The sequence below is a fragment of the Phenylobacterium sp. genome (assembly GCF_030681155.1).
In the GTDB taxonomy this organism is placed as follows: domain Bacteria; phylum Pseudomonadota; class Alphaproteobacteria; order Caulobacterales; family Caulobacteraceae; genus Phenylobacterium.
The window spans coordinates 113760-171110 of the sequence record NZ_JAUXXE010000034.1 but is presented as its reverse complement, the minus strand read 5'-3'; the positions used below and the strand labels follow the sequence as shown (position 1 = coordinate 171110).

47 protein-coding genes and 1 pseudogene (2 of these 48 running past the window's edge) are annotated in these 57351 nt (G+C 66.8%); 14 read left to right on the top strand and 34 right to left on the bottom strand.

The annotated features are described in order from the left end of the window. The 8 genes from metH to minC all read right to left on the bottom strand — a co-directional run. A protein-coding gene (gene metH / locus Q8M13_RS09230; protein WP_305299568.1) for a methionine synthase crosses the window boundary here: on the bottom strand, positions 1 to 642 show its start. The gene continues 2025 nt to the left of window position 1, outside the view; the window shows 642 of its 2667 coding nt (coding positions 1-642); its start codon is at positions 640 to 642; its stop codon lies off the left edge, out of view. Positions 643 to 692: 50 nt separating this feature from the next. Next, entirely contained in the window at positions 693 to 1754 is a 1062-nt protein-coding gene (locus tag Q8M13_RS09225; protein ID WP_305299567.1) for a homocysteine S-methyltransferase family protein, read from the bottom strand. After that, positions 1751 to 2575: a subclass B3 metallo-beta-lactamase gene (gene bla, locus Q8M13_RS09220; RefSeq protein ID WP_370869999.1), complete on the bottom strand. Its 825-nt coding sequence runs from the start codon at positions 2573 to 2575 to the stop codon at positions 1751 to 1753. The genes Q8M13_RS09225 and bla overlap by 4 nt, the downstream gene beginning before the upstream one ends. Before the next feature lie 32 nt (positions 2576 to 2607). Beyond that, positions 2608 to 3540, bottom strand: a complete 933-nt coding sequence (gene metF / locus Q8M13_RS09215; protein WP_305299563.1) for a methylenetetrahydrofolate reductase [NAD(P)H] — start codon at positions 3538 to 3540, stop codon at positions 2608 to 2610. Further along, a complete protein-coding gene (locus tag Q8M13_RS09210) occupies positions 3537 to 4508 on the bottom strand; it encodes a metalloregulator ArsR/SmtB family transcription factor (protein WP_305299561.1) in 972 nt (323 codons plus the stop codon). Before Q8M13_RS09210 ends, metF begins: the two co-directional genes overlap by 4 nt. A 110-nt stretch (positions 4509 to 4618) precedes the next feature. Then, a complete protein-coding gene (gene minE, locus Q8M13_RS09205) occupies positions 4619 to 4882 on the bottom strand; it encodes a cell division topological specificity factor MinE (protein ID WP_305299559.1) in 264 nt (87 codons plus the stop codon). Next, positions 4879 to 5700: a septum site-determining protein MinD gene (minD, locus tag Q8M13_RS09200; RefSeq protein ID WP_305299557.1), complete on the bottom strand. Its 822-nt coding sequence runs from the start codon at positions 5698 to 5700 to the stop codon at positions 4879 to 4881. Before minD ends, minE begins: the two co-directional genes overlap by 4 nt. Positions 5701 to 5732: 32 nt before the next feature. Further along, entirely contained in the window at positions 5733 to 6467 is a 735-nt protein-coding gene (gene minC, locus Q8M13_RS09195) for a septum site-determining protein MinC (protein WP_305299555.1), read from the bottom strand. A 433-nt stretch (positions 6468 to 6900) separates the two neighbouring features. On the opposite strand from minC, the gene Q8M13_RS09190 reads away from it, so the two are divergent. Beyond that, positions 6901 to 10458 carry an autotransporter domain-containing protein gene (locus Q8M13_RS09190; RefSeq protein ID WP_305299553.1) on the top strand — a complete coding sequence of 1186 codons (3558 nt, stop codon included), beginning with the start codon at positions 6901 to 6903 and terminating at the stop codon, positions 10456 to 10458. On the opposite strand, the gene Q8M13_RS09185 is transcribed toward Q8M13_RS09190, so the two are convergent. Together Q8M13_RS09185 and Q8M13_RS09180 are read right to left on the bottom strand one after the other, a co-directional pair. Continuing rightward, on the bottom strand, positions 10455 to 12161 hold the full coding sequence (locus Q8M13_RS09185; RefSeq protein ID WP_305299552.1) for an MFS transporter: 1707 nt from the start codon (positions 12159 to 12161) through the stop codon (positions 10455 to 10457). The genes Q8M13_RS09190 and Q8M13_RS09185 overlap by 4 nt on opposite strands. A 194-nt stretch (positions 12162 to 12355) precedes the next feature. Beyond that, positions 12356 to 13297 (bottom strand): 2-hydroxyacid dehydrogenase, encoded by a 942-nt coding sequence (locus tag Q8M13_RS09180; protein ID WP_305299551.1) that lies wholly within the window; start codon positions 13295 to 13297, stop codon positions 12356 to 12358. Between the two features lie 51 nt (positions 13298 to 13348). On the opposite strand from Q8M13_RS09180, the gene Q8M13_RS09175 reads away from it, so the two are divergent. Genes Q8M13_RS09175 through ygiD form a run of 3 tightly spaced genes read left to right on the top strand, consistent with a single transcriptional unit; the run spans position 13349 to position 15907 of the window. Then, complete coding sequence (locus Q8M13_RS09175; RefSeq protein ID WP_305299549.1) at positions 13349 to 13861, top strand: hypothetical protein; 513 nt, start codon at positions 13349 to 13351, stop codon at positions 13859 to 13861. After that, positions 13858 to 15081, top strand: a complete 1224-nt coding sequence (locus Q8M13_RS09170; protein WP_305299548.1) for an MFS transporter — start codon at positions 13858 to 13860, stop codon at positions 15079 to 15081. Before Q8M13_RS09175 ends, Q8M13_RS09170 begins: the two co-directional genes overlap by 4 nt. A 34-nt stretch (positions 15082 to 15115) precedes the next feature. Then, positions 15116 to 15907 (top strand): 4,5-DOPA dioxygenase extradiol, encoded by a 792-nt coding sequence (gene ygiD / locus Q8M13_RS09165; protein ID WP_305299546.1) that lies wholly within the window; start codon positions 15116 to 15118, stop codon positions 15905 to 15907. Positions 15908 to 16036: 129 nt separating this feature from the next. Here ygiD and ettA read toward each other — a convergent pair whose 3' ends face one another. Then, positions 16037 to 17704: an energy-dependent translational throttle protein EttA gene (gene ettA / locus Q8M13_RS09160; RefSeq protein ID WP_305299544.1), complete on the bottom strand. Its 1668-nt coding sequence runs from the start codon at positions 17702 to 17704 to the stop codon at positions 16037 to 16039. A gap of 254 nt (positions 17705 to 17958) precedes the next feature. On the opposite strand from ettA, the gene Q8M13_RS09155 reads away from it, so the two are divergent. Then, on the top strand, positions 17959 to 18141 hold the full coding sequence (locus tag Q8M13_RS09155; protein WP_305299543.1) for a CsbD family protein: 183 nt from the start codon (positions 17959 to 17961) through the stop codon (positions 18139 to 18141). 57 nt (positions 18142 to 18198) lie between these two features. On the opposite strand, the gene Q8M13_RS09150 is transcribed toward Q8M13_RS09155, so the two are convergent. Next, on the bottom strand, positions 18199 to 19134 hold the full coding sequence (locus Q8M13_RS09150) for a zinc-dependent alcohol dehydrogenase family protein (RefSeq protein WP_305299541.1): 936 nt from the start codon (positions 19132 to 19134) through the stop codon (positions 18199 to 18201). 142 nt (positions 19135 to 19276) lie between these two features. Between Q8M13_RS09150 and Q8M13_RS09145 the strand changes: the two genes are divergently transcribed. Both Q8M13_RS09145 and Q8M13_RS09140 read left to right on the top strand, forming a co-directional pair. Next, entirely contained in the window at positions 19277 to 21061 is a 1785-nt protein-coding gene (locus tag Q8M13_RS09145; protein ID WP_305299539.1) for a VWA domain-containing protein, read from the top strand. A gap of 108 nt (positions 21062 to 21169) precedes the next feature. Next, on the top strand, positions 21170 to 22390 hold the full coding sequence (locus tag Q8M13_RS09140) for a glycosyltransferase (RefSeq protein WP_305299537.1): 1221 nt from the start codon (positions 21170 to 21172) through the stop codon (positions 22388 to 22390). Here Q8M13_RS09140 and Q8M13_RS09135 read toward each other — a convergent pair. Continuing rightward, positions 22387 to 23613, bottom strand: coding sequence for an acyl-CoA dehydrogenase family protein (locus Q8M13_RS09135; RefSeq protein WP_305299536.1), 1227 nt, complete (start codon positions 23611 to 23613; stop codon positions 22387 to 22389). The genes Q8M13_RS09140 and Q8M13_RS09135 overlap by 4 nt on opposite strands. Before the next feature lie 14 nt (positions 23614 to 23627). After that, the gene (locus Q8M13_RS09130; protein WP_305299535.1) at positions 23628 to 24752 is read right to left on the bottom strand and encodes an acyl-CoA dehydrogenase family protein; all 1125 of its coding nucleotides are present in this window, start codon (positions 24750 to 24752) and stop codon (positions 23628 to 23630) included. A gap of 142 nt (positions 24753 to 24894) precedes the next feature. Between Q8M13_RS09130 and Q8M13_RS09125 the strand changes: the two genes are divergently transcribed. Further along, positions 24895 to 25452: a hypothetical protein gene (locus Q8M13_RS09125; protein WP_305299533.1), complete on the top strand. Its 558-nt coding sequence runs from the start codon at positions 24895 to 24897 to the stop codon at positions 25450 to 25452. Here Q8M13_RS09125 and Q8M13_RS09120 read toward each other — a convergent pair. Continuing rightward, a complete protein-coding gene (locus tag Q8M13_RS09120) occupies positions 25449 to 26096 on the bottom strand; it encodes an OmpW family protein (protein WP_305299532.1) in 648 nt (215 codons plus the stop codon). The two genes, Q8M13_RS09125 and Q8M13_RS09120, sit on opposite strands and share 4 nt — an antisense overlap. A 130-nt stretch (positions 26097 to 26226) precedes the next feature. On the opposite strand from Q8M13_RS09120, the gene pepN reads away from it, so the two are divergent. The 3 genes from pepN (at position 26227) to Q8M13_RS09105 (ending at position 32045) form a co-directional block, all read left to right on the top strand. Continuing rightward, positions 26227 to 28845, top strand: a complete 2619-nt coding sequence (gene pepN / locus Q8M13_RS09115; RefSeq protein ID WP_305299531.1) for an aminopeptidase N — start codon at positions 26227 to 26229, stop codon at positions 28843 to 28845. Between the two features lie 86 nt (positions 28846 to 28931). Next, positions 28932 to 29435 carry a response regulator gene (locus Q8M13_RS09110; RefSeq protein WP_305299529.1) on the top strand — a complete coding sequence of 168 codons (504 nt, stop codon included), beginning with the start codon at positions 28932 to 28934 and terminating at the stop codon, positions 29433 to 29435. Positions 29436 to 29528: 93 nt separating this feature from the next. Continuing rightward, complete coding sequence (locus Q8M13_RS09105; protein ID WP_305299528.1) at positions 29529 to 32045, top strand: PAS domain-containing sensor histidine kinase; 2517 nt, start codon at positions 29529 to 29531, stop codon at positions 32043 to 32045. Here Q8M13_RS09105 and Q8M13_RS09100 read toward each other — a convergent pair. The 18 genes and pseudogenes from Q8M13_RS09100 to Q8M13_RS09015 all read right to left on the bottom strand — a co-directional run bounded on the left by Q8M13_RS09100 (position 32042) and on the right by Q8M13_RS09015 (position 50339). Next, a complete protein-coding gene (locus tag Q8M13_RS09100) occupies positions 32042 to 32530 on the bottom strand; it encodes a periplasmic heavy metal sensor (RefSeq protein ID WP_305299527.1) in 489 nt (162 codons plus the stop codon). The genes Q8M13_RS09105 and Q8M13_RS09100 overlap by 4 nt on opposite strands. Then, the gene (locus Q8M13_RS09095; protein WP_305299526.1) at positions 32530 to 32952 is read right to left on the bottom strand and encodes a hypothetical protein; all 423 of its coding nucleotides are present in this window, start codon (positions 32950 to 32952) and stop codon (positions 32530 to 32532) included. Before Q8M13_RS09095 ends, Q8M13_RS09100 begins: the two co-directional genes overlap by 1 nt. Before the next feature lie 4 nt (positions 32953 to 32956). After that, positions 32957 to 33505 carry an RNA polymerase sigma factor gene (locus Q8M13_RS09090; RefSeq protein WP_305299525.1) on the bottom strand — a complete coding sequence of 183 codons (549 nt, stop codon included), beginning with the start codon at positions 33503 to 33505 and terminating at the stop codon, positions 32957 to 32959. Positions 33506 to 33546: 41 nt separating this feature from the next. Then, positions 33547 to 33954: an EF-hand domain-containing protein gene (locus Q8M13_RS09085; protein ID WP_305299524.1), complete on the bottom strand. Its 408-nt coding sequence runs from the start codon at positions 33952 to 33954 to the stop codon at positions 33547 to 33549. A gap of 65 nt (positions 33955 to 34019) precedes the next feature. Beyond that, positions 34020 to 36917, bottom strand: a pseudogene (locus tag Q8M13_RS09080) (bifunctional [glutamine synthetase] adenylyltransferase/[glutamine synthetase]-adenylyl-L-tyrosine phosphorylase). A 43-nt stretch (positions 36918 to 36960) separates the two neighbouring features. After that, positions 36961 to 38364, bottom strand: a complete 1404-nt coding sequence (locus Q8M13_RS09075) for a HAMP domain-containing sensor histidine kinase (protein ID WP_305299522.1) — start codon at positions 38362 to 38364, stop codon at positions 36961 to 36963. Positions 38365 to 38379: 15 nt separating this feature from the next. Next, positions 38380 to 39051 (bottom strand): response regulator transcription factor, encoded by a 672-nt coding sequence (locus Q8M13_RS09070; protein WP_305299521.1) that lies wholly within the window; start codon positions 39049 to 39051, stop codon positions 38380 to 38382. 28 nt (positions 39052 to 39079) lie between these two features. Beyond that, positions 39080 to 40657, bottom strand: coding sequence for a Do family serine endopeptidase (locus Q8M13_RS09065; protein WP_305299519.1), 1578 nt, complete (start codon positions 40655 to 40657; stop codon positions 39080 to 39082). A 160-nt stretch (positions 40658 to 40817) separates the two neighbouring features. Next, positions 40818 to 41255 (bottom strand): cytochrome c-type biogenesis protein, encoded by a 438-nt coding sequence (locus tag Q8M13_RS09060; protein ID WP_305299518.1) that lies wholly within the window; start codon positions 41253 to 41255, stop codon positions 40818 to 40820. Continuing rightward, entirely contained in the window at positions 41252 to 43225 is a 1974-nt protein-coding gene (locus Q8M13_RS09055; RefSeq protein ID WP_305299517.1) for a heme lyase CcmF/NrfE family subunit, read from the bottom strand. Before Q8M13_RS09055 ends, Q8M13_RS09060 begins: the two co-directional genes overlap by 4 nt. After that, complete coding sequence (gene ccmE / locus Q8M13_RS09050; protein ID WP_305299515.1) at positions 43222 to 43716, bottom strand: cytochrome c maturation protein CcmE; 495 nt, start codon at positions 43714 to 43716, stop codon at positions 43222 to 43224. The genes Q8M13_RS09055 and ccmE overlap by 4 nt, the downstream gene beginning before the upstream one ends. Then, positions 43713 to 44798: a c-type cytochrome biogenesis protein CcmI gene (gene ccmI / locus Q8M13_RS09045; protein WP_305299513.1), complete on the bottom strand. Its 1086-nt coding sequence runs from the start codon at positions 44796 to 44798 to the stop codon at positions 43713 to 43715. The genes ccmE and ccmI overlap by 4 nt, the downstream gene beginning before the upstream one ends. 62 nt (positions 44799 to 44860) lie before the next feature. After that, a complete protein-coding gene (locus tag Q8M13_RS09040; RefSeq protein ID WP_305299511.1) occupies positions 44861 to 46243 on the bottom strand; it encodes a hypothetical protein in 1383 nt (460 codons plus the stop codon). A gap of 89 nt (positions 46244 to 46332) precedes the next feature. Continuing rightward, the gene (locus Q8M13_RS09035; protein ID WP_305299582.1) at positions 46333 to 47715 is read right to left on the bottom strand and encodes a sensor histidine kinase; all 1383 of its coding nucleotides are present in this window, start codon (positions 47713 to 47715) and stop codon (positions 46333 to 46335) included. A gap of 2 nt (positions 47716 to 47717) precedes the next feature. Beyond that, positions 47718 to 48410, bottom strand: a complete 693-nt coding sequence (locus Q8M13_RS09030; RefSeq protein ID WP_305299510.1) for a response regulator transcription factor — start codon at positions 48408 to 48410, stop codon at positions 47718 to 47720. 9 nt (positions 48411 to 48419) lie between these two features. Next, the gene (locus Q8M13_RS09025) at positions 48420 to 48755 is read right to left on the bottom strand and encodes a PepSY domain-containing protein (protein WP_305299508.1); all 336 of its coding nucleotides are present in this window, start codon (positions 48753 to 48755) and stop codon (positions 48420 to 48422) included. A gap of 93 nt (positions 48756 to 48848) precedes the next feature. Further along, entirely contained in the window at positions 48849 to 49769 is a 921-nt protein-coding gene (locus tag Q8M13_RS09020) for a J domain-containing protein (RefSeq protein WP_305299506.1), read from the bottom strand. A gap of 105 nt (positions 49770 to 49874) precedes the next feature. Further along, positions 49875 to 50339: a YcgN family cysteine cluster protein gene (locus Q8M13_RS09015; RefSeq protein WP_305299504.1), complete on the bottom strand. Its 465-nt coding sequence runs from the start codon at positions 50337 to 50339 to the stop codon at positions 49875 to 49877. A gap of 47 nt (positions 50340 to 50386) precedes the next feature. Here Q8M13_RS09015 and Q8M13_RS09010 point away from each other — a divergent pair, with 47 nt between their 5' ends. After that, positions 50387 to 52546, top strand: coding sequence for a transglycosylase domain-containing protein (locus Q8M13_RS09010; protein ID WP_305299502.1), 2160 nt, complete (start codon positions 50387 to 50389; stop codon positions 52544 to 52546). A gap of 42 nt (positions 52547 to 52588) precedes the next feature. Next, the gene (locus tag Q8M13_RS09005; protein WP_305299500.1) at positions 52589 to 54385 is read left to right on the top strand and encodes an ABC-F family ATP-binding cassette domain-containing protein; all 1797 of its coding nucleotides are present in this window, start codon (positions 52589 to 52591) and stop codon (positions 54383 to 54385) included. Here the strand turns inward: Q8M13_RS09005 and Q8M13_RS09000 are convergent. Further along, a complete protein-coding gene (locus Q8M13_RS09000) occupies positions 54382 to 55434 on the bottom strand; it encodes an SPOR domain-containing protein (RefSeq protein ID WP_305299498.1) in 1053 nt (350 codons plus the stop codon). The two genes, Q8M13_RS09005 and Q8M13_RS09000, sit on opposite strands and share 4 nt — an antisense overlap. Positions 55435 to 55693: 259 nt before the next feature. Here Q8M13_RS09000 and Q8M13_RS08995 point away from each other — a divergent pair, with 259 nt between their 5' ends. Next, positions 55694 to 57351, top strand: partial view of an ATP-binding protein gene (locus Q8M13_RS08995; RefSeq protein WP_305299496.1) — the 5' portion only. Its footprint extends 418 nt past the window's final position; the window shows 1658 of its 2076 coding nt (coding positions 1-1658); it begins with the start codon at positions 55694 to 55696; the stop codon falls past the right edge of the window.

Below are 57351 nucleotides of genomic sequence, written 5' to 3'. Positions count from 1 at the left end.
GACGTTGGACACCCCGCCCGAGACCCGCGCATAGGGCAGGCTCTGCTTGATGACCTTGGTGGCCTCGATGAAGTCGACGGCGTAGTTGTCGTGCTCCTCGATCCCCGTGGCGACGGCGAAGATGTTGGGGTCGAAGATGATGTCTTCGGGCGGGAACCCGACCCGCTCGACCAAGATCTTGTAGGCGCGCTGGCAGATTTCGATCTTGCGCTTTGCAGTATCGGCCTGACCGACCTCGTCAAAGGCCATGACGACGACGGCGGCGCCGTAGCGTAGGCAAGCCTTCGCCTGCTCGATGAACTTGGCCTCGCCTTCCTTCATCGAGATCGAGTTGACGATGCACTTGCCCTGCACGCAACGAAGACCTGCCTCGATGACTTCCCACTTGGAAGAATCGACCATGACCGGAACCCGGGCGATGTCCGGCTCAGCGGCGACGAGGTTGAGGAAGGTCTTCATGGCTTCGACGGAGTCGAGCAGACCTTCGTCCATGTTCACGTCGATGACCTGAGCCCCAGCCTCGACCTGCTGGCGCGCGACGCTCAGGGCCTCGGCATAGTCCCCGGCGATGACCAGTTTCTTGAACTTGGCCGAACCGGTGACATTGGTCCGCTCGCCGACGTTTACGAAGATGGGGCGCATGAAGTCCTGGTCGTTCTGGAGGTCGTGGAAGTGGCCGTCGAGAGGCCGGCTCAGGCCAGCTCGAACGGTTCCAGGCCGGCGAGGCGCATGGCGACCGGCCGTTCCGGAATCGCGCGGGGCTTAACACCCTTCACGGCGTCGGCCACGTGCCGAATGTGGTCCGGCGTCGTGCCGCAGCAGCCGCCGAGGATGTTGACGATGCCGTCCTTGGCCCACTCGTGCAGTTGGTGGCCGGTTTCATGCGGCTGCTCGTCATATTCGCCCATGGCGTTGGGCAGCCCCGCGTTCGGATAGGCCGAGACCAGGGTGTCGGCGACTCGCGACAAGTCGGCGATGTGCGGCCGCATCAGGTCGGCGCCGAGGGCGCAGTTGAGACCGATGGCGAACGGCTTGGCGTGCTTCACCGAATTCCAGAACGCCTCGACGGTCTGCCCCGAAAGCGTGCGCCCCGAGCGGTCGGTGATGGTGCCGGAGATCCAGATCGGCAGCGGCTCATAGCCTTCATCCTCCATGTCGAGGATCGCCTTGATCGCGGCCTTGCAGTTCAGCGTGTCGGTGATGGTCTCGATCAAATACATGTCCACCCCGCCGTCATGCAGGGCGATCATCTGCTCGCGATAGGCCTGATAGACTTCCTCGAACGTCACCAGCCGCGCGCCAGGGTCGTTCACGTCCGAAGACATTGACAGCATCTTGTTCAGCGGCCCGATGGAGCCGGCGACGAAGCGCGGCTTGTGCGGCTCCTTGGAGGTCCAGGCGTCGGCCGAGGCGCGGGCCAACTTCGCACCCTCGAAGTTGATGTCGTAGACGGCGTCGCCGCACTCGTAGTCGGCCTGGGCGATAGTGGTCGCCGAGAAGGTGTTCGTCTCGGAGATGTCGGCGCCGGCTGCGAAATACTGGTCGTGCAGATCCGAGATGATATCAGGCCGGGTGATGCAGAGCAGGTCGTTGTTGCCCTTCAGCTCCAGCTTGTGATCGGCGAACCGTTCGCCACGATAGTCGGCCTCCACCAGGCCGCGCTTCTGGATCATCACCCCCCAGGAGCCGTCGAGGATGAGCACGCGCTCCTTGGAGATCGCCTTCAGGGCGGAGATGCGTTCCTGGCGGGTCATTTCGCGGCGTCCTGCTGCTTGGCCAATTCCTCGCGGAAGGCCTTCTCGCTGGCGGCTACGGTCTTCTGCAGCAGCCCTGGGTCGATAAAGGGATTGGGACCGCCGGCGGCAAGGGCGGCCCGCTTTTCCGTCATGCCGAATTGCTCGGCGTGCGGGGCGAGAAAGACGTCGGCCTTCATGGTCTTCAGCTTGGCGAAGCTCTGCTCGTAGTCGGCGACGATGCCTGGATACTGCGGTCCCTTGGTTTTCGAAACCAGCCGGTTAGCCGCCACCGAGGTGCTGCAATATATCATCGCTTGGCGGCTTACTCCTTCGATCATCACCGGGAACGTCCAGGTGGTGCAGCCCGCCGAGTGCCCGGGGGTCAGATGAGCGGTGAGCGCTATGCCGCCCATGCTCAGCCTCTCACCGTCCTCCAGCGCGCGATCAACCTTGACCGGCGCGAAGTCGAAGGCCTTCACCTCTTCCGAGCCCGGGTATTTCCCGGTCTCCAGAGCGATCTTGTCGCCGGCGCTGGCCGCCAGCTTGGCGCCGGTGTCGCGCTTCAGCTCGGCCAGGCCGCCGGCATGGTCGAAGTGAGCGTGGGTGTTCAGCAAAACCTTCACCTCGGACGGCGCGAAGCCGAGCTTGGTTATGCTGGCCTCGATATCCTTGGCGCTGCCGGGCATGGCGCCGTCGATAAGGATGTGACCCTGCGGTGTGGTGATCAGATAGGCCCCGATCCCAGCTGTCCCGACGTAGTAAAGATTGCCGGCGATCTTGAACGGCTCGGTCGGGGTCGTCCAAGCCGCCGGGCTCTGGGCCTGGGCCTGGGCAGGCATGGCGACAAGCGCGGCTAGTACGGCAAGGCGCTTCACGCCGCGACCTCCACGGGAGGCGGATCGCTCTCCCGCACGCCCAGCACGCGGCAGATCGCATAGACGAGGTCGGCGCGGTTCAGAGTGTAGAAATGGAAGTCCGAATAGCCTTCCTCGGCCAGCCGCACACACATCTCGGTCGCAACCGAGCAGGCGATCAGCTTGCGGGTCTCCGGATCCTTGTCCAGACCCTCAAACAGGTTGGCGAGCCAGGCCGGCAACGGGATGCCGACGGGACCGGCCATCTTCTTCAGGCCCTTGTAGTTAGAGACCGGCATGATCCCCGGCGACACCGGAATGGTCACGCCCGCCTTCCGCAACTTGTCCATGAAGAACAAGTATGCGTCGATATCGTAGAAAAACTGAGTGATGGCGCGCGTGGCGCCGGCGTCGATCTTGGCCTTCAGCACGTCGATGTCGTGATCGATCGACGGGCTTTCCGGGTGGATCTGCGGATAGAGGCTGACGCTTACCTCGAACGGGGCGACAGCCTTGATGCCCGCCGTCAAATCAGTGGCGTTCAGGTAGCCGTCGGCGCGGGGGACATAGACCCCCCCGATATTGCCAGGCGGATCGCCACGCAGGGCGACGATGTGCCGGATGCCCGCATCCCAATAGGCCTGCACCACCTCATCGACTTCGGCCTTGGAGGCCTCGACGCAGGTTAGGTGCGCGGCCGGCTTCAGGCTGGTTTCCTTCAACATCCGCACAACGGTGCGGTGAGTGCGATCGCGGGTTGAGCCGCCCGCGCCATAGGTCACCGAGACGAAGGACGGGTTCAGCGGCTCCAGCCGGCGGATCGCCTCCCACAGGCTGGCCTCGGCCTCCGGTGTCTTTGGCGGCGAGAACTCGAACGAAACGGACGGACGCGGCGCGGTTCCAGCGCCGGCGCGAGCCACGGGTCCGAGCGCGGTTTCATGAGGGCTCATGCGGCGCTCCTTTGCGGTTGGCGGGCGCGTTCAGCAACCCAGATCTTGACGGTGAGGCCTTCGCCCCGTTCGGGTGGCAAGGCCGCAGCGCGGATCTTTGAAAGACCGGCCTCGCTCAGCCAGCGCTCCATCTCCGGCTCGGAAAAGCCCAGCCGGCGATGCTGGTGCTGCTCGCGCAAGAATTCCAGGGCGTGAGGGGCGAAATCGACGATCAGCAAACGGCCGCCTTCAGCCACCAGCCGCGCGGCCTCGCGCACGGCGGCGGCAGGGTCGGCCAGATAGTGCAGCACCTGGTGGACGACAACCAAGTCGGCGCTTTGGGGTGGGAGCCGGGTGCCAAAGATGTCGCCGTGGCGCAGCTCGCAGCGCTCAAGGCCGGCCTCCGCCACATGGCTGCGGGCGATGTTGAGCATCTGCTGGGAAAGATCGAGCCCCAGCGCCGCCTCCGCATTGGGACCCAGCAAGGTGAGCATCCGGCCCGTGCCCGAGCCCAAATCCACCAAGCGTTTAAACGGCCCGGGGCCGGCGGCCTGCAGGATCGCGTCCTCGACCGCGGTTTCGGAGACATAGAGCGAGCGAATCTCGTCCCAACGCGCGGCGTTGCGGGCAAAATACTCGCCGGCCTCGGTGGAACGCTCACCCCGCACGGCCTGCAGCCTCTCGGCGTCACGCGACAGGATCGGATCGGCAGGGTCGATCACTTTCAGGGCTTCGTCGGTCAGGCGCCGGGCGTCGCCCACGGCCGCCAGGCGGTAGAACACCCAGGCACCATCGGGAAAACGCTCAACCAGGCCGGCCTCTGCCAGCAACTTCAGATGTCGGGATACGCGGGGCTGGCTCTGATCCAGAACCCGGCAGAGTTCCAGCACCGCCAGCTCTTCACGCGACAGCAGCGCCAGGATACGAAGCCGCGTCGGCTCGCCCGCCGCGCGCAACACATCAACCGCCTGACCCGTGGACAACGTCATGGGCCACATAAAGATATCTTTATGTCTTTATGTCAAGCGGAGCCGATGCGCCGAAGGGCGTTCTAACACGTCTGGGGCCGCCGCGCCGCCCTGCCCTTACGAAGCCGGCCTCAACCCTGGGCGATCACCTCGTCAGGCATCTCGATATCGATCTCCAGCGTCGAGACCTTGGCCCCGCGATCGAGCTTCACCACCACCTTGTCCTGGTCGATGGGGATATGCTTGGCGATGACCGCCAGGATTTCCTTTTGCAGCACCGCAGCCAGGTCCGGCCGCCCGGACAGCACTCGCTCGTGAGCCAACAGAAGCTGTAACCGGTCCTTGGCCACCGGCGCCGACGAACGGTTTCGCGAGAAGAAATTCAGGATGCTCATGCCGCGGTCGCCTTTCGTCCAAACAGCCGGCTCATCAGGCCGCGCTTTTCGGCCGGCGTGTTGATCGCGACGCTCTCGCCCATCAGGCGTCGGGCGGCGTCCGTGTAGGATCGGGCGGCGGCGGACGCCGGGTTGTGCAGCGTCACCGGCGAGCCGACGTTCGAGGCGGTCAGGACATCAGGGCTCTCAGCGACGATCCCCAGCAACGGGATGGCCAGGATCTCGAGAATGTCCTCGACCTTCATCATCTCGCCCTTCGTCGCACGCGCGGCGTCGTAACGGGTCAGCAGCAAGTGCTTCTCCAGCCGCTCGCCGGTCTCGGCCCGCAGGGTCTTGGAATCAAGCATGCCGATGATGCGGTCCGAATCTCGCACCGACGAAACCTCCGGATTGGTCACAACCACGGCGATATCGGCGAAGCGCATGGCGAGTTGCGCGCCCTTCTCGATCCCGGCCGGACTGTCGCAGACGATCCAGTCGAAGCGCTCGCGTAGCTCAGCGATCACGCGGCCAACGCCCTCCTCGGTCAGGGCGTCCTTGTCGCGGGTTTGCGAGGCGGGCAGCAGGTAGAGGGTCTCCACTCGCTTGTCGCGGATCAGAGCCTGGGGCAGCTTGGCGTCGCCCTGGACCACATTGACCAGATCGAAGACCACCCGGCGCTCGGCGCCCATGACTAGGTCCAGATTGCGCAGCCCGACATCGAAATCGACCACGACGACGTTCTGGCCCGCCTGGGCCAGCGCCGCGCCGAGCGATGCCGATGAGGTAGTCTTACCGACGCCCCCCTTGCCCGACGTGACGACCATTACCTTAGACATGCGACCCACACTTTCTTCACTTCGAGAACCACTCAGTCGAACGCCGACAGACGCAGCGCGCCTCGATCACACATGACCTGGACCGAGCGCCCATGCAGCGCCTCGCCCCAGTGCTCCGCTGTCCGGTAGAGGCGGTCGACGCCGACCAGCTCGGCCTCCAGCTTCCGGCAGAAAATCCGCGCACTGTCGCCGGCCCGCAGTCCCGCGATGGCCCGGCCGCGCAGCGCGCCGTAAATGTGAATGGAGCCCCCCGCGATCACCTCGGCGCCCGAGGCGACCGGTCCGATGATCGTGATGTCGCCGTCCTCGAAGACGATCGACTGGCCAGAGCGCACGGGTCGATCGATCAACAAAGAGGAGACGCTCGGCGCGGCGACCGGCGCCGGCGACGGCTCGTCGTGGGGGGCGGCATGTAGGTCGGCCCAGGTCTCCAGCGTCTGCACCCTTCCGTGAAGCGTCTTGGGCAACCGTTCCCAGCGCGTACCGGCGAGCAGGACCGGATCGACGCCCTCGACGCCGATCAGTCGAAGCTGACGCGCCTCGAGTCCCTCAAGAACGATGAAGACCGCATCGGGCCCGCCCTCCTCCAAGGTCGCGCCCAGGTCGGCGACGATCGGCCGGTCGATGAAGAAGCCGCCCGCCCCGTGCATCTGCTGGTCGAAAGCCGAAAACCACTCGGCCATCGGAAATTCCGGCGCCACGACCAGCGCCATGAAGGTCCGCCCCCGCAAGGTCACATGCGGCGCGGCCAGCGTCTCAACAGCCATGGCCAAGCACCATCGAGGACGTCTTCTGGAGACCCTGGCGTGGGGCGAGCAAATCAGCCATGGGCCGTGAACCTCCGTCGGAATTGAACCCGCCCAGCCTCGTCGGAGCCGACGAACTGTCGCCGTACGCGGACAGCGCACGACCGGATTCTGATTGTCTGCTTGCTAGGGTTGGATTGCAGGCCGCCCGGTCCGGCAACGAGAAGCTGCGGTCCGGTTCGTGCTGCGGAAGAAGGCCGTGCCCCAGCGTGGGGACCTTCTTTTCATCCCAACCTGGGCCAATTTTGGGCCGGTTAAGTTCACAATCTCAACGAGATTCGGCCTTCGTCGCGGTTGTGCACAGTTAGTTCGGTCGCTGACCGTCGTTCATCTAGTTCATTTGCACTTTGGCAACTTAGAGATGCTCCTTCGCCTCAAGGTTGCGAGATCCAGGATGACGGTACGATACGCGCGCGTTCGGCGCATTGGCGCGGCGTTCGCCGTCTTAGGATCCCTGCTGGTCGCAGGGCCCGCCTTCGCCGCTGCGCCTGACGCGCCCACGATTGGAACCGCGACCGCCGGCGACGGCCAAGTATCCGTCACCTTCACCCCACCGGTCTCCAACGGTGGCTCGGCCATCACCACCTATATCGCCACCGCCAGCCCTGGCGGGGCGTTTGGGACCTGCGCGGGGCCCGCTGCCTGCACGGCCACGGTCACCGGCCTGACCAACGGCACGAGCTACGCCTTCACTGTGACCGCGACGAATGGCGACGGGACCGGCCCAGCTTCCAGCGCCTCAAACGGCGCTACGCCGAAGGGCAATCAGACCCTCACCTTCGCCAATCCCGGCGCACAGAACTTCGGGACCAGCCCGACCCTTTCTGCGACGGCTACCTCGAGCCTGACGCCGACGTTTTCGTCCAGCACGACCGGGGTCTGCACAGTCACCAGCGGCGGAACCCTGACCTTCGTCACCGCAGGCTCCTGCACCATCGACGCCGACCAGGCCGGCGCCACCGCCTGGAACGCCGCGACGACGGTCACCCAGACCTTCACCGTGAACGCGATCACACCGGGCGCGCCGACGATCGGCACAGCGACGGCAGGCGACACCGAGGCGACGGTCACATTCACAGCGCCGTCATCCACCGGCGGGGCCTCGATCATCGCCAGTGGCTATACGGTAACGGCCAGTCCCGGCGGAGCCACAGCAACCGGTTCATCATCCCCGATCACGGTTACGGGCCTGACCAATGGCGTCGCCTATACCTTCACCGTCACCGCGACCAACTCGGCGGGGGAGGGCGATGCCTCATCGGCGTCCAACAGCATCACCCCGGCCCACCCGCAGAGCATAACCTTTGGCAATCCCGGCACCCAAAACTTCGGCACGACGCCGACCCTGACGGCGACGAGCAGCGCAGGCGGCGGCTATCCCGTGAGCTTCACGTCGAGCACGACGGGGGTTTGCACCATCACCAGCGGCGGGGCGCTGACCTTCGTTGCGACAGGTAGCTGCACCATCAACGCCAATCAGTCGGGAGACATGAGCTTCTTGGCCGCTCCACAGGTCAGCCAGACCTTCACCATCGCAGCGGTGGTTCCCGGCGGGCCAACGATGGCGACGGCGACGGCGGGCGATACTCAGGCCAGCATCGCCTTCACCTCGCCGGTGTTCACAGGCGGGGCGACGATCACCGGCTACACCGTGACGTCAAATCCGGACGGCATAATTGCAGCCGGCGCTGGCTCGTCGATCATCGTGACCGGCCTGACCAACGGCATCGCCTATACCTTCACCGTCACCGCGACCAACGCGGCGGGGACAGGCTCGGCGTCGCCGGCGTCGAACTCGATCACGCCGGCGGCCACTCAGACCATCACCTTTGCCGCGCCTGGCGCGCAAAATTTCGGCACGACCCCGACCTTCACGGCGACAGCGGATTCCGGCCTGACGCCGTTGTTCACCTCGAGCACGACCAGCGTCTGCACGATCACCAGCATGGGCGCCCTGACCTTCGTCACGGCGGGGACCTGCACCATCAACGCCGACCAGGCGGGGAACGGCTCTTACCTGCCGGCCCAGCAGGTCAGCCGCAGCTTCACCGTCAACGCCGTCATCCCAGGAACGCCTACGATCAATGGGGTCACGCCAGGCGACGGCCAGGCGACCGTCGCCTTTACCCCGCCGACCTTCACCGGAGGCGGGATCACCGGCTATCGCCTCACCGCAAACCCTGGCGGGCTGACCACAACCTGCACGGCGTCGCCCTGCGTGTTCGCGGGTCTGAGCAACGGCGTCGCATACAGCTTCACGATCCAGGCGTTGAACGGCCCACTGACCAGTTCCCCGTCCGCCGGCTCGCCGCCTGCGACGCCAGTAGGACCTACGCCTTCGACGCCGACTCAGACCGCCCAGGCGATTTCGGGGCTGGCAGTCAATCCGGGGGCGCCGGTGTTCAAGCCCGGCGGAACCTTCGGCGTCAGCGCGGCCGGCGGCGGTTCATCCAGCCCGCTGGTGTTCGCCATCGCCCCGAGCAGCGCCGGGGTCTGTTCGATCAGCGGTTCGACAGTGACCATGCTGGCGACGGGTCTTTGCACGATCACCGCCGACCAGGCGGGAGATGTCAGCTATCTTGATGCGCCCACCGTGAAGATCGACGTCCGCATCGCCGTGGCGACACCGACCCTTACGTGGAGCGGCGACCAGACCAAGACCATCGGCGATCCCGCCTTTGAGCTTGCTGATCCAACAAGCGACAGCAAGGGCGACTTCACGTTCGCCAGCAGCGATCCTGCCGTGGCGCAGGTCAGCGGCCGTACGGTGACCTTGGTTGGGCCGGGGACAGCGACGCTGACCGCCCGCCAGGCCGCCCAAGGCGACTATGCCTCCGCCAGCGTCAGCTTGGCCTTGACCGTGACAGCGCGACCCAACCCGACCAAGGACTCGACCGTCACCGCCGCCGGCCAGGCCCAGGTGGACGCCGCGGTGCGTTTCGCCGCCGCCCAGCAGGCCAATGTGCAGTCGCGCCTGCGCCAGTTGCGCAGCGCCGAGGGGGCCAACGCCTCCAGCAGCGGCGTGACCTTCAATCTTCAGAGCGTGACGGGCCGCGACATGAGCGTCCCGACTGGCGCCCTGAACCTGGACGGTGCGGGCTTGCCGCCTGGCTGGGGCGTGTGGACCGCCGGGGCGCTGATCTTCGACGAACGCCGCGGCGGCGACGGTTTCGCCGGGTTCGACGTGCGCAGCGAGGGCGTGAGCGTCGGGCTCGATCGGCGGGTCGGCGAGACCTTGATTGTCGGCGCAGCGGCGGGCCTGGGCTGGAACGACACCAACTTCAACGGCTCACCGTCGGGCATGGACGGCAGCCAAGGCTCGGTCTCGGGCTATGGTCTGTGGCGAGCAAACGAGCATGTATTTGTCGACGCCCTCGTGGGCTGGGGACGGCTCGACTTCGACCTGACCCGCTGGAGCGCCGAAGCCGGCGCCCTGGCCAGCGCCAAACGCAGTGGGGACCAATGGTTCGGCTCGCTGACGCTCGGCTACGAGGAACGCGGCGCGCGCGGCGTCCTGACCGGCTACGGCCGCCTCGATGCGAGCCGCACTACGCTGGAGGCCTATCGCGAGCGCGGGCTGGGCGTCCTGGACGTGGCCTATCGCGAGCAGACGATCGACAACTCGAGCATGGCGTTCGGGTTGGAGGCCGGCCGGAATTTCAAGCACGGCGAGACTGGGATCCGGCCTTTCGCACTGCTCGAATACCGGGCCGCGGTGCAGAACAGCGGCGACCAAGCCATGAACTACGTGCTGAATCCCGCGACCAGCGACTACATCCTCTCGCTTAGCAGCTTCAACGACGACGCCTGGGTCCTGGGCGCGGGGCTGGACATCGACCTCCCCGCCGGCTGGTTGCTATCGCTGAGCTATCGCCGCGAGGATGGATCGAAGTCCGAGAGCAACGGGTATGGCCTAAGCGTCACCTATCGCGGCAAGCCGGGCCGCAACTAGGCCGCCCTGGTGGGGTCGGTGAGGGTTTCGGCCATTTCCTGATCGGTCAGCGGCTCCATGGCCGCGGCCCTAGTCGGGCGCTCGATCATGCGGCGTACGCGCGGGCGCTCAGGACCCCGGTGCAGGGCGCGGACATGATCGGTGATGTCGCGATCGGCTTCAGTGATCCGCTGGTTGTGGCGCACATAGTCGAGCCAGGTTGCGGTATGGTAGCGCTCGATCCACAGCCGCGGGTCGGACAGATCGCGCAACAGCGTCCAGTGGCGCGCCCCGTCGCGGCGGCGGATGCGCCGGCGGTCGACCATGGCGGCCAGGAATTCGTCGATATCCACCTCGTCGATAAGGTACTCGATGGTGATCACGATCGGGCCGCTGCGAGGCTGGATCGACACCGCCAGGTCGGGCTCAGTCCAGGAGCCGATGAGGTCGAGATTCAGGCCCGAGGTGGATGACAGCGGCGCGCGCAGGCCGATCAGGGCGCAGAGGAGTTGGGCGGCCCCAGCCGCGCAGAGAGTCAGCAAAAGCCCCTCGCGCTCGGCGACCATCCCCCAGGTCCAACTACCCAACGCCATGCCGCCGAACGCAGCCATCTGGTAGAGGGCCAAGGCCCGCGCCACCACCCAGCGAGGGGCTGACATCTGCACCGTGACATTGAAAGTCGATAGGGCCAGCACCCATGCGCCGCCGGCGAAGACCAGGGCCGCCATGCCGGCCGCCAGCCAGGAACTGAACGCCAGGGCGATGGTGGCGACGCCGAAGATCAGGCAGGACCAGCGGACAATCAGTTCGTTGGACATGCGGGCGCGCAGCCGGGTGCTGGCTACCGCCCCGCCCACGGCTCCGGCGCCGAAGGCTCCCAGCAGCAGGCCAAAGACCTGCGGACCGCCACCCATCGTGTCGCGCGCGACCAGCGGCATCAGCGCCTGGACCGCACTGGCCGCAAAGCCGAACACCAGGGCGCGCAGCAGCACCGAACCGATCCGGCCGGACATGGCGACGTATCGCAGGCCTGTCCGCATCGCCACGCCCAGCCCCTCGCGCGGCAAGGTCCGGGCCGGACGTTCCGGCTTCCACCGCGCCAGAACGAAGATCAGTCCGGTGTAGGTGAAGGCGTTGACGGTAAAGGCGGCCGCGGCCCCGGCGGCGGCCACGATCATGCCGCCCACGGCCGGTCCGACGCTGCGGGCCAGGTTGAAGCCCATGGAGTTGAGCGCCACCGCGCCAGCCAGGTCGCGGCGTGGCACCATCTCGCCTACCGAGGCCTGCCAGGCCGGGCCGTTCATCGCCGCCCCGCACCCGATCAGGAAGGTGAAGACCAGCAGCACCCAAGGCGTGATCCATCCGGCCCAGGCGAAGAGGCTCAGGGTGACGGACACCACCAGCATGAAGACCTGGGCCGCCAGCATCATTTTGCGCCGGTCGAAGGTGTCGGCCAGCGCGCCCGCCGGCAACGACAGCAGCATGATGGGGAGGGTGACCGAGGCCTGCACCAGGGCGACCATTCCCGCCGACCCGATCGAGGTCATCATCCAGGACGCGCCGACGGACTGGATCAGACCACCGAAATTCGACGCCAGGCTGGCGATCCAGACAGCGCGAAAGATCGGACTGTTCAGCGACGCCAGCAGCGACGGATTGGTGGATTGAGCGCCGGGATCAACCGCCGAGGTCGTCGAGCTTGACGGTTGATCGGGCGATTTCATCTGGACCGTCTGATCCTCGGCTGTTGTGCGACGTCGGAAAGCTGAAGCCCCCGGCTATCAGACGCCGCGCCGCGCGCCGCTTCAAGGTCGAAGCGCGACCTCCACCGTCACTGCGCCGACGCGCGCCTTGCCCGTGCCGCCGCCGTCATAGGCGAAGTCGATGACCAGCGTCCTCCCAGGAAACACCCAGAGGGTTACACTGAAACCGGACTCATCACCGGTTCGCCGGCCAGGAACAGCCGCACGTTCTCCAATGCCTGGCCGATCATGCGAACGACCGAGTCCGAGGTGGCGCCGGCCGAATGCGGGGTTAGGACCGCGCCGGGGACGTCTTTCCAGCGCGCGGCTGGAGTCGGCTCGGTCTCGAAGACGTCGAGCCCCGCGCGGCCCAGCCGCCCATCCTTCAGCGCGGCGATCAGCGCGTCCTCGTCGATGATCGAGCCGCGGGCGACATTGACGATCATGCCGCGCGGGCCGACCGCCTCAATCACCGCCTGGTCGACCATCTTTCGATTGGTCTCGTCGGCGCGGCAGGCCACGACCAGCACATCGCTGTCGGTCGCCAGCTTCAGCAGCGTCTCGGTGCGCGGCCAGCGAGCGCCGGCCTTTTCGCGCGGTCCCCACCAGGCGATCTCCATGCCAAAGGCCTCACCGCGAACCGCCACCGCCTCGCCGATGGAGCCCAAGCCCATCACGCCCAGCTTGCGGCCGCGCAGGCCGGGCCGCGCGCCCATCCGCTCGCCCTCCGCCCAGGAGCCGCCGCGCACCGCGGCGTCACCGACGACGATGTTGCGCCAGCCGGCGATCATCAGGCCGATGGCGTGGTCGGCCACATCCTCGGCGTTCAGGCCGTGAGCGTGGGTCACTTCCACCCCACGCGCCCGGCACCACGGCACGTCGACCCCGTCATAGCCGACGCTGACGCAGGCGATCAGGCCGAGCTTGGGCAGACCTTCCAGGAAGGCTGCCGGCAGCGGGATTTCACCCGCCTGAATGATCACTCGAACCTCGGCCGCCTGCTGCGGCGTCAGTTCCCAGCGCCGCGCGACCTCGTATCCCTGCGCCTCCAGAGCCTGTTGCATCGGCGACAGCATCTGGTGGGAAAGCAGGACGACGGGCTTGGACGACGCGATCATGGGGTTCTCCGAACTCTGGCTCTCCTATAGCCACGGTGGAGGGAGGACGTCATGCGCCGCATCGTGATCCTCGGCAATTCAGGGTCCGGCAAGTCCACCCTCGCGCGAAAACTCGGCGCCAAGCTGGACCTGCCAGTGATCCACCTCGACGTCCTCTTCTACGAACCCGGCTGGAAACCCGGAGTCTCGGAGGTCTTTCGGCAACGCGTGACCCAGGCGGTGGCTGGCGACGCGTGGATCGTTGACGGGAATTTCCTGGGCCTGATCGGCGACCTCAGCCTGCCGCGCGCCGACACCATCCTTTGGATCGAGCAGCCGCGCTGGCGCTCGCTGGCCCGCGCAGCCTGGCGCAGCATAGATCGGCGCGGGCGCAACCGCCCCGACCTCCCCGCCGGCTGCCGCGACAGCCTGGATAGCGAGACCCTGAACTTCATCTGGACCTTCGATCGGATCGCCCGACGCAACATCGAGCACATCCTGGCCCACCAGGCGCCGAGCAAACCGGTCCACCGGCTGCGGGGCGATCTCGAGGTGGCCGCGTTCTTGCGCCAGGCGGGCCGATGAGCCTGCCCTCCACCTTCAGAAAGCTCTGGGCCGCCCAAACCGTCTCGGCCTTCGGCGCTCGGATCACGCGGGAGGGACTGCCGATCATGGCGGTGACGACGCTCGGCGCGAGCGCCGCGACGCTGGGCGTCCTGGCCGCGGTGGCCAGCGGCGCGGCGTTGGCGGCGGCGCTGGCGACAGGCGGCCTCATCGACCGCCATCGCCGCCGGCCGCTGCTGATCGGCGCCGACCTGTTGCGCGCCGCCGTGTTGATCACCATTCCCATCTCCGCTGGGCTGGGCGTCCTGACCCTGCCGCAAGTGCTCGCGGCCGCCGCCTTGGTCGCCGCCGCCAGCGTCGTGTTCGACATCGCCAGCCACAGCTACCTGCCCAGCATCATCGGCAAGGCCGAGCTCGTCGAAGGCAATTCACGGCTGGCCGCGACCGAGTCCGTGGCCGAGGTCGGCGGCCCTGCCCTGGCCGGCCTACTGTTCCAATGGCTGAGCGCACCCATCGCAGTCGCCGCCAACGCGGTCACCTACCTGGTGTCAGCCGGCTTCCTCGCAACCATCCGAAACCCGGAGGCGGCGCCTGCTGAATCACCGCCGGACCATTGGACGCGCGATGTCACCCAGGGCTTTCGCCTGGCCTGGTCCGACCCCCACATGCGTCCGCTGCTGCTGATGACGGCCGCGCAGGGCCTGTTCGGCGGCGTATTCAGCGCGCTCTACGTGCTGTTCGCCGTGCGCACTCTGGGCCTCACCCCCGCCATGCTCGGCCTCGCCATCGGCGCGGGCGGAGTTGGCGCTCTGGCCGGCGCCGTCATCGCCCCCCGGCTTTCACACCGTCTGGGCCAAGGACGCGCGATCATCGTCGCGATTGCTGGCGCAGCGCTCGCCGTACTGATCACGCCGTTCGCGCCGGCCGCGCCTGTGGCGGGCCTTGCGGCCTTGATCGTCTCGCAAGTGATCGGCGACGCCTTTGCCGTGGCCGGCGGCGTCCTGACCGCGAGCCTGCGTCAGACCCTGCTGCCGCAAGCGGTGCTCGGCCGCGTCGCCGGGGCCTTCCACGCCTCGGCCGGGGCTATGTCCGTGATCGGCGCGCTGGGCGGTGGCCTGCTCGGCCAGGCGATCGGACCGCGTGCGGCGCTGCTGATCGCCGCTCTGGGCTTCTTGATCCCAGCCCTGATCGCCGTCCTGTCGCCGCTGCGCGATCTGCGCGAAAACGCCCCAGCCGATTGACGAACAGCCACGCTCTACCGATCTGAGGTCCATCATGAGCGAACGCGTCCCCCACATGCCGGCCATTTTCGTCGGTCACGGCAGCCCGATGAACGCCCTGGGTGGAGACTATGCCGACGCCTGGCGCGCGCTCGGCGCCTCCCTGCCCCGGCCCAAGGCGATCCTCTGCATTTCGGCCCACTGGTACGTGGAGGAGACCGCGGTCACGGCGATGAGCGCCCCGCGGACCATCCACGACTTCTACGGCTTCCCAAAGCCGCTCTACGACATCGCCTATCCGGCGCCTGGCGACACTTGGCTGGCCGAGAGGGTCACGGACCTATTGTCCCCGACTAGCGTCCGCCACGACCATGACTGGGGCCTGGACCACGGCGCCTGGTCGGTGCTGATGCACATGTTCCCCGCGGCCGACATTCCAGTGCTGCAACTGGCCATTGACCTGCGCCAGCCGCCCAGCGTCCATTATGAGCTTGGCCGCAAGCTCGCCGAACTTCGCGACGAGGGCGTTCTGATCCTGGGATCTGGCGACTGGGTCCACAACCTGCGCCTGGCCATAAGGGCGCAGAGTCCCGAGCCCTTCGACTGGGCCGACCGGTTCAATGAGACGGTGAAATCGCTGATCGCCGCCAACGACCACGGACAGTTGGTCGACTGGATGAGCCTGGGCCAGGACGCCCAACTCTCGATCCCGACGGACGAGCACTACCTGCCGCTGCTCTATGTGCTGGGCGCGCAGGGTCAGGACGATGAGGTCACTTTCTTCAACGACGCCATCGAACTGGGCGCCATCAGCATGACCGGCGTAGTGATCGGGCGGCCCAGCTAGGCCGCCCAGATCCTCCCCCACTGGGGGAGGTGGCGCGCGAAGCGCGACGGAGGGGGCTTGGTGACGAAGGCAAAGCCCCCCTCACCCGGCCATAGCCGGGAGCTCCCCCAGAGGGGGAGCATCTAGCCCTTAGCGCGTGAACTTCTGGAACTTAATCCGGTGCGGGATCAGGCTGTCAGAGCCCAGGCGGCGCTTCTTGTCTTCTTCGTAGGCCTCGAAGTTACCCTCGAACCACTCGACGTGGCTGTCGCCTTCGAAGGCCAGGATGTGGGTCGCCAGGCGGTCCAGGAACCAGCGGTCGTGGGAGATCACCACCGCGCAGCCCGCGAACTCTTCCAGCGCCTCTTCCAGGTTCTGCAAGGTCTCGATGTCGAGGTCGTTGGTCGGTTCGTCGAGGAGGATGACGTTGCCGCCCTCGGTCAGCGTCTTGGCCAGGTGGACGCGGTTGCGCTCACCACCCGAAAGCTGCCCGACCTTCTTCTGCTGGTCACCGCCCCGGAAGTTGAACGAGCCCACGTACGAGCGCGTGTTGATCTCGCGCTTGCCGACGGTCAGCACGTCGAGGCCCTGGGAGACCTCCTGCCAGACGGTTTTATTCGGATCGAGCGCGTCGCGGCTCTGGTCGACATAGGCCAGCTTCACCGTCTCGCCGAGGCGGAATGTCCCGGAGTCCGGAGTCTCCTGGCCGGTGATCAGCTTGAACAGCGTCGACTTGCCGGCGCCGTTCGGGCCGATGACGCCGACGATGCCGTTCGGCGGCAGCTTGAACGACAGGCCCTTGAACAGAACCTTGTCGCCGAACGCCTTTTCCAGGTTCTCGACTTCCAGCACCACGCTGCCCAGACGCGGGCCCGGCGGGATCTGGATGGTCGCGCTGGTCTGGGCGCCGCGAGCGTTCTCCTGCTCGCGCACCATTTCGTCATAGGCGGCCAGACGGGCCTTGGACTTGGCCTGACGGGCCTTGGCGCCCGAACGCACCCATTCCAGTTCGCGGGTCATGGCGCGCTGGCGGGCCTCGGACTCCGACTGCTCCTGGACGACGCGCTTGGTCTTCTGTTCCAGCCAGCCGGAATAGTTGCCCTCGTAGGGGATGCCCTTGCCGCGATCGAGTTCCAGGGTCCACTTCGTGACCTGGTCCAGGAAGTAACGATCGTGGGTGACGAGGATGACGCAGCCCGGGAAAGCTTCCAGGTGATGCTGCAGCCAGGCCACGGACTCGGCGTCCAGGTGGTTGGTCGGTTCGTCGAGCAACAGCATGTCGGGCTTGGACAGCAGCAGGCGGGCCAGCGCGATCCGGCGCTTTTCACCGCCTGACAGCTTGTCTACCGGCCAATCGTTCGGCGGGCAGCGCAGGGCGTCCATCGCCATTTCGATACGGCTGTCGATGTCCCACAGGTCACCGGCGTCGATCTTTTCCTGGAGGGCGGTCATCTCCTCCATCAGCTCGTCGGAGTAGTCCTCGCCCAGCTTGTTGGCGACCTCGTTGTAGCGATCGAAGATCTTCTTTTCTTCGCACCACGAGATGACGTTGCCCCAGACGTTGAGCTGCTCGTCGAGCTGCGGCTCCTGCTCCAGGTAGCCCATCTTCACGCCGTCGGCCGCCTTGGCCTCGCCGTTGAACTCGGTGTCGAGCCCGGCGATGATCTTCAGCAGGGTGGACTTACCCGAGCCGTTGACCCCGACCACGCCAATCTTGGCGTCGGAGTAGAACGACAGCCAGATGTTCTCGAACACCTTCTTGCCGCCGGGATAGGCCTTGGTCAGGCCCTGCATCTGGAAAATGTACTGCTGCGCCATGAGGCGTCCGCGCTCGCTCTTCGAAAAGACGGGAATTCGCGGACGGAGATAGCCGTCGCGGGGGCTTGGCGCAATGCGGCGTGGCCGCGTGACCGCCAAGAGCGCGCCCCAGCATGGAAAAAACGCCCGCCCAGCGCTCTCGTGGCGGAACCAAATTCAACTCGCTGAGCCCGGAACACTCGATGGTCCCGCGCGTAGTTACCCGCTCAGAGGCGCGCCTCCCCCCGGCGCCTCAAACAAGTAGGAGCACCAGCATGCACAAGGACACCGTCAAAGGCGCGACCAAGGAAGCCACCGGCTCGATCAAGGAAGCCACCGGCAAGGTCACCGGCAACGAACGCCTCGAAGCCGAGGGCGCCGCCGAAAAGGTAGCCGGCAAGATCCAGAAGGGCGTCGGCGATCTGAAGGACGCCGCACGCGATGCGCTGAAGAAGTAGCGGCGCCAAACCGCGATTGAAGAGGCCGCGCCGTCACCGGCGCGGCCTTTCTCATGCCTAAAGCGCCAGCATCGGTTTGACCTGACGCCCCGAGGTCTCGAACAACGCCAGCGCCTCGCGCCACTCCGCCAGCGCGAAATACCGCGCTTCCGGCAGCCAGGCCTGTCCGAGTAGTGGCCACAGGTCGTCAAACCAGCCCCGCCAAACAGCCAGCGACACGTCTTCCAGGCGGTCTCGCAGATGGAAGCGTTGCGGCGGCGGCCCATGAGCTGACCGCGCGAAGCCCTGTCCTGACAGCAGGCCGTAGGACACGAAGTCGCCCGCAGGCGCCATCGCAGCCAGGATCCGGGTGGCGAGCGTTCCGCCGACGGCGTCGAACGCCACATCGACGCGCGAAGCGGCTGCTTCGACATCGCCTGACATAGCGACCGGCGTGACGCCCAATCGGAGCAGCCACTCATGGTGCTGAGGCGAGCGGTAAATCCCGATGACCTCGCTCGCGCCCGCGCCCAGCGCCCACTGGCCCAGCAGATTGGCGCAGCTCGAACCGGCCGCCGTCACCAGCACCCGCCTGTCCCGGACGGGCCACCGGCGCAGCATCAGCATCGCCGCCAACGGATTGATGTAGCCACGCGCGGCCAGCCCGGTGTCGACATCGTCCGGCGCCGGGACCATCCAGGCCGGGTCGCAGTCGACATAGCGCTGCCAGGTTCCCGCGCCGCGTAGTGGCAAAACCCGACGCCCGATGAGCGCCGCCTCCGCCCCTTCGGCCGAGACCACCGTCCCGACCCCCTCGTATCCGGCGACCAGCGGCGGCTGGATCCGGTGGCTATAGGCGCCGGTGATCGGAATCAGGTCCGAAGGATTGACCGGCGCCGCCGTCATGCGCACGCGAACCGCGCCCGGCGAGAGGTCGGGCAGCGTCGCGGCCTCCAGCGTCAAGGCCTCGGCGGGCTGACCAAACCGGCGATACCAAAGAGCGTCATTGAGCACGTGCCGACCTCAAGTTCGCGCGGGGTGATCGCCAGGGCCTTGCGATGAGTCATGGCCGCACACAACCCGGCCTAGATCGCGCCGAGTTTTCGCCTCACCGCGCGCGCTAAGCTTTGCCTTGAACAACCGGAGGACGGATCGCATGTCGTTATCGAAGATGTCGCGTAGCGTATCGATCGTGACCATGGCGGGCTTGGTCGCCGTTCCATCGGCGCCCATGGCCGCGCCGGTGGTCCGCGACGGCGAACCGACGCCGGCGGCGTGCGAGGCGCTCGGCTTCGCTCCGGCCGCAAGCGGCGGCTATCCCGGATCGCCGCGCGGTCGTCCGGCCGGCGGCCCGATCTACTCGATGGCCCCGCCTCCGCCGCCTTCACCGCAAATGGCCCTGCCCACGATCCCGCCACTGCCGGTGCCGCCGGTCGCCAATCGAGTGGAGAAACGTATTGCGTCTCCCGCACCGCCGCAGTCGCAGATGGTGTTGAGCGGCGCGCGGCGCACGATGGAGACCGAGCGCTATCGCGGCGCAGTCGCGAATGCGATCAAGCGGGTCGCCGAAGAGCCGGTCTCGACCTTCTCGGTCGATGTCGACACCGCCTCCTACGCCAATGTGCGCCGCTTCCTCAACGACGGCCGCCGGCCGCCCTCGGACGCCGTGCGGGTCGAGGAGCTCGTGAACTATTTCGACTACGGCTACGCCAAGCCGGCTGATCGGTCCTCGCCGTTCCAATCGTTTGTCGCGGTGACCCCGTCGCCGTGGTCGAGCGAGCGCCAGATCGTACAGATCGGCCTGCAAGGCTACGACATGCCGCAGTCAAAGCAGCCACCGCTGAACCTGGTCTTCCTGGTCGACACCTCAGGCTCGATGTGGAGCCAAGATCGTCTGCCCTTGGCGACCAAGGCGCTGAACCTGCTGGTGGATCAGCTTCGGCCGCAGGACCGCGTGGCCATTGTCGCCTATGCCGGATCAGCCGGCGCGGTGCTCGCGCCGACCGACGGCCGCAGCAAGCTGAAGGTGCGATGTGCGCTGCAGTCCCTGAGGGCAGGAGGCTCCACCGCGGGTGGCCAGGGCCTGACCTTGGCCTATGACCTCGCCCGCCAGAACTTTGATCGGGGGGCGGTGAACCGGGTGATCCTGCTGACCGACGGCGACTTCAATGTCGGCGTCGCCGATCCGGCCAAGCTCAAGGACGTCGTCGCCGACAAGCGCAAGGACGGCGTCTATCTGTCGGTCTACGGCTTCGGGCGCGGCAACTATAACGACGTCATGATGCAGACCCTGGCCCAGAACGGAAACGGGACGGCGGCCTATATCGACACCCTGAACGAGGCCCGGAAGCTGTTCCGCGAGGACTTCGCCAGCTCGCTGTTCCCCATCGCCGACGACGTGAAGATCCAGGTCGAGTTCAATCCCGCGACGGTCACCGAATACAGGCTGATCGGCTATGAGACGCGTTTGCTGGCGCGCGAGGACTTCAACAACGACCAGGTCGACGCTGGCGAGGTGGGGTCGGGCGCCTCCGTCACGGCGCTCTACGAGATCACCCCGGCGGGCGCGCCCGCCTCCAGCGATCCGTTGCGTTACGGCCCTCGCAAACCCAGCGCGCCGGCGCCGGCCGGCGAGCTCGCCTACCTGAAGATTCGCTACAAGCTGCCGGGCCAGACAACCTCGAAACTGATCGAGCGGCCCATCGGCGGAAGGGACATCTATCCCAGCGTCCAGTCCGCGCCCGAAGCGGCGCGATGGGCGCTCTCGGTCGCCGCCTTCGGCCAGATGCTGAAGAACGACCCGCGCATAGACCCCAGCTTCGGCTGGACGCAGGTCACCGATCTCGCCCAAGGCGCGCGCGGCGAGGATCCATACGGCCTGCGCGCCGAGTTCGTGCAGCTGGTCCGCGCCGCTGGCGAAACCAAGTCGCAGGGAGACTAGGCGCGAGCGCGGAGGGCGGGATTCTTTTTTACGCCCTCCCTCTACAGGCCAGAACCAAACCGCCCGGCGTTCGTTAGTCGCTATGTCCTAATGTGAGGGAGGCGGCGCGTGTTCGACGTCACCGATGCGCACTCTGAGAATCTGATCCGACTCGACCCTTCAGAAGCGCCCCATTTTGGCGCTCCGGGCCGTGTTGGTTTCCACCTGATCGACACCACCATGATGTACGCGCCCCGGTCTGGCGGGGTGAAGCGCTACCTTCATCAGAAACGCGAATGGCTGATCAAGCGTCGCCCGGATATCGCCCACACCCTCGTGGTGCCCGGGGCGACGACCGGCCTGGCCGCGCCGGGCGTGGTCAGCGTCGCAGCCACTCGTCTGCCGTTCGGCGACGGCTACCGCATGCCTGCTTCCACGACGAAATGGGAAACCGTCCTGCGGATGCTGGAGCCCGACATCATTGAGGCGGGCGACATGTTCGTGCCCGGCCACGCGGCGCTAGACGCTGGCGAGGTCTTGGGGGTCCCGGTGGTCGGCTTCTGCCATACCGACGCCGCCGCCCTGGCCGCCCTACACTTCGGCGATTGGGCCGAGGCGCCCGCCATGAAGCACTGGGCGGCGATCTTCACCCGCTTTGACCGCGTGGTCGCCCCAAGCCGCCACATCGCCAACCGCTTGGCAGAAGCCGGCGTCGAGAAGGTCAGCGTGCAGATGCTGGGCGTCGATACCGACCTCTTCCACCCTGATCGCGCCGATGGGATGAAGCTGAAGCGCCGGCTGGGCCTGCCAGCCGACGCCAAGCTACTGGTGTTCGCCGGTCGTCCGGCTCGCGAGAAGAACATTGAGAGCTTGATCTGCGCCGTCGAGCGGCTGGGCGCCCCCTACCACCTGTTGCTGGTCGGCGCCGGCAAGGACGCCCACTACTCACCGCGCGTCATCCCCATGGGCTACGAGCGCGATCCGTTGAAGCTGGCGGCCTTGATCGCCAGCTGCGACGCCCTGGTCCACGCCAACGAGAACGAGCCCTTCGGCCTTGTCGTGCTGGAGGCCCTCGCCGCCGGGGTGCCCGTGGTCGGCCCTTCGCGCGGGGGGATTTCCGAGTTGATCGACGACCGCGTTGGTCAACAGGCGACGACCGTGGATCCGGCCGGGATGGCCGAAGCGATTGAGGCGCTGTTCGCGCGCGAACAAACCCCGATCAAGATCGCCGCCCGTCGCCGGGCCGAGCAGCGCCATAGCTGGGACACGACCTTCGAAGGCCTGACCCGGATCTATGGCGAGCTCGTCGTCGGTCGCTCCTCGGTGGCGCCGACGCCCATGCGGGCCTAGCGGCCCGTCGGCATGTCTTTGAAGGCCACGTCCTTGTCCACCCGGATATCGCCGGGCAGGCCAAGCACGCGTTCAGCGATGATGTTGCGCAATATCTCGTCGGTGCCCCCGGCGATCCGCAGACCCGGCGCGAACATCAACGACCAGTGGAAGGCCGCGTCCTGCGGGGCTAGATCGCTGTCGTTGATGATGCCGTACTGATCGAGCATCTCGATGGCTGTGTTGGCCAGCTCCTGCATCTGGACCGCCGAGACGATCTTACCGATAGAGCTTTCGGGTCCCGGCGTTTGGCCGCGCGACAGCGCCGTCATGGTGCGGTTGCGGGTGTGCTTCAGTCCCTCTGCCTGGACGTACCAGTCGGCCAGCTTCTCGCGCACCGCCTGATCCTGCAGCGCCGAGGCGCCGTCGAGGCCAGGGGTGTTGCGCGCGGTTTCCAGGAACTGACTCCAGCCCGCCCCGGTCGCCCCGCCGACGGCCAGCCGCTCGTTCATCAGGGTGACCAGGCTGACCTTCCAGCCCTCGCCCTCGGCGCCGAGCCGCTGGCTGTCCTTCACCCGCACGTTGGTGAAGAACACCTCGTTGAACCCCGAACCGCCGGACATCTGGTGGATCGGCTTCACCTCGACCCCCGGATCCTTCAGGTCCAACCAGAACATGGTCAGGCCCTTGTGCTTCGGCACATCCGGATTTGTTCTAACGATTACAATTCCATAGTCGGAGAACTGGGCGCCCGTCGTCCACACCTTCTGGCCGTTGATCAGCCAATCGCCAGATCCGTCGGGGACGCGCTCGGCCTTGGTGCGTGAGGCGGCGACGTCGGAGCCGCCGGACGGTTCGGAGAAGAGCTGTGACCAGATTTCCTCGCCGCGCAGGGCTGGGCCGACAAAGCGTTTCTTGGTCTCGTCGTCGGCAAAGGTCATGACCGTCGGCACGCACATGCCCAGGCCGATCTGGAAGGGATTAGGCGGGATCGGATACTTGGCCTCTTCCTGGCCGAAGATCACGTTCTGGACCGGCGTCCCACCTTGCCCGCCCCACTCCTTGGGCCAGGTGATGCAGGCATAGCCAGCGGCAGCCTTCTTGGCCTGCCAGGCCTTGGAGGCGGCCATGCTGTCGCCGCCTTCGGGATCGGAGCCATCGCGCTTCTTCGGCGCATTGGTCTCAAGCCACGTGCGGACTTGGCTGCGATAGGCGGCTTCTTCGGGGGTGTCGTTGAAATCCATGACCTATGTCCTGCTCAGGCTGCCGCCGCCGCATTGCGGCGCTCGAGGTGGCTGACGAGGCGCTCCTTCCAGACCCGCGGCGCACCGGCCACGAGGCTGAGTTGCCGCGAACGGCGATAGAAGAGGTGGCAATCCATTTCCCAGGTGAAGCCGATGCCGCCGTGGGTCTGGATGTTTTCCTTCGAAGCGAACCAGAAGGCTTCCGAAGCGGCGATCCGCGCGGCGCTGGCCGCCACGGGGAGTTCCGGCGCGTCGGTGTTGAGCGCCCAGGCGCCGTAATAGGCGTTGGACCGCGCCAGCTCGTTCTTCACGTACATGTTGGCGAGCTTGTGCTTGATCGCCTGATAGGAGGCGATGACCCGGCCAAAGGCGTAGCGTTCGAGCGCATATTCCTTGGCCATCTCCAGGCAGCGATCGGCGCCGCCGGTCTGTTCGAAGGAGAGCAGCACGGCGGCCCGATCGAAGATCCGCTCCACCAGTTCGAAGCCTTCGCCCGCCGCCCCGAGCCGGCGGACCGGCGTATTCTTGAAGATCAGTTTGGCGGCGTCTCGGCTCGGGTCGAGGGTCTTCACCGCCTCTTTCGTCACCGAGGCGTCGGCCATATCGACGATGTAGAGGCCCGCCTTGCCGTTTTCATTCGCCAGCACCAGGGCGACATTGGCGATGTCGCCGTCGGTCACCGGGATCTTCGTCCCGTTCAGCTTGCCGTCGGTCACCGTGGCTTGCAGGTTTCCAGCCGTCACCACGCCGGGACCTTCCGAGGTCGCGACGGCGCCGATGACTTCGCCCGCGGCGATCTTCGGCAGCAGGTCGGCTTTCTGCTCAGCCGTCCCGGCCAGCATGATAGCTTCAGCCAGGAAGTAGACGGTCGAGGCGAACGGGATCGGCGCGACTGAACGGCCCAGCTCCTCGGCGATCACGCAGAGCTCCAGGTGCCCGAGACCAAGGCCGCCGTGCTCCTCGGGGATGGCCGCGCCCAGCCAGCCTTGACCGGCCACAGACTTCCACAGGCCCTCGTCAAAGGCCTTGCCGTCCTCCTCCAGCACCTTGCGGGCGCTGGTCGTTGGGCAATTAGCCTCGAGGAACTTGCGCGCCTCGCTTTTCAGAAATTTCTGATCGTCTGAAAAATCGAAATTCATTTCCGCCCATTCCGCCGTTTTCGGCCGGTTTCAATATTCCTTGCCCAGCAACATACGCTCACGGCGCACCAGGGAAAGATTGACCCCGCGTCAAGAATTTCAGCGTCTTATGGGCCACTACACCCAGGGGGCGAGGGCGCGTATGGCCAAGGCGATATTCCAGCGGAACCAGAAGGTCTGGGTCGAGAGCGTCGGGGTCTGGGCCACGGTGGAGAAGATCGTTCCGGTCTGGGCCAAGGGCTTCGATGAGCCGGTCAAGGTCACCTACGACGTCGGCCTGGGTCGCGACTTCCAGGCGACCGAGCTGCGAGCTGAACAGGGCGGCGCGGCGCCTGCGAGCGGCGGCCCGGCCTGGCGGCTGCTGCGGGCGCGCAACAAGTGGCAGGCCGAGGAAGATTCCAGCCACCACCCCTACCCCGGCAGCTACCCGGTCGTGGTGACCGATCCCAACGACTGGGGCGGCTGGCGCGTACCTGGGGCCGAGTATGATCGCGACCCCTACAAGATCGAGTTTCAAGCCCGGTTGATCGCCAGCGCCCCGCACTTGCTGGCGCTGTCGCGAAGGGTGGTGGAGTTGGTCGACGAAAGCGCTGGCGATGCGCCGCCCGAACTGCAACGCATCGCCGAAGACATGGCCAAGCTGAGCCGGCTGCTGGACGAAACGCCCGCCGCCGGCCAAGCCAAGCCGGAGACGGCCTAGAACTTGTAGCCGAAGCCGGCGGAGACCACCCATGGATCGAGCTTCACCTTCGACTTCAGCGCCCCGCCGTTGATGCTGGCGTCGGTGTCGAAGAACACTTTCTTGACGTCGACATTGGCGCTCCACGGCCCCTGCACCGCCACATCGACACCGGCCTGCAGCGCGTAGCCAAAGCCATTGTCGATATCGACGTCGAAGCCGTTCTTGTCCTTGCCGCTGTAGAAGATCATGTAGTTCAGGCCGGCGCCGACATAGGGGCTGACCTTGGCTTGCGGTGCGAAGTGGTATTGCAGCGAAACCACCGGCGGGAGCACCCAGCTCTCATGGACGGTGACGTCGGTGGCCGGGCCTGTCGCCTTCACCGTGTGCTTGGTCGTACCAGCGATCGCTTCGACCGCAATGTGGTCGGTCAGGAAGTAGGTCAGGCCGATCGTCGGCATCACATCGTCGCCAACCTTGGCGCGCAGACCCGTATCTGCGCCGGCCGAAGTGGTGATCGGATCGCTGGCGTCGGTCAGGACGCCGCTGACGCGCACGTTCAGCATCAGGAGCCCCTGCTCCTTTGGCTTGAAATCCTGCGCCTGGGCGGTTCCGGCCAGGAGCAGGGTGGCGCCGAGCGCCAGGGCGAAGCGGGTGGTGGTCATCTTATTATCCCCATCTTTTGTGTGGCTATCGAGCCGCGACGGGGACATCGCGCCAAAACCGAAGCTCGGCTTTGATGGACCTCAAATCGGCGCACTGGCGATTGCCGCGCGGCGTGGCTAAATGCCCTACATGCGTACAGACACTCCCCAGCCGATCCGGCTCGCCGACTACACGCCCCCCGCCTTCCTGATCGACGAAGTGCATCTCGACTTCGCGCTGGCGGCCAACACCACACAGGTGAAGGCGAAGCTGACAATCCGGCGCAACGGCGACCATGCCGATCCGCTGGTGCTGAACGGCGAGCGCCTGAAGCCGATCTCGGTGGCCATCGACGGACGGGTTTTGAACGCCGGCGAGCACACGATCGACGCCGAGTTCCTGACGATCCCGGGCGTACCCGACACCTTTGTGCTGGAGACGCATGTCGAGATCGATCCGGAGGCCAACAAGGCGCTGGACGGGCTCTACATGTCAGGCGGCCGGTTCTGCACCCAGTGCGAAGCCGAGGGTTTCCGCAAGATCACCTGGTACCCGGACCGGCCCGACGTGCTGTCGCGCTTCACCGTACGGATCGAGGCAGACAAGAAGTTCCGTCACCTGCTGTCCAACGGCAACCTGATGAGTTCGGGCGACCTGCCCGGCGGGCGTCACTTCGCCGTCTGGAACGACCCCTTCCCCAAGCCGGCCTATCTGTTCGCCCTGGTTGGCGGCGAGTTGGACGTCCTTGAGGACAAACTCGTCACCATGAGCGGCCGCACGGTCGATCTGCGCATCTTCGTCGACACCGGCATGGCCGACCGCGCCGCCTACGCCATGGACGCGCTGAAGCGGTCGATGATCTGGGACGAGCAGGCGTTCGGCCGCGAGTACGACCTCGACCTGTTCATGATCGTCGCCGTCCGCGACTTCAATTTCGGAGCGATGGAGAACAAGGGGCTGAATATCTTCAACTCCTCGCTCCTGCTGGCCGATCCGGCGACCGCGACGGACCTGGACTATGAGCGCATCGAGAGCGTCGTGGCCCACGAGTATTTCCACAACTGGACCGGCGACCGCATCACCTGCCGCGACTGGTTCCAGCTTTGCCTGAAGGAGGGCCTGACAGTCTTCCGCGACCAAAGCTTCTCGGCCGACATGCGCGGCGCGGCGGTCCAGCGGATCAAGGACGTGAAGGCCTTGCGCGCCCGGCAATTCCCCGAGGACCAAGGCCCCCTGGCCCACCCGGTGCGGCCGTCGAGCTACCTCAAGATCGACAACTTCTACACCGCGACCATCTACGAGAAGGGCGCGGAGGTCATCCGGATGCTCAAGACCTTGATCGGTCCTGAGAAGTTCCGCGAAGGCATGGACCTCTATTTCGATCGCTGGGACGGCCACGCCACCACCGTCGAGGAATTCATCCGCTGCTTCGCCGAGGTCACCGGCGAGGACCTCAGCGACTTCTTCGCCTGGTATGAACAGGCCGGCACGCCGAAGGTCTCGCTAGAGCACAGCTATGATGGCGAAGCTCGCACCCTTCGGATCGACCTGACACAGGAAAGCGCGCCGACGCCTGGGCAGCCGAACAAGCGTCCCCTGCCGACCCCGGTGACTATCGGCCTGCTCGACGGCGAGGGCCGCACCCTGGCCTTCAAACGTGATGGCAAGGCGTTCGATGAGACCGTCGTGGTGCTCAACACCGCCCAGGCCAGCGTGACCCTGACCGACGTAGATTCCGCCCCGGTGATTTCGGCGCTGCGCGGCTTCTCCGCGCCCGTAATGCTGACCACCGACGCCCCGTCAAAGGATCGCTACGTCCAGCTCGCCTCGGACCCGGATCTCTTCAACCGCTGGGAAGCTGGCCAAGATCTCGCCCGCGCCCTGATCGTCGCACGCGCCAAGGGCGCGCCCGACGAGGTCGGCGAGGAGCGCTTCGCCGAAGCGATGGGTCGCGCGCTCAACGACCAAGCCTCCGACCCGGCCTTCAAGGCGTTGCTGCTGTCGCTGCCAAGCGAGTCCGATCTGGCGCTCGCCATCCAACCGGCCGATCCCGCCGCGATCCACGCGGCGCGCGAAGCCCTGCGCACCCGCCTGTCGCTGCATCTTACCGACGACCTCAAGCACCTGCACATTGGTCTGCAAGAACTGGCCGAGTTCTCGCCGGACGCAGCCAGCGCCGGGCGCCGCGCCCTGCGCAACGCCGCCCTGGATCTGCTCGCCGCCAATCCACGCGCCGAGATCGGCGAATTGGCCGAGGGGCACTATCGCGCCGCCGCCAACATGACCGACGCCATGGGCGGCCTCTCGGCCTTGATGCTGGTGGGAGGCGAAGCCTATGAAGCGGCCTTGGCCGACTTCTTCGACCGGTGGAAATCCGAGCCCCTGGTCATCGACAAGTGGTTCGCCCTGCAGGCGCGCGATCCGAACGAGAGCGCCCTGGGCCGCGTCATCGGCCTGACCGCGCACCCGGCCTTCGAGGAAAAGAACCCCAACCGCCTACGAGCGCTGGTTTCCACCTTCGCCAACTTCAACCCGGCGCGTTTCCACGACGAGAGCGGCGCCGGCTACCGGTTCCTCGCCGACCAGATCCTGGCCGTCGATGGCTTCAACCCGATGACCGCCGCACGGTTGGTCGAGCCGCTGGGCGGTTGGCGCCGGTATAAGCCGGAGCTGGGCGCGCTGATGAAGGCCCAGCTGGCGCGGATCGCGGCGACCGAAGGATTGTCGAAAAACGTCTATGAATTGGCGACCAAAGCCCTCGCTGATTAACGAAGGTGGCTGGCGGCGACACGGAATCTTTACGCTAAATCCGCAGCCTAGCTCCCGAGCCATGCAACTCGGGAGACAGCCTGTCCATGTCGGTCTCACTCAGCCGAGTGCGGTTCCTGATCGTCGACGACAACACCCACGCGGTGAACCTCGTAAAAGCGATGTTGCGGGGGTTCGGCGCGGATCAACTCTATGACGCGCAGACGGTAGACTCCGCCCAGCGGCGCATGAAAATCACGCCCTGTGACATCGTGATCCTCGACTACATGCTGGGCGCTGAAGAGGGGGTCACCTTCGCCCGCTGGCTGCGAAACGATCCCGACAGCCCCGCCCCCTACACGCCCATCATCTTGCTGACCGGCCACGCGGACCGCCCGAAGATCGTCGCCGCCCGGGACGCGGGCGTAAACGAGTTTTGCGTCAAGCCGGTCACCCCGGCCGACCTGATGAAACGCATCGCCTGGGTGATCGATCGCGCCCGTCCTTTCGTGCGCAGCCAGACCTATTTCGGCCCGGACCGGCGCCGTCACGACGACCCGAATTATCGCGGCCCCGAACAACGGGCCGACCGCGCCGCCAAGCCAGTATGATCACAACTTGACGTGCCCCGTGACGCGCCCCGCCAGCTTGCGTAGACTCGCCGGTGCGGGTGACTCGACTGAGGCGTAAGGGAGCGGCGGGCTTTGGCCAGACGCGGGGGCAGAGACGCGGCTGAGATTGAGGCGAGCCAGCCCAAGCGCGGCCCTGCGCCCGACGGTCGGAGCGGCGTCAGCCAGAACGTCATGCGGATCGCGATCCTCGCCACCCTGCTGCTGCTGGCGATCTACACCGCGCTCGCCATGCTCAAGATCGGCCGCGACGCCAACGCCACCCCGCCACAAAACCTGACTCTCGCCAGCCGCACCGAAACGCTGGCGGCCCGCCTCGACGCCGAGGGCGCGGCGCTTCGCGGGGGCCTGATGGCGGCCAAGGAAATCCTCGAACGCAAAGCCGACCCGCCGCTGGACGCCGCCGAGGCCGGCCTGGCCGTCGCCGACGGTGCCGCCATCGCCGTGGGCGTGATGGACGCCAATGAAGTGATCGCAGTCGCCGGCAAGGCCGGTGGCGTCGACTGGCGCGCCATCGCCACCAAGGCTGAACAGAGCGGCGGCACCATCTGGATCGGCGCTTCGGACAACAACGCCGCTTCACTGGTGCTCGTCGGCAGCGTCGGAACTGACAAGGGTCGTCGCCAGATCGTCGTCGTCGGGGCGCCCGACCGCCTGACGGCCTCCCTGGACGCCGACCAGGTGGTGGCCACAGCCCAGGGCCAGATCCTGGCGAGCGGCGGAGCCCACCGCGACCTGACTGAGGCCTACGGCCTGCCGACCACCGAACTGAATCGGTCGCGCGATCTGCTTCGCGGCGTCGCCTCAGATGGATCGCCGCTGGACCTCGCCGCGCGTCCGGCCATGGGGGGAGCGCTGCTGGCCGTCTCGGCCGCTTCGGCGAGCCGCAATCTCAGATCGACCGCGATACAGCTCGCCTGGCTGACCATTCCGCTTGGGATCACCTTCCTGCTCGGCCTGCTGCTGTTCCATCAGAGCCGCACCATGGAGGGCGCGCAGCAGGCGGTGATCGACTCCGAGCGCCGGTTCCGGCTGGCGGTCGAAGCCGCGCGATGCGGGATCTGGGAGTGGGACCTGACCACCGACCAGATGTTCATGTCCGACGCCACTGGCGCGATCTTTGGCTGGAGCGGCGGCGGGATCATGTCCGGCCAGGACGTGCTGGATCGCGTTTCGCCCGACCATCGCGAGCGCGTACGCCAGGCCTTGTCGACCGCGGCGATCTACGGCGGCTTTGACGTGTCATTCCGTGTCCCGTCGCTGGTCGGGGGCCGACCGACCTGGATCGATGCGCGTGGCCAGGCCTTTGGCCGATCAACCGAGGACGGTTATTCACGGATCATCGGCGTGGCGCTCGACGTCACCGAGGAGCGGATGGCCCAGGCGCGGGCCCAGGCGGCCGAGAACCGCCTGCGCGACGCCATTGAGAGCGTGTCGGAAGCCTTCGTGCTGTGGGACCGCAATGGCCGGCTGCTGCTCTGCAATCAAAACTACCGCAACGTCTTCTCGCTGGAGCCAAAGCTGCTGACGCCGGGCGCCGGGCGCGAGGAGATCAACCGCCTCGCCCAGCTCGCCATCCACCAGGAAATGCCAAGCCCCGATGGGCGCAAGGGCGTGCGCGAAGCAGAGCTTTCCGACGGGCGCTGGATCCAGATTTCGGAGCGGCGCACCGCCGAAGGCGGTCTGGTCGTGACCGCCGCCGACATCACCGCCATCAAGACCCAGGAAGAGGCCCGCCGGCTCAACGAGCAGGAACTGCAGCGCGCGATCGTCAATCTGGAACGCAGTCAGGACCAGCTCTCCGAGCTGGCTCGCAAGTACGAGACCGAGAAGGTCCGCGCCGAGGGCGCCAACAAGGCCAAGAGCGAATTCCTGGCCAATATGAGCCACGAACTGCGCACCCCGCTGAACGCCATCAACGGCTTCTCCGAGATCATGGTCGGCGAGATGTTCGGCCCGCTCGGCGACACGCGCTACAAGGGCTACGCCCAGGACATCCTATCGTCGGGTCAGCACCTGTTGGCGCTGATCAACGACATTCTCGACATGTCGAAGATCGAGGCCGGCAAGATGGCCCTGAAGTTCGAGCCGCTATGGCTGGAAGAAGTGGCCGAGGACGCCGTGCGCCTGGTCCGCAACCGGGCCGAGGCGGCGGGCCTGGCCCTCTCCATTGAATTCCCGCACCTGCCCGAGGTCGAGGCCGACTACCGGGCGCTGAAACAGGTGCTGCTCAACCTGCTGTCCAACGCCATCAAATTCACTCCGCGCGGCGGCCGGGTGACGATCAGCGCCGAAGGGCGGCAAGATCCGTTGGGTGAGCGTATCCGCGTCAGCGTTCGCGACACTGGCATCGGCATCGCCCAGGACGACCTCGCACGTTTGGCCAAGCCCTTCGAGCAGGTCGAAAACCAGCATTCCAAGACCACCCAGGGCTCTGGGCTGGGCCTGGCCCTCACCAAGTCGCTGGTCGAAATGCACGGCGGCTCGCTGGACATGCAGAGCACGCCCGGCGAAGGCACGATGGTCAGCTTCTCCCTGCCCATCCGCCAGAGCGGCGCCGTGCGCACCGCCCCAGGTTTCGCGGTCGCCTAGAGCGGCGACCTTGGACCACGCTCCTGGTCGCGGCCACGCGCCGCGGGCGGTTCGGCCAGCGCGGTCGCCAGCCTATTGCGCTCAACCGGCGTAAGTTCGGCGGCGAAGTCGACGATACGATCATCAATCTCGCCGCGCGTGCCGGCCTCCCTGTCCCGGATATCGGCCAGTCGCTGCTTGGTCACAGCCGGATCGAAGGGCTCTGCGCCCAGCGTACGCCACGCCTGCGCCCTGGCCTCGCGGGTCTGGCGCATCGTGGTCCGCGCCTCCATCCCTTGGCCACGCAACATGGTGCGAAAGGCCTTCGCCTTCTCGGGATCAAGCGTCTGGGCGGCGGCCCAGACCGGCTGGTTCATTCGCGCCATCGGCGGACGATCGGGCCGCAGGCGCTGACCGACGACAAGCCCGCCGATCACCCCGCCCACCAGGAACAGGTTCACCGCCAGCGAGACGAACAGGACGATCAGGAGTGTCTTGCGGCTCATCACGCGCCTTCCCCGATCACCACGTCCGACAAGTCGTCATAGCCGCTGAGCACGGCGCTCACCGTGTCGTCCTGCTGGACGACCACATCCGACAGCCTCACCCCGACGACCAGGCCGGCGGCGCAGGCCGCCGCCAGTCCAGCCCCCAGCCCGGCGCGCCAGAACCAGCCCCGAACGCCTCCGCGCGCGGGGCGTGCCGACGGGGCCGCGGCGATCACCGCCTCGCGCAATTGATGACTGACCGCCATCGGCGCCCAGGCGTCGAGCACGGCGTCCAAGTCCGCCGGCGCGGCAAGCGCGGCCTTGGCGAACTCGGGCTCGGCCGCCATCAGCAGAGCCGCCGCGTCACGTTCGGCCGCCGGCCAGCGCGCGATGTCGCCGCCATAGATTTCCGCCAGATCCTCAAAGCGTTCGCGGGTCATGAGGTCAGTTTTCCACCATATCCGACAGGGCCGCGCGCAAGGCGCGCCGTCCCCTTGCGAGCAGACTCTCCAAGGCGTCGACGCTGACGCCCATCAGGGCGGCGGCCTCGATATTGGAAAGTTCCTGATAGTGACAGAGGCTCACCGCCTCCCGTTGCCGATCCGGCAAGCCGCGCATGGCCGAGGCCACCCGCAGCCCAACATCCCTGGCCTGCAAGCCCCGGTCGGGGGCTGGCCCCTCGTCGACCAGTTCGGGCGGCGTTTCCGTCGCCACCTCGCGTCGGCGGCGCAGGCGATCGTAGCAAAGGTTCAGCGCCACGCGGTGCAGCCAGGTGTCGAATTTCGCCACGCCGGGTCGCCAGTCGCGCGCCTGTTTCCAGGCCCGCACGAAGGTCTCCTGGGCCACGTCCTCGGCCTCGGCCGGGTCGCCAAGCATCCGCCCGGCCAGCGCCAGCACGCGCGGCAGCTTGCGCGCCACCAGCGCGCGCACAGCGGCAGGGTCGCCCTCGCCCACCCGCGCCAGCAGCGCTTCGTCGGGATCGCCCAGATCCAAGCCTCACCTCACCGTGGCCGGGCTCAAGCTTGCTATGAGTTTCAACCGGCGTCACGGCCGCGGTTCTGGCGCATGGCTTGGATCTCGTCCTTGCTCATTGAGCCATCCTTGTTGGTGTCACCCAATTCGAAGCGACGCTTGGCGCCGGCGTCGATCTCAGCGCGGGTGATGACCCCGTCCTTGTTGGCGTCCAGCCGGGTCCAGATGCGATCGACCATCGCCGCGCCGTTCGGCGCGCGATCGGCCAGGGACTTGGCCTCGGCCCTCGTGACCTTGCCATCCTTGTCAGCGTCGAGCCGCAGAATGCCGTTTGCCTGCACCTGCTGAAACTCAGACAGCGTCACCTTTCCATCCCTATCCAGGTCGGGATTTGGCGCCCACATCTGCGCTTGCGCGGCGCCGGCGCCGGCGCCGAGGGTCAGGGCGGCGGCCAACAGGACGTGCTTCATGGAATTCCTCTGGGCGGCCGAACGCCGGTCATAGGTTCAACGGATGGCTCGCCGCTTTCCGTCGCTCAGGACCGAACAATGGTCTCGTAGGCTTGGCGCGCGCCAGTTCGAGCGGTGTCGAGCTTGGCCTTCAATGCGCGGAAGTCCTTGGCCTCGCCCGCCCTAGCCAACAGGGCGCGGAACGCCTTCGGCTCATCGGAGGGGTCGGCGTTGTCGGCCAAGGCCACCTTCAACAACTGGGTGAGGTTCTGCTGCAGGGTCCAGGCCTTGCGCAGAGCCGCCAACGACGGGGCAGGCGCCAGCCCCGCGGCGCCGGCCGCGACCAGAGCCTCGGCGGTGTTCTGGCTCAGCGGTCCGCCTTCAGCCGCGTGAGCCAGTTGCAGGAACTGGGCGGCGAACTCGATATCGACCAGGCCGCCGGGCGACAGCTTCAGGTCCCACTCGCCCTTGGGCGGCCGCTCCTGCTCCAGAAGCTCACGCATCTCGCGCACGTCCTTGGCGGTGCGGGCGCGTTCGCGCGGATGACGCAGAGCGGCCTCAATCGCCGCCGTTGCGTCCTGGGCGAAACCCTCGGACGTGGCCCAGACGACCCGCGCCCTGGTAAGGGCCATCAGCTCCCAGGTCTCTGCCTCACGGTCATAGTACTCCTCGAAGGCCGGGAAGCTCACCGCAACCGGTCCCTTGGTGCCGGATGGCCGAAGCTGCATGTCGACTTCGTAGAGTTCGCCCTCGCCCGTCGGGATCGACAGGGCCGCGATCAGCCTCTGGGTGAACCGGCCATAGAAGGTCTCGGCGCTCCACTCCTTGACGGTCGACACCGCCCCCGGACCAGCTGCCCGGTAAAGGGTCATGAGGTCCAGGTCCGAGCCGGCGCTCATCTCGCGCGAGCCGCACTTGCCCAGCGCGATCACCGCGACGTCGCCCGAGAACGCCCCGCCCAATCGCTCAACCTCGGCCAGCGCCGCCGGCGCGAGGGTCTCGATGCAGATGTCGGCCAGGTCGGCGAAGGCGCGGCCAGCCGTCTCGGCGCTGGCGGCCCCGCTCATCACCTGCACGCCGACCCGAAACGCCTGCTCGCGATGCACGCGGCGAACGGCGTCCATCACGCCCTCGAACCCGTCGGCGCGACTGACCGCCACGGCCATCGCATTGCGATCTTCTTCCGAATCCAGATCGGCGAAGAAGGCTCCGTCCAGCAAGGCGTCCAACGCCGCAGGCCGGCGAGCCAGGGTGTTGGCCAGGCGCGGCGCGAAGGCCATCACCTGCACCATCAGCTCGAACAGCTTGGGCTGAGCCAGGAACAGCGACTGAAGCTGCACCCCTGAAGAGAGCTTGGAGAAGAAATCCTCGAAACGAGTGAAGGCGGTATCGGCGGCGCCCGACGCCTGGGCTGCGTCGAGGAGGCGCGGCGCCAGGCGGGTGAACAGCTCGCGCCCACGCTCGGTGCGGGTGGCCTGGATATGGCCGTGGTGCCAGTTGCGGATGGTCTGGGATATCCGCGCCGGATTGGAAAACCCCATGCGGCTCAAGGTCGAGAGCGTCTCGGGATCGTCTTCGACGCCGGTGAAGATCAGGCTGCCGAACTTGGACGACAGCTGTTCCTCATCAGGGAACAGCTCCCCATAGCGACGATTGACCGTCTTCAAGGTCCGTTCGATAGCGGCGTCGAAACTGCGCACGCGATCATAGCCGGAGAGCGCGGCCACCCGCTTACGCTCGCCATCGGATTCCGAAAGCCGGTGGGTCTGCTCGTCGGCCAGCATCTGGATGCGGTGCTCGGCCGAACGAAGCTGCTTGTAGGCCTCGGTGAGTTCGTCAGCGGCCTGGCTCGATACATGCCCCGCCGCCTCCAGCGCGCGTAGCGCGTCCAGGGTCCGCGGCGATCGCAGTTCCGGATGCCTGCCGCCCAGGATCAACTGCTGGGTCTGGACGTAGAACTCGATCTCGCGAATGCCGCCACGACCGAGCTTGAGGTCCACGCCCTTGGCGGTCAGGCGATCGTCGACCTTGTGGACGTGGATCTGGCGCTTGATCGAATGGATGTCGGCGATAGCGGCGAAGTCGAGATTTTTGCGCCAGATGAACGGCGCTAGCTCGTCCAAGAACGCCCGCCCCCGTCCGACGTCGCCGGCCGCCGCGCGCGCCTTGATGAACGCCGCCCGCTCCCAATTCTGGCCGACGCTCTCGTAGTAGTCGAAGGCCGCCGCCGCGGGGATCGCCGGCGGGGTTGAGGACGGGTCGGGACGCAGGCGCAGATCGACGCGGAAGACGTAGCCGTCGCCGGTCTTGTCCTGCATCAACTCGGCCAGCCTTTGGGTCAGCCGAACAGCAAACCCTTGCGTCTCGACGCCCTCGGCCAGGGGCAGCGCTTCGGGCTCGTAGAAGACCGAGATGTCGATATCGCTGGACTAGTTCAGTTCGTAGGCGCCGTGCTTGCCCATGGCGCTGCAGAACCAGCCGGGCACCGGTCCCTCCTCGCCGGTTCCGATCCGCGTCAATCGCCCGGCGTCCAGTTCCGCCTGGGCCGCGACGCTGAGCGCGGCGTAGAGCGCGGCGTCGGCGAACCGGGTCAGCGAACCGGTGACGGCGTCCAGATCCCAGACCCCGCCAAGATCGGCCAGGGCGATCAACAGGTGCGCCTCGGCCTTGAGTTTGCGCAGGCCCGACTTGGCGGCTTCCCAATCGGCGGAGGCCAAGGCTGTTGTTCGGATCAACAGATCCGCGAACCGCGCGTCCGGTTCGCTGATCAGCAGATCTCGCAGCCGAGCGGGATCGCGCCGCGCCAGGCTGGTCAGGTAGGGCGAGGCGCCGAACACCGGCGCCAAGGCTGGCCACCCGGCGTCGAGGACGTCCAGCCAACCGTCGCGGGTGGCGACCTCGACCAGGACATTACGCGCCCGGTCAGCGGCCTTGGGATCGGCCACGGGGCCGCACGGTTTCAGGACGTCGAGAAGCTGAGTCATCGCCGAACACTGTAGCGGCCCGACGATGGATATTTCACTATCCCTAGGCCGCTCGGGGCAAGATCAGGGCGACGCGCAGGCCCGGGCCGATCTCGCCGACCTTGCCGGGGCCTTCCGACAGCTCCAGCCGCCCGCCATGCGCCTCGGCGACGGCGGCCACCAGCGATAGGCCAAGACCCGAGCCGGGCTCGCTGCGACTGTTCTCCAGGCGCACGAAACGTTCGACCACGCGGGCGCGATCCTCATCGGGGACGCCTGGGCCGGTGTCGGTGATTGAGTACTCGACCTCGCCGGACGAACGGCGGCGCACGCGGAACATGATCGCCCCGCCGGCGGGCGTGTACTTCACGGCGTTGTCCAGCAGGTTGGCCAGCGCCTGGGCCAGGAATTCGCGGTTGCCACGGACCTGAAGGTCCTTGGTCAGTTCGGCGTCGAACTCGAGCCCCTTGTCCTCGCAGGTCGGTTCGTAGAGCTCGGCGAGGTCGGCGGCGAGATCGGCCGGATCGAACACCACCTGGTCGGGCGCCTGACCAGCGGCCTGCAGACGGGCGATCGAAAGCACGGCGCCGAACGTCTTCAGCACGCCATCGGTGTCTTCCAGCGCCTGGGCCAGGGCTTCCTCGGCGTTGCCCTTGCCGGCCTCTACGTCGAGATAGGCGGTCTCCAGCCGGGCGCGCAGGCGCGTCAGGGGCGAGCGCAGGTCATGGGCGATGGCGTCGCCGGCATGACGATGGCCGGCCATCGAACGCTCCAACCGGTCCAGCATCTCATTGATGCCTTCGGAGAGTTCGTCGAACTCATCGCGCGTGCCGCGCACCTGGGCCCGGGCGCCGAAATCACCGTTGCGCACAGCGGTGACGACGTCGTTCAAGGCGCCCATGCTGCGCGAGACGTTGCGGCTGACCAGCAGGCCGCCGGCCAAGCCCAGCACGATTACCAGGGCGCCGGCGCCCCAGAGGGCGCGGACGATCTTGACCACATAGGCTTGGTCTTCGCTGACATCGGCGCCGACGAACAGTATCTCGCCCCCGCTCAGCCGCTCTTGGAAGCCGCGGGCCGGATGCTTCACCAGCCGGCCCTGGGCGTCATAGTCGGTGACCGAGAAGCTGGCCCGCGATGGGGCGCCGTTGGTGTCTTCCAGGGGCGACTCGGCGATCGATCCGGATATGCGCGTGCCGTCTGGCTTCATCAGCAGGTAGAGGAACGGCCGTTCGCTGGAGGCCCGCTCGATCAGCGACTGGTTGACCGCATCGACCCCGGCCCGGTCATAGGCGGCCACCAACGAGCGCATTTCGCGCGTGATGTTCTGGTCGGTGCGACGCGTCGCCTCGCCGGCGGTCGCCAGATAGATGTAGGCCAGAAAGGCGCTGGCCGCCGCGGCGAACAACGCCAGGAACAGCAGGGTCAGTCTGAACGGAGTGGTTCGGAAAAGCCTGGGCAGGCGCATGGCGTGCGCCGGGCTTTACGGCTCTAGACGATAGCCCGCGCCGCGCACCGTCTGCAGCATCGGCTTATCGAAACCCTTGTCGATCTTGGAGCGCAGACGCGAGATATGGACGTCGATGACGTTGGTCTGGGGATCGAAGTGATACTCCCACACCTTCTCGAGCAGCATGGTGCGGGTCACCGACTGTCCGGCGTGGCGCATCATGAATTCCAGTAGTTGGAACTCGCGCGGCTGCAGGTCGATTTCCTTGCCCTGGCGATGCACGGCGCGGCCGATCAGGTCCATTTCCAGCTCGCCGACCCGCAGCATGGTCTGCACCGAGCCGGTTTCCCGGCGACGGGACAGGGCCTCGACCCGGGCGATCAGCTCGGCGAAGGCGTAGGGCTTGACCAGATAGTCGTCGCCGCCGGCCTTGAGGCCATCGACACGGTCGGTGATCTCGCCGAGCGCCGACAGGAACAGCACCGGCGTCTGGTCGCCTTCGCGGCGGATGGTCTGGATCATGGTGATCCCGTCCATCCGCGGCATCATGCGGTCGACGATCATGACGTCGAACTCGCCACCACGCGCGGCGGCTAGACCATCTTCACCGTCGGCGGCGCGGACGCACTCATGACCTGCCTCGGTGAGGCCGCGGTCCATGACTTCCGCAGCCTCAAGATCATCCTCGACAATCAGAATGCGCATCGCGACTCGCCCCCAGGGTTGCGTCAGACTAGCCGGAAATCTTCAGCGGCAGGAAGGACGTGCGACCGGCGCGATGGACGCCGACCAGGATGCTGGGACGTCCAGCCTTCTTGGCCGCCGTCACCGCCGCCGAGAACTCGGCCGCGGTCGCCACCGGTTCGCCGCTGGCTTGGACGATGACGTCGTCCTTGCGCAGACCGCGTTGGGCGGCGTCCGACGACTGGTCGACGCTGGTGATCATCACCCCGCGAATGGCCGCGTCGAGGTTCAGCCGGCGGCGCGAAGCCTCGTCGAGAGGCGCAAGCGCCAGGCCCAGCACGACCGGACGTTGGGCTTGAGCGCCAGGACCCTCGGCCCCGCCGCCCTTGCCGCCGCCCTGAGTGTTGTCGTTGGCGGCCAACTCACGTTCAGTCGGACGGACGCCCGAGCGCACCTCCACGACCTTGCGCTTGCCGGCGCGGATCAGGTCGAGCCGCAGCACGTCGCCGGCGGTGGCCTTGGCGACTTCGCGGGTCAGTTCAGACGACGTCTTCACCTTCACGCCGTTCACCGAGGTGACGATGTCGCCCGACTGCAGGCCGGCGCGGTCCGAAGGGCCGCCCGGCGTCACGTTCGCGACAATCGCGCCGCGCTGCTCGCCCAGGCCTTGAGCCTCGGCCATCTCGGCGGTGAAGTTCTGGATGGAGGCGCCGATATAGCCGCGCGTGATCTTGCCGCCCGAGATGAGCTGCTTGGTGATCGAGTCGGCGATGTCGGCCGGAATGGCGAAGCCGATGCCCACCGAACCGCCCGAAGGCGAGAAGATCGCGGTGTTGACCCCGATCACCCGGCCATAGACGTCGAAGGTCGGGCCGCCGGAGTTGCCCCGGTTGATGGGCGCATCGATCTGGATGAAGTCGACGAAGGTCTCGCCGATGTCACGGCCATAGGCCGAAATGATCCCGGCGGTGGCGGTGCCGCCCAGGCCGAACGGGTTGCCGACGGTGATGACCCAGTCGCCGACGCGCGGCTTGGCCGCGTTCTCGAAGTTCACGAACGGGAAGCCCGTGCCCTTGACCTTGATGACCGCCAGGTCGGTGCCTTCGTCGCGGCCGACGACCACGGCGTCCAGTTCGCGCTCGTCCTTGAGCACGACCTTGATCTCCTTGGCGTTCTCCACGACGTGGTTGTTGGTCACGATGTAACCGTCGCCCGAGATGAAGAAGCCCGAACCTGAGGATTGCTGGCTCGGCAGGCGCGGCTGGCCGCCACGGCCCTGGGCCGGCGGCTGGCCCTCTTCGCCCTCTTCACCACCCGGCTGACCGGGAACGGCGAACGGGAAGCCCTCGAAGCCGGGGATGCGGCGCAGAGCCGAGGCGTCGACGTCGGACGTCACGTTGATCGAAACGACCGCGGGCGAAACCTTCTCGAAGATATCGGCGAAGGACAGCGGGGCGCCGGGCGGCGGCGCGAAGATCGGCGCCGTCGAGGTCTTCATCAGCAGTCCCCGCTGGACCGTGGAATCGGCCAATCGGTTGTCGGCCATGTTGGCGCCAGCGAGAGCCGCAGTGGCGACGCCGACACCCGCCAGGGCGCCGAGGAGATAACCGGTCTTCTTCGAGGTCATTAGCCTTCAATTTCCCTGTGGGCGCCCGTCGTCACATAACACGGGCACGTCCCCGACAACCTAGGTTCGATGCCTGAGAGCGCAATGTCTCTCAAGTTACGTTTAGGTCACGCTCGGCTCTTCATAGCGTTCATTCTTGGGCGCAATCTTGTCACGCGTATCAATCGTCTGACAGGCCATCCAGGCGTTTGGCCTCGTCAGCGGTCAGTTCCTCGTCCACCGGGCGATTCCGGAAACTGCGGAATAGCAGCCAGAGCCCGAGAACCACCACCACAAACGGCGCCCCCCAGAGGACGGCGTTGCCCCATGAGAAGGCAGGCTTCAGCAGGACGAACTCGCCATACCGATCAGTCAGATGCGCCCGGACCTGATCGTCGGTCTTGCCCGCCTTGATCTCATCGCGAACCAGACGGCGGAGATCGCCAGCCAGCTCAGCATTCGAATCATCAATGGATTCGTTCTGGCAGACCATGCAGCGGACTTCGCGGAACAGCTCCCGCGCGCGAGCCTCCTGGGCGGGATCGGGCAACCGGTCGGCGGGATCGGACGCCGCAGCAATGCAGAGCACTGCGCCCAGTATGGCCAGGATACGCTTCACGCCGCAGCCTCCGCCTTGCGCCCCGCAGCCAGGCGCAGCCGTCGGTCGCTGAGCGAGATCACACCGCCCAGGGCCATGATCCCGGGGCCGATGAAGATCAGCAGCGCCCAGGGGTTCCAATAGGCCCGCACCAGCCAAACCGGCGCGCCCTCGGCCGGGCGACGCTCACCGAGCACAACATAGAGATGGCTGATGCCCAGCGTGCAGATCGCCACTTCTGACGTCGTCTGGCCGCCGGTCGGATACAGCCGCCGCTCCGGAGCCGGCGCGCAGATCTGCTTGTCGCCCTTGAAGGCGCGCAGCTGCCCCCGCTCGGCGTCGTAGTTCGGCCCCTCGATGCCGCGCACGTCGTCCAGCACCAGATGATAGGCGCCAAGGTTCAAGCGCCCCCCAACCGGCAGAGCCTCGGCGGCTTCCTGCTTCCAGCCGGTCTCGAAACAGGCGCCGAGCACAAAGACACCGAGCCCCAGGTGGGCGAGGGTCATGCCCCAGGCGCCGCGCGGCAGGCCGACCAGCCGCCGCCAGCTCTCGCCGATGGAGGTTCGGAACACGCGCGTCCGTTCGGCGATCTCGACCAGCGAACCGATCACCAGCCAAGCCCCCATGGCGACTCCGACCGAGGAGAAAGCCTTGCGCGGGCTGATGAACGCAAAGGCCGCCAGGCCGCAGGCGACCGCGATGACCGCCGCAACCCACAGGCGCTGCATGACGCCGCGAAGATCGCCGCGCTTCCAGGCCAGCAACGGTCCAGCCGGCAGCAGGATCGCCAGGGCGGCCATCAGCGGGGTGAAGGTCAGGTTGAAGAAGGGAGGTCCAACGGAGATCGCCTCGCCGGTCGCAGCCTCGCGCATCAGCGGATAGAGGGTGCCGAGCAGCACCGTTGCGGTGGCGGCGGCCAAAAAGATGTTGTTCAGGACCAGCGCGCTCTCACGGCTGATCGGCGCGAACACGCCGCCCTGCTTCAGCAACGGCGCGCGCCAGGCGAACAGCGCGAAGGCCGAGCCGGCCGTGACGCCCAGGATCGCCAGCAGCAGGACGCCCCGGGTGGGATCGACCGCAAAGGCGTGCACCGAGGTCAGCACCCCCGAGCGCACCAGGAAGGCGCCGAGCATGGAGAAGGTGAAAGCGGCGAGCGCCAGGAACACAGTCCAACCCGATAGCGCGCCGCGCTTTTCGGTGACGATGGCCGAGTGCAGCAAAGCCGTGGCGATCAGCCAAGGCATGAAGCTGGCGTTCTCGACCGGGTCCCAGAACCACCAGCCGCCCCAGCCAAGTTCGTAATAGGCCCAGAACGCGCCCAGCGTGATCCCGACGGTGAGCGCGCTCCAGGCGCCAAGCGTCCAGGGACGAACCCAGCGCGCCCAGGCCGCATCGACCCGGCCCTCGATCAGGGCGGCGACGGCGAAGGAGACCACCACCGACATGCCAACATAGCCGAGGTAGAGCATAGGCGGGTGGAAGGCGAGCGCCGGGTCCTGCAACAGCGGGTTCAGCGAGCGGCCTTCGACCGGTGGCTGCGCCAGCCGCACGAAGGGGTTTGAAGCAAAGACCGTGTAGGCCAGGAAGAGAATGCCCAGCACCCCCTGGACGCTGATCGTCAGCGTCTTGAGCCCGGCCGGCAGGTTGCGCCCGACCCCGGCCACGGCCGCGCCGCACCCGGTCAGGGCGAGACACCACAGCAGCATCGAGCCTTCATGGCTGCCCCAGGTTCCGGCCACCCGATAAAGCAGCGGCTTGGCGGTGTGGGAGTTTGCAGCAACGTTCGAGACTGAGAAGTCCGACGTCACGAAGGCGTACATCAGCGCGGCGAAGGCGATAAGCAGGCAAGCGAAGGCGCCGAGCGCCGCCCCCTGCCCGGCGCCGGCCAGGACCACCGAACGGCGCACGCGCGCGACCCCGGCCAGGACGGCCTGGGCGAGAGACAGCGCCAAGGCCAGCGCCAGTGAAAACGACCCGATTTCGACGATCATTGTTGGGCGGCGCCGCTCTGATAGGTGGGCGGCGGCGCGCCTTCGCCGCGCCACTCGCCTTGTTCCTTCAGCGCCTTGGTGATCTCGCGCGGCATGTAGCGCTCGTCGTGCTTGGCCAGGACCTGCTTGGCCTCGAAGTCGCCATCGGCGCGGAAGGCGCCGGTGGCCACGATGCCTTGCCCCTCGCGGAACAGGTCAGGCAGATCGCCCGAGAAATGGATGCGCGTGGTGGCCAGTTGGTCAGCCACGGTGAACTCGACCCGGCCGTCAGAGTGCTTGACCACGCTGCCGTCCTCGACGAGCCCGCCAAGTTGGATCGACCGTCCGATCGGCGGCTTGGCCTCGGCCGCCTGGGCCGGGGTGTAGAAATAGGAGATCGAGTCCGACAGGCCCCACAGGGTGAGGCCCACCGCCAGCCCCAGCACCGGGGCGATAGCCGCCAGCAAGGTCAGGCGTCGGCGCGCCTTCGGGGACTTGGGCAGCCAACTCATCGCATCGGTTCCGTCTTCGCCGCCAGATCAAGATCCTTCAGGACGTCAGGATTGGCGGCATATTTCGCCCGCGCCTTGGCGAGGGTCGCGTCTCGATTGGCCTGATCGCCGAGCACGGCGTACGAGCGCACCAAACGAACCCAGCCCTCCGGGTCCTCGGGATTGTCCTCAAGCCGCGCAGCCAGACTGGCCACCATGCCCTGAACCGCGCCCAACTGGCCGCCAAGCGCGGGGCCGGCGGCGAGCGCGGGTTGGCCCTCGGCCTGGGCGATGGCCGCTTGAACGGCGGCCCGGCGCGGATCGTCGGCCGGCAGGTCGGCGACCAGCGCACGCCATGCCGCCAGGCCCGCCTGCTGGTCGCCATCGGCAATCAGCCCCCGAGCCAGATGGAAACGAGCATTGACCGACGTCGGATCGCGCTTCAGCGCCTCCTGGAAGGCGCGTTCGGCCTGGGGCGTAACCTCGCCTTCGGCCTCGATCATCAGCACCTCTCCCAGGCCCTCCCAGAGATCGGCGCGCTTCGGGTCGAGCTCGATCGCTCGGCGCAGCGCGCGCGCCGCGCCGGCCGGATTCTCTGACGCCATCTCGGCTTGGGCCAGATAGCCGTAGGCCTCGACGTCGCCGCCGCGCTCCTTGATCAGGGTTTGCAGCACCACCGCCATCTCCTGCGGCGCCAGCGAGGCGGGGTCGGCATCGCGCCAGATCGCGACGCGGTTCTTGAAAGGCTGGTCCGGCAGGCCCGGCGATCCAACGGCGAAATAAGCGCAAAGCGCCAGCAGCGGGGTCAGCGCCGCGACGACCAGGATCGGCTTGCGGACGGCGGTGTCCGCGGACCATGCCTGTCCCTGCCCCTCGGCGGCGCTGAGCAGACGGCGCGCAGCCTCGGCATGGGTGGTGGTGCGCTCGGCTTCTGGGATGAGTCCGCGATCGGCCAAGTCATCGATTTCTCGAAGCTGACGGCGGTAAAGCGCGGTCGTCGGGTCCGCGGCCCCGGCGCGCGACGCGGCCCGGGCGGAACTTGACAGGATTACACCGGCGCAGGCGGCCGACAGCACGCCCGCGACCACCCAGAATGCGATCATGGCGCGCGTTTAGCCGAAACGAAGAAGCAGTTCTACAGCGCCAATCGGCGCATCGATCTAAATCAGGGTTCTTCCGGAAGAGACCGTTCCGATTTGACAATGCTCAATGCGGTCGCGGTGCGCCGACGTACGATTTCGCCCGCGCGCGCGTCATGGATCGGCTCGGCGAATTCCGCGGCGACCTGCAGGTAGCGCGCGGCCAATTCGCGGTCGGCGACGTCGTGGTCGCGCACCATGGCCAGCACGTCCTCGACATACTGGTCTAGAATTTCTCCCGCCTTCTCCAGCACCTTGAAGCGCGTCGAGGAGAAGCCGCCATAGTTGGCGCTGGCTCGGATTCCGGCTGCGAAAGCCAGCAGGCTTCGGCAGCGGTCGACATGCTTGGCGTCCGGCTCGATCATTAGTTGGGGTTCTGAAACAAAACTGCGGGCCACCCGCACCCGGTGGCTGGGCAGAGCCGCGCTCTGGAGCTTGGCCAACTCCCTCAGCCGCCCCTCGACCACCCCCGCCAACGCCTGCTTCTGCTTATGGATTCGCCCGCCCCAACCGCCGTCGCGGCGCAGGTCGATGGCGTTCTCCAGCTCGGTGATTTGCAGGGTCAGGGTCTCGACGATGACCGCGGCGGCCGCCCCCGACGCGCGCCCTCCACCTAGGTCGAAACCGGCGACCGCCCTCAGATTGACGTCGATCTGATCCATCAGCCGAGTCGCGAAGACCGAGAGTTCTGAGCCGGCCAGATAGTCCTCAGTCGGGCGGTCCATCACCGCGGACACGACGCGCAGGATGGTCCAGGTCTCGTTCAATTGCGCGCCGAGCATCTCGAAGAAACTTGGGCCGGCGTCGGCGCCAAACCGGCATGCATCGCGATAGGCAAGGCGAACGGTGGCCGCCCCTTCCGGCGTGGTGCGCCTGATCCATTCCGGCAGCCGTAGCGTGGCGCGGCGCACGGCGGGAGAAATGGCCAAGCAGGAGATCAAGACCTCCACGCCGCCTGGCCGGGCTTGTTCAATCAGCGCGATAGCGGCCGCGTAGTCCGGCAGTTCGCCCACCTGAAGGCCCTCCGCCAACCGCGCGATCAGGTCGTCAAATGGTTCGCTCGAGCTTTCGCCAGGCCGGTAGTCCAGCAGGAAGTGTGCGGCGCTGGCGACTTCGTTCGGCGCCTCGGTCTTGAGCCCCCGCCACAGCAGGGTCAGCGCCCGGGCCGGAAAGATCAGCGCGTCTGGCGCAGCCCCATCGCCCACGAACAAGGGCGCGACCGGCTCGAGGACCCGGTTGCGCAGATTGCGATCATCGACCTCGGCGTCCACCACTCTTCGTACGCCGGCCAAGGCGGTGTCGCCATCGACCAGGGCCAGGGCATTGCGTAAACCATCGACCACCTTGTCAGGCGCGTCCCGAACCAGCGTTCGGACAATGTCGATCTTGGCGTCGGGCAAGCCGGCCATACGGGGGAACGCTCCAGGCGCGGACACACTCCCACGCGAACACGACCTTGCGGATGTGAGGTTAAGGTTTTCCAAAAAGACCTGAGAAATCAGGCCTCAGCGCGTGGGAGGTCCAGCTCGACCAGAAGCCCGCCCAGCCGCGCCTCACCCAGGCGGAGCGAACCGCCATAGGCCCGCGCCAGCTCATCGACGATCGAGAGCCCAAGGCCCGATCCCGGGGCATTTTCGTCCAACCGGGCGCCGCGCTGGACGACCTCCTCGCGCTCGGCCTCGGTAAGCCCGGGGCCGTCGTCCTCGATGCTGAGCTTCAGCCGCTCGGCGCTGGTCGGTATGGCGCGCACACGGACACGGCCGGAGCACCACTTGCCCGCGTTCTCCATGGCGTTGCCGGCCAGTTCCAGGAGGTCCTGACGCTCGCCCAGGAAATAGAGATCATCCTCCGCGTCCCAGTCGATCTCCACGCCCTTGTCCTGGAAAATCCGCTCCAGGGTCCGCGAGAGTTCGTCCAGTACGTCGGCCACCGAAGTCCGCTCACCGGAACCTTGGGTTCGCGCGGCCGCGCGGGCGCGGCGCAGATGGTGATCGACCTGACGGCGCATGGCCTCGGCCTGGGTTTCGACGATGTCGGCCAATGCGCCGCCCGTCTGCCGCGCCTCGGTCAGCATGACCGAAAGCGGCGTCTTCAATGCGTGCGCCAGGTTACCGACATGAGTGCGCTGTCGTTCGACCACTTCCTGGTTGTGCGCCATCAGGGCGTTCAGTTCGTCGGCCAGCGGCGAGAGTTCGGTTGGATAGGCCTGCTGCACGCGCTCGGCCTTGCCCCGGCGAACCGCGGCCACTTCCCGCCGCAGGGCGAAGAGCGGGTTCAGGCCGACCCGAACCTGGATGACCACGGCGGCGATCATGCCCACCCCGAGCAGCAGGAAGGCGACGGCTGTGGCGGTGATGAAGCCCCGCACGTCGCGGTCCACCGGACTGCGGTCCTCGGCGGCCATGAAGATCACTGGGGCGGCGCGGTTGGGCAGCTTGGCTTGGGTGGCCATGGCGCGCAGCGGCTCGTCGAGCGGGCCGCGCGTATCGTAGGACACCGGCCGCCCCGGCGCGGCGTCCAAGCGTGTGACGATGTCAGCGGGCGCCTTCAGTTCGCTGTCCCACAGCGAACGAGACCGGACCAGGACCTGCAACTTGCCGTCCTTGCCCGGCTCGGCGATCTGCCAGTACTTGCCGGAAAAGGCCCGAAGCGCGCGCAGATCGGTGAGCGCCGGCGCCACCACCTCGCCCTTGTCGGCGATGGTGGTGCCGGCGGTCAGGTTGTCGATGAGTTCGGAAAGGCCCTGATCGAACCGCCGGATCGCCGCCTGTTGGAACAGCATGGCCAGGACGATCGCCGAGACCAGCAGAACAGCCAGGCTCCAGCCGGCGGCCAGGATCACCAGCCGCCGAACGAGCGAGGGCTGGCGCAGGGCCTCCATGCTCACGGCTTGGCCGCCTCGCTTCCCAGTTCGTCAGCCGGAGCTGTGAGGCGGTAGCCAAGACCCCGGACGGTTTCGATCCGGTCGGCGCCAATCTTCTTGCGCACGCGGCCGATGAACACCTCGATGGTGTTGGAGTCGCGGTCGAAGTCCTGATCGTAGAGATGCTCAACCAACTCGGTGCGGCTGATCACCCGACCCTGGTGCATCATCAGATAGTGCAGCAGACGATATTCCAGCGAGGTCAGGCGTAGAGGCTCGCCGTTGACGCTGGCGCGAGCCGCGCGCGGATCCAGGCGCAGGCCGCCGATCGACAGGCTGGGCGCGGCATGGCCGGCCGAGCGCCGCAGCAGGGCGCGCAAGCGAGCCAGCAACTCCTCGGTATGGAATGGCTTGGTGAGGTAGTCGTCGGCGCCGGCGTCAAAACCGGCGACCTTCTCGCTCCACGCGCCGCGGGCGGTGAGGATCAACACCGGCACGGCCATGTTCTCACGGCGCCAGCGCTCCAGCACCGACACACCGTCCACCTTTGGCAGGCCAAGATCCAGGATCACCGCGTCATAGGGTTCGGTCTCGCCCAGGAATTGGGCCTCTTCGCCGTCGGGCGCATGGTCGACCGCATAGCCCGCGTCGCCGAGCGCCGACTTAAGTTGGCGCGACAGGTCCGGGTCGTCCTCAACAAGTAGAATACGCATGGAGCTCCTTTAGCCGCCCTGGCGAGAGATGATCGCCCCGCTCTGGGCGTCGACGACGAAAATGATCACCCTGCCGTCATTGGTCTGCCACTGGACGAAGTAGGCGGGACGGCCGCCGGCATCGCCCTGGGTGGTGTTGAGCTGCCTACCGGGCGTGCGGGCCGAAATCGTGGCGATCACTTGCGAAAGCGGAACCTGGCGCCCGCCGCGCACGGCCGCACGCGCCGCGTCCTGGTCGCCCCGGCCGCCGCCGTACGACGGCCGGCCGTAATCCGGCCCGTGCTGCGCATAACTCGCCGCCGGAGCGGCGGCGATCAGCGCTGCGATGAGGAGAAGGCGTTTCATGATCTGAAGGATTACAACCACGTCACTGAACCGAGCCTGAATGGCAGGTTTATGAATGGCGTGCGTCGGTCTGTCACGCAGACCGAACGCCGATCACTTCTTCTTAGGCGTGTAGGGCCGCTCTTTTCGCCAACGCTCGGCGAAGGCCTCCAGTTCGGCGTCCGGCTTTTCGGGCAGCATAAGTACGATCCGCGCGAGCAGATCGCCCCGCTTGCCGCGTGAGTCGGACAGTCCCCGGCCCTTCAGGCGCAAGGATTGACCGCTGTTGGCGCCCTTGGGCACGGTCAGCGTCACCGCGCCATCGGGCGTGCGCGCCTCGACCTTGCCGCCGAGCACTGCATCGGGAATCGTGACCGGCAGGTCCATGACCAGCTGCTCGCCCTCGCGACGGAAAATCGCGTGCGGGCGAACGACGAGTTCGATGAAGGCGTCGCCCGGTCCGGAACGGCCCGGCGAACCCTGCCCCTTCAGGCGCAAGGTCTGGCCTTCTTCCGCGCCCTTCGGAATAGTGACGTCGATCGTGCGTCCATCAGAGAACGCGATGCGCTTCTTGGCGCCGTGAATGGTGTCTTCCAGGTCGATTTCGAGCTTGGCGCGAACATCGGCGCCCTTTTGGGAGAAGCTGCCGAACCCTCCGCCGCCGCCACCACCGCGACGCCCCAGGATTTCGCTGAACAGGTCGCCCAGATCGGCGCCTTCCATGCTCTCGGCATTGCGCGACTGGTTCCAGCCGCCCTGCTGGCCCCAGGAACCGCCGCCTGCGCCGCCGCCATAGCCGCGCATGGTTTCACGCCCGTCGGCGTCGATCTCGCCAGCGTCGAACTTCTTGCGCTTCTCAGCATCGCCAATGATGTCGAATGCGGCGCTGACCTGCTTGAAACGATCTTCAGCAGCCTTGTTGCCCGGATTGGTGTCAGGGTGATGCTGCTTGGCGAGCTTACGGAACGCCTTGCGGATCTCATCGTGGCTCGCTCCACGAGATACGCCGAGTTCCTGATAGGGATCGCGCGCCAAGGAACAGACCTCTCAAACAATTAGAACCGGGGCCTCTCAATTAGGCCGTTTGGCGAGGCGCGCAAGCCTCAATGTGACATTTTTACCACATCGGTTGAGATGGGGCTAGTCGTCACCACGCTCCTCTAGCAGATCCCAGGCCGCATATTGGATCGCGTCATCTGGATCGGCGAGGGATTCTTCGCTGACCGTCTCGCCTCGGATCGAGACGCCGGCGCGATGCACGCTTTCCGGATCGCCGGAGATCAACGGGTGCCAATCAGCCAGGCCGCGGCCCTCGTTGACCCGTCGATAGGCGCAGCTCAGCGGCATCCACTGGAGCGTATCGACATTCTGCGGCGTCAGCTTGATGCAGTCGGGAACGTGGCGCTTGCGCTGAGCGTAGTTCGAACAGGCGCAGCTCTCGGAATCGAACAGGCGGCAATGCACCCGGGTGGGGATGATCTCGCCGGTGTCCTCATCCTCGAAACGGATGAGGCAGCACAGCCCGCAACCATCGCAGAGGCTCTCCCACTCGCGCGGCGTCATCTCCTCGAGAGACTTCGTTTCCCAGAAAGGCCTCGAAGCCATGCTACAGGCGTCCTACACAAACCAATACAAGCCGACCCCGACTATCCGTGACCGACAACGACAACGATCCTGACCGCGCCAGAAAGGCGCCGACTGGCGGCCTCCGGCCCGGCCTGAAGAAGGCTGCGCCCAAGCCGGACGAGCCGTTCCGCGCCGACCTGCCCCCTGAGCGCCGGAAAGGCAAGCGTGGCGGCAATGGGGAAGAGCCGCGCCGGCGGCTCGATCTGCGCTGGTTGTGGATCAGCCTGGCCGTCATCTTCGCGCTGGGCGTCGGGGCCGCGCTCTATGCCGCCAACTATGTGAACGAGCACTATCTGCAGGACCTGCCCGAGGTGCCGAGCCGCCAGGCGCTCTACGCCACCAGCCGTGCGCCGGCGATCAAGTTCTACGACATGAACGGCGAGTTTCTCGCCTCGCGCGGACCGCAGTACGGCGAGGACATCAGCCTGGCCCGGCTGCCCGATTACGTGCCAAAGGCCTTCCTGGCCGCGGAGGATCGCCGTTTCTACAAGCATGGAGCCGTCGATCTCTGGGCCATCGCCCGCGCCGCGCGCGCCAATCATCAGGCCGGCCGGGTGGTCGAGGGGGGCTCGACCATCTCCCAACAGCTCGCCAAGGGCCTGTTCCTGACGCCGGACCAGAACATCCGGCGCAAGATCCAAGAGGCCGCGATGGCCTATAAGCTGGAACAGGTGATGACCAAGGACGAGGTGCTAGAGCTCTATCTCGACCGCATCTATTTCGGGGCCAACACCTTCGGCCTGGACGGCGCGGCCCGCACCTATTTCGGCAAGCCGGCCAGTCAGCTCAGCCTGCCCGAGGCGGCCCTGCTCGCGGCCCTCCCCAAGGCGCCCTCGCGAATGGCGCTTCACCGCAACATGGAAGGGGCGCTGAAGCGCCAGCGCCTGGTGCTGGAGCGTATGCTGGGCGAGGGCTGGATCACCCAGCAGGAGATGAACGAAGCCATCGCAAGCCCGCCGAAACTCGCAGGGACGGCGCTCTCCAACGACGGCGACAACGGCTACGCGCTCGACTACGCCACCGGCGAAGTCCTGAAGATGGTGGGGCCCAACTCACCGGACCTGGTCGTCCGGTTGACCATCGACACCAAACTGCAAGCCAGCGGCGCCCAGGCGTTGCGCCGCATCGTCCAAGGCCAAGGCAAGGCCAGCGGCGCCAGCCAGGGCGCGATGATCGCCATCGACGCTCAAGGCGCCATCCGCACCATGGTCGGCGGGGTCGATTACGGCGAAAGCGTCTTCAATCGCGCCGTACAGGCCAAGCGCCAGCCGGGCTCCAGCTTCAAGCCGTTTGTCTATGCCGCAGCCCTCGAAAAAGGAGTGCTGCCCACCGACGTGCGTGTCGACGAGCCGGTGAAGATCGATAAATGGGAACCCAAAAACTACGGCGGCCGATACCGTGGCGCGGTGACGCTCGAGACAGCCCTGGCGCAGTCCATCAACACCGTCGCCGTAAAGCTGGGCCAGGAGGTTGGTCCTGCGGCGATCTCCAACCTGGCTTCGCGGTTCGGGATCACCACCCTGCCGCCCAATCCGAACCTGTCGGTGGCGCTGGGCGCCTATGAGGTTCCGCTGATCGAGATGACCTCGGCCTACCAGGTCTTCCAACAGGCCGGGAACCGCATCACGCCCTTTATCGTCAGTGAGATCGCCACCATCAATGGCCACGTGATCTTCTCTCATCAGACCGCCTCGCCTGTCCCCGCCTACGACATCCACTTCGCCAGCATGATGGTGAACATGATGCAGAAGGTCGTCGTGAACGGCACCGGCGCGCGCGCCAATTTCGGCCGCCCGGCGGCGGGCAAGACCGGGACCAGCCAGAACTGGCGCGACGCCTGGTTCATCGGCTTCACCCCCGATTATGTGGCCGGCGTCTGGGTCGGCAACGACAACGACAAGCCGATGAACAAGGTCACGGGCGGCGAGGTCGCCGCCACGATCTGGCGCGACTTCATGGTCACGGCGCATGCCAAACTGCCAGCGCGGGAGTTCGAATGGCTGCTGCCCGATCCCGAGGCCACCTACGAAGCAGACCCGCGAAACTACTTCTTCGAGGGCCTGGCCGATGATTTCTCCAACGCCGCCTCGGCGCTGCAACCCCCGCCAGTGGCGCCGCAGATGATCGAGCCCCCCCCGCCGCCACCGGAGCCGGGTCACGCGACCATGGAGCCCATCCCCAACTGAGGAGTCGCTTGAAGCGGCGGGTCCGGCTATGTCCCTGCCGACATGAAGCCCCCCATTCTCGCACTTAAGAATGTCCGTCTCGCCGACGGGCCGAAGATGTTGTTCGACGGCGTCGACCTGGCGGTGGAGCCGCGTTCGCGCGCCTGCCTGGTCGGTCGCAACGGCGCGGGCAAGTCCACCCTGCTGAAGATCCTCGCTGGCCAGATCCAGGCCGATGACGGCGAGCGCAGCATCCAGCCGGCCACCCGCATCACCTACGTCCCGCAGGAGCCGGAGATCACCGGCGAGACGCTGCTGGACTACGTCACCCTGGGCGGCGCAGAGCCGCATCGCGGGGAAGCCGCGCTCGACATGTTCGGCATGGATCCGTCCAAGCCGGCCACGGGCCTGTCGGGCGGCGAAATCCGCCGCGCGGCCCTGGCTCGCGCCTTCGCTGAAGAGCCGGACGTCCTGCTGCTGGACGAACCGACCAACCACCTCGACATCCTGGCCATCGAAACCCTGGAGACCGAGCTCGCCTCGATGCGCTCGGCCCTGGTCATCGTCAGCCACGACCGCGCCTTCCTGGGCCGCGTCACCAACCGCTCGTTCTGGCTTGAACACCGCAAGGTCCGCCGCCTGGACAAGGGCTTTGTGGAATTCGACGCTTGGGTCGAACGGGTCCTGGCGGCCGAGGCCGAGGAAGGCCGCAAGCTCGATAAGCTGCTCGAGAAGGAAGAATACTGGCTGCAGCGCGGCGTCACTGGTCGGCGAGCCCGTAACGAAGGTCGCCGCCGTGCGCTGATGGATCTGCGCAAGACCAAGGTCGAACGCCTGCGCGAAGTCCGCGGCGATCTTTCCATGGGCATCGCCTCCTCCGGCATGTCGGGCCAGCGGGTCGCCGAGGTGAAGGGCATCTCCAAGTCCTTCGGCGAGCGCACGCTGGTGAAGGACTTCTCCACCCGCATCCTACGCGGCGACCGCGTCGCCATCGTTGGACCGAACGGCGCCGGCAAGACCACGATGGTCAAGCTGTTGCTGGGCGAACTCGCCCCCGACGAGGGCAGCGTGAACCTCGGAGCAAACCTGGAGATCGCCTATATCGATCAGGCCCGCGCCGACCTGAAGCCGGAGATGATGCTGCGGGACGTGCTCACCCCGCTAGGCGGCGACCAGGTGATGGTGCGCGGCCAGCCCAAGCACGTGGCGGCCTACGCCAAGGAATTCCTGTTTACCGACCAACAGCTCCGCCAGCCCGTTCGCAGCCTATCGGGCGGTGAGCGCAACCGCCTGCTGCTGGCTCGCGCCCTGGCCACGCCCGCCAATCTGCTGGTGCTGGACGAACCGACCAACGACCTGGACATGGATACCCTCGACCTGCTCGAGGATCTGTTGGCAGACTACGAGGGCACGCTCATCCTGGTCAGTCACGATCGCGACTTCATCGACCGGCTGGCCACCTCGACCATCGCCTTGGACGGCCGGGGCAAGGTCGTGGAGACCCCCGGCGGCTGGCAGGACTTCCTGTCACAGAACCCCGGCTTCTTCCGCGCCATCGCCGCGCCGAGCGCTCCGGCGCCGAAGTCTGCTCCGGCGAAAACTGAAGCGGCCAAGCCGACCAAGCTCTCCTACAAGGACCAGCGCCGATTGCAGGAGCTGGAGGCCGCCATCGCCGCCCTGCCCGGCAAGATCACCAAGCTGGAAGCCGACCTCGCCGATCCCGGGCTCTATGCGCGGGACTTCGCCGCGTTCGAACGGATCAACAAATCCCTTGAGGCCGCGCGGCGCGAACTGTCTTCGGCTGAAGACGAGTGGCTAGGACTGGAAGAGCGGCGCGAGGCGTTGGAAGCCAGCCGCTAGCGGATGAAGCAGGCGCCCCCGAGCGCGCCGCAGAACGCCTGCGCCTCTGCTCGGTTCTGGAAGCCGTTGATCAGCGCGCGGTGATAGACTTTGCCGTCGACTGTGACGCTGCGCACCGAGCTCGACAGCGGCGCCTTCACCCTTCCCTTGACCCGGGCCAAGGCTTCGCGGGCCTGTGCTTCGGTCGGCGAAGCGGCGATCTGCACGCTAATCTTGCCCGGCGCGGACGGCCTTGACGCCGCGGGCTTCGGCGCCGCAGCTTTAGGCGCTGTCGTTGTCGGAGCCTTTCTCGGTGGAGGTGGCGGAGGCGGCGCCACCATGGGCCGCAGACGGACCTCGGCATGCTCCCGCGAAGGCGGTGGGGCCACGGCCCCCTGAGGTTCGTCGCTGCGCGCCATACGAGCGTCAACCGATGTCGGGACGGGCCGATCAGCGTTCAGCATCGCCGTACGCGTACGGGCAGGCGGCGAGATTGAGGTTGGGGGCGCGACTGGCGCCACGACCGGGGCCGGCGTCTCCTTGGGCGCAGGAGCGTTGCGGACCTTGGCCGGCGCGACGGCCGGCGTTTCGGCCACGGCCGTACGTGGAACCGAGGCGCAGACGCTGCGCATCACATCGGAGAGATAGGCGTCCGGCGAGGGCTGCACCCACCCCCCGGGCACCTGCCGATTGACCACCTCGCCCTGGGCGTTGGGCTCACTGTAGACCGCCATCTTGACGACGAGGTCACGGCGGCGCACGCAGTCGACGTTCACCGTCGAGCGCATCGAGCGATAGCCCATCACTTGGGCCGCATTGCTGGAAACGACCTCGCCCTGCAGGACGACGCCCTCGATCACGCCGCCGCCGGCGCTCGGCGTCCCGCGACTGCGGATCGCCACCACCATGTCGGGCTTCACCGAGACGATCGAGGCCTTAGGCAATCCACTGGCGGCGATCGCCCGGCGCTGGTTCGCGCTCAAAGAGGCGTCATTCGGCTCGGCCGCCGCCGCCCCTGCGAAGGCCGCGCCCGCGAGGACTAAGAACGTCGCCGCCAACCGAACTCGCACGCCAAGGCCTCTCTTAACCAAACTCTGCAGCCAAGCCGTCGCATAGATCGGTTCACCATAACAAGGTTAGAGCAAACCGGTCGGGAACAGGCTGAGCGGGCCGCAATCCTGTGGATAGGTCGTCGCCTGCTTTTTGCTCTGATCGCGTGCAACCCTGCCGCCAGCGCGGCATGCGACATACTGTCGTCAAGGTCGGCGCTTTAAACCTTTGGTTTCTAAGGCGGGCGCAGGGTTTTCTCCTAAGAAACGGGAACCCCCGATGCCGCCCCGGACCACTTGGTCTCACAACCTGATGCTCAGCGGCGGTCTGGCCTTGGCCTACGTCGTCAGCATGCTGTTCAGCCTGACCCTCACGCGGGCGGGCGAGGGCGTGGCCGTCATTTGGTTCGCCAGTGGACTCCTCGCGGCCGCTTTTCTGCTGTTGCCCTGGCGCTGGAGCCTGGCCTTGGCGAGCCTCTGCTTCGTGCTGAATTTCGCCTGTAATCTCGTCATCGGGAACCCGCCCCTGGCCGCGTTCCTGTTCCCGGTCCTCACATTCTCCGAAGCATTTGGCGCAGCTTGGCTGGCGCGGCGGGCCTGTGGCGCAACCATGCGCCTGACCAGCTTCAATCGCGTCGCCCGGCTGATCCTGCTAGCCGTCGCGCCGGCGACCGCCGTCACCGCAATCATCGCCGCCGATCTCTTCACGCTGTACGGCCGCAGCTTCAATGTCGTCCTGACCAGCTGGTTCTACGGTCACGCTCTTGGCATGGCGATCATGCTTCCCGCCGTCCTGCTGGTGTGCCGGCCGGACATGATCCGGGACTTCCGCCGCACGGTCGGCGAGCAGCTCGGCCTCTATGCCCTGATCATCGTCGTCAGCGCCGCGACATTCCTGCAGGTGCGCTTCCCGATCGCGCTGCTGATCTTTCCCGCCCTGGCCCTACTCTGCTTCCGCCTGGGACCGAGAGGCGCCGCGGTGGCCGCCCTGATCATGGCCGTTGCTCTATCCAGCATGGTTGTGGTCCTGCCCTCGCCTCCGAATCTCGCGGGGTGGTCGTTGACCGAGAAGACCCGCAGCCTGCAGTTCCTGATCGCCGTCGCCTTCCTCACGAGCCTGGCCACCGCCATGGCCATCGCCGACCAGAAGCGGATGAAACGCCTTTGGGCCGGCCGAACGCGAGTGGCTCGCGCCGCCCAGATCCGCGCGGTTTCCGCCGGCGTGGCCAAGACCCAGTTCCTGGCCACGATGAGCCACGAGATCCGCACGCCGATGAGCTCCATCGTCGGGTTCACCGAGGTGCTGCTGAAACGCGAGGACCTGCCCGAGCCGGCCAGACGGCAACTCTCGCTCATCGACCGTGCCGGAGCTTCGCTGATGGCGGTGGTCAACGACATCCTGGACTTCTCCAAGGTCGAGGCCGGAGAAGTCGAACTGCGGCCGAACCGGGTGACGCCCCGCGCCATCGCCCAGGACGCCCTGGCCATCGTCGCCGACGCCGCCCGCCGCAAGGACCTCGACCTCCAGCTCAGCTTCATCGGCCCCGTCGAAACGGCGGTGATGATCGACGACCTGCGGATGCGCCAGATCCTGCTGAACCTGCTGTCCAACGCGATCAAGTTCACTGAGCGCGGGCGCGTCGGGCTGGAAGTCCAGGTCCTCGAACAAGCCGACGCATCGAACCTGCTGCGGTTCAAGGTTATCGACACGGGTGTCGGCGTGCCCTCCGATCAGGTCGAGCGGCTGTTCAAACGCTTCAGCCAAGGCGATTCCTCGGTGAGCAGGAGCCACGGCGGGACTGGCCTGGGGCTGGCCATCTGCAAAGGGCTGATAGAGCTGATGGGCGGCAAGATCGGCGTCGATAGCAAGCCGGGCGCCGGTTCGACCTTCTGGCTCGAGGTCGCCGCGCCGCGCGCCGAGATGGGCATGCCCGCCCC

What these genes read in the sequence shown, in the direction of transcription:
- minC (WP_305299555.1), bottom strand. Translation starts at nt 6,467, where the DNA reads ATGGCTGTTGAGACGCTGGCCGCGCCGCATGTGACCTTGCGGGGGCGG.
- Q8M13_RS09210 (WP_305299561.1), bottom strand. Translation starts at nt 4,508, where the DNA reads ATGACGTTGTCCACGGGTCAGGCGGTTGATGTGTTGCGCGCGGCGGGC.
- Q8M13_RS09015 (WP_305299504.1), bottom strand. Translation starts at nt 50,339, where the DNA reads ATGGCTTCGAGGCCTTTCTGGGAAACGAAGTCTCTCGAGGAGATGACG.
- ygiD (WP_305299546.1), top strand. Translation starts at nt 15,116, where the DNA reads ATGAGCGAACGCGTCCCCCACATGCCGGCCATTTTCGTCGGTCACGGC.
- minD (WP_305299557.1), bottom strand. Translation starts at nt 5,700, where the DNA reads ATGTCTAAGGTAATGGTCGTCACGTCGGGCAAGGGGGGCGTCGGTAAG.
- ettA (WP_305299544.1), bottom strand. Translation starts at nt 17,704, where the DNA reads ATGGCGCAGCAGTACATTTTCCAGATGCAGGGCCTGACCAAGGCCTAT.
- Q8M13_RS09075 (WP_305299522.1), bottom strand. Translation starts at nt 38,364, where the DNA reads ATGCGCCTGCCCAGGCTTTTCCGAACCACTCCGTTCAGACTGACCCTG.
- Q8M13_RS09125 (WP_305299533.1), top strand. Translation starts at nt 24,895, where the DNA reads ATGGCCAAGGCGATATTCCAGCGGAACCAGAAGGTCTGGGTCGAGAGC.
- ccmE (WP_305299515.1), bottom strand. Translation starts at nt 43,716, where the DNA reads ATGAGTTGGCTGCCCAAGTCCCCGAAGGCGCGCCGACGCCTGACCTTG.
- Q8M13_RS09005 (WP_305299500.1), top strand. Translation starts at nt 52,589, where the DNA reads ATGAAGCCCCCCATTCTCGCACTTAAGAATGTCCGTCTCGCCGACGGG.
- Q8M13_RS09085 (WP_305299524.1), bottom strand. Translation starts at nt 33,954, where the DNA reads ATGAAGCACGTCCTGTTGGCCGCCGCCCTGACCCTCGGCGCCGGCGCC.
- metF (WP_305299563.1), bottom strand. Translation starts at nt 3,540, where the DNA reads ATGAGCCCTCATGAAACCGCGCTCGGACCCGTGGCTCGCGCCGGCGCT.
- Q8M13_RS09035 (WP_305299582.1), bottom strand. Translation starts at nt 47,715, where the DNA reads ATGGAGGCCCTGCGCCAGCCCTCGCTCGTTCGGCGGCTGGTGATCCTG.
- Q8M13_RS09155 (WP_305299543.1), top strand. Translation starts at nt 17,959, where the DNA reads ATGCACAAGGACACCGTCAAAGGCGCGACCAAGGAAGCCACCGGCTCG.
- Q8M13_RS09120 (WP_305299532.1), bottom strand. Translation starts at nt 26,096, where the DNA reads ATGACCACCACCCGCTTCGCCCTGGCGCTCGGCGCCACCCTGCTCCTG.
- Q8M13_RS09065 (WP_305299519.1), bottom strand. Translation starts at nt 40,657, where the DNA reads ATGACCTCGAAGAAGACCGGTTATCTCCTCGGCGCCCTGGCGGGTGTC.
- pepN (WP_305299531.1), top strand. Translation starts at nt 26,227, where the DNA reads ATGCGTACAGACACTCCCCAGCCGATCCGGCTCGCCGACTACACGCCC.
- Q8M13_RS09145 (WP_305299539.1), top strand. Translation starts at nt 19,277, where the DNA reads ATGTCGTTATCGAAGATGTCGCGTAGCGTATCGATCGTGACCATGGCG.
- Q8M13_RS09225 (WP_305299567.1), bottom strand. Translation starts at nt 1,754, where the DNA reads ATGACCCGCCAGGAACGCATCTCCGCCCTGAAGGCGATCTCCAAGGAG.
- Q8M13_RS09070 (WP_305299521.1), bottom strand. Translation starts at nt 39,051, where the DNA reads ATGCGCATTCTGATTGTCGAGGATGATCTTGAGGCTGCGGAAGTCATG.
- Q8M13_RS09180 (WP_305299551.1), bottom strand. Translation starts at nt 13,297, where the DNA reads ATGATCGCGTCGTCCAAGCCCGTCGTCCTGCTTTCCCACCAGATGCTG.
- Q8M13_RS09110 (WP_305299529.1), top strand. Translation starts at nt 28,932, where the DNA reads ATGTCGGTCTCACTCAGCCGAGTGCGGTTCCTGATCGTCGACGACAAC.
- Q8M13_RS09130 (WP_305299535.1), bottom strand. Translation starts at nt 24,752, where the DNA reads ATGAATTTCGATTTTTCAGACGATCAGAAATTTCTGAAAAGCGAGGCG.
- Q8M13_RS09030 (WP_305299510.1), bottom strand. Translation starts at nt 48,410, where the DNA reads ATGCGTATTCTACTTGTTGAGGACGACCCGGACCTGTCGCGCCAACTT.
- Q8M13_RS09025 (WP_305299508.1), bottom strand. Translation starts at nt 48,755, where the DNA reads ATGAAACGCCTTCTCCTCATCGCAGCGCTGATCGCCGCCGCTCCGGCG.
- Q8M13_RS09185 (WP_305299552.1), bottom strand. Translation starts at nt 12,161, where the DNA reads ATGAAATCGCCCGATCAACCGTCAAGCTCGACGACCTCGGCGGTTGAT.
- Q8M13_RS09135 (WP_305299536.1), bottom strand. Translation starts at nt 23,613, where the DNA reads ATGGATTTCAACGACACCCCCGAAGAAGCCGCCTATCGCAGCCAAGTC.
- Q8M13_RS09040 (WP_305299511.1), bottom strand. Translation starts at nt 46,243, where the DNA reads ATGGCCGGCTTGCCCGACGCCAAGATCGACATTGTCCGAACGCTGGTT.
- bla (WP_370869999.1), bottom strand. Translation starts at nt 2,575, where the DNA reads ATGCCTGCCCAGGCCCAGGCCCAGAGCCCGGCGGCTTGGACGACCCCG.
- Q8M13_RS09100 (WP_305299527.1), bottom strand. Translation starts at nt 32,530, where the DNA reads ATGAGCCGCAAGACACTCCTGATCGTCCTGTTCGTCTCGCTGGCGGTG.
- ccmI (WP_305299513.1), bottom strand. Translation starts at nt 44,798, where the DNA reads ATGATCGCATTCTGGGTGGTCGCGGGCGTGCTGTCGGCCGCCTGCGCC.
- Q8M13_RS09175 (WP_305299549.1), top strand. Translation starts at nt 13,349, where the DNA reads ATGCGCCGCATCGTGATCCTCGGCAATTCAGGGTCCGGCAAGTCCACC.
- Q8M13_RS09190 (WP_305299553.1), top strand. Translation starts at nt 6,901, where the DNA reads ATGACGGTACGATACGCGCGCGTTCGGCGCATTGGCGCGGCGTTCGCC.
- minE (WP_305299559.1), bottom strand. Translation starts at nt 4,882, where the DNA reads ATGAGCATCCTGAATTTCTTCTCGCGAAACCGTTCGTCGGCGCCGGTG.
- Q8M13_RS09055 (WP_305299517.1), bottom strand. Translation starts at nt 43,225, where the DNA reads ATGATCGTCGAAATCGGGTCGTTTTCACTGGCGCTGGCCTTGGCGCTG.
- Q8M13_RS09095 (WP_305299526.1), bottom strand. Translation starts at nt 32,952, where the DNA reads ATGACCCGCGAACGCTTTGAGGATCTGGCGGAAATCTATGGCGGCGAC.
- Q8M13_RS09170 (WP_305299548.1), top strand. Translation starts at nt 13,858, where the DNA reads ATGAGCCTGCCCTCCACCTTCAGAAAGCTCTGGGCCGCCCAAACCGTC.